The 48,765-nt window shown below is 66.2% G+C and carries 41 protein-coding genes and 7 pseudogenes; 23 read left to right on the top strand and 25 right to left on the bottom strand.

Features of this window, described 5'->3' with window-relative positions:
* Positions 1 to 321: 321 nt before the first annotated feature.
* Genes infB through rimP form a run of 4 tightly spaced genes read right to left on the bottom strand, consistent with a single transcriptional unit; the run spans position 322 to position 5,779 of the window.
* The gene (infB, locus tag Q1A87_RS16565) at positions 322 to 2,781 is read right to left on the bottom strand and encodes a translation initiation factor IF-2 (protein ID WP_299653619.1); all 2,460 of its coding nucleotides are present in this window, start codon (positions 2,779 to 2,781) and stop codon (positions 322 to 324) included.
* On the bottom strand, positions 2,778 to 3,410 hold the full coding sequence (locus Q1A87_RS16560; protein ID WP_299653616.1) for an RNA-binding protein: 633 nt from the start codon (positions 3,408 to 3,410) through the stop codon (positions 2,778 to 2,780). Before Q1A87_RS16560 ends, infB begins: the two co-directional genes overlap by 4 nt.
* A 15-nt stretch (positions 3,411 to 3,425) precedes the next feature.
* Positions 3,426 to 5,192: a transcription termination factor NusA gene (nusA, locus tag Q1A87_RS16555; protein ID WP_299653613.1), complete on the bottom strand. Its 1,767-nt coding sequence runs from the start codon at positions 5,190 to 5,192 to the stop codon at positions 3,426 to 3,428.
* Positions 5,193 to 5,194: 2 nt separating this feature from the next.
* A complete protein-coding gene (rimP, locus tag Q1A87_RS16550; protein ID WP_299653610.1) occupies positions 5,195 to 5,779 on the bottom strand; it encodes a ribosome maturation factor RimP in 585 nt (194 codons plus the stop codon).
* Between the two features lie 156 nt (positions 5,780 to 5,935).
* Between rimP and Q1A87_RS16545 the strand changes: the two genes are divergently transcribed.
* Entirely contained in the window at positions 5,936 to 7,456 is a 1,521-nt protein-coding gene (locus Q1A87_RS16545; protein ID WP_299653607.1) for an FAD-dependent oxidoreductase, read from the top strand.
* On the opposite strand, the gene Q1A87_RS16540 is transcribed toward Q1A87_RS16545, so the two are convergent.
* Positions 7,453 to 7,695, bottom strand: coding sequence for an I78 family peptidase inhibitor (locus Q1A87_RS16540; protein ID WP_299653604.1), 243 nt, complete (start codon positions 7,693 to 7,695; stop codon positions 7,453 to 7,455). The genes Q1A87_RS16545 and Q1A87_RS16540 overlap by 4 nt on opposite strands.
* Before the next feature lie 136 nt (positions 7,696 to 7,831).
* Here Q1A87_RS16540 and Q1A87_RS16535 point away from each other — a divergent pair, with 136 nt between their 5' ends.
* Both Q1A87_RS16535 and Q1A87_RS16530 read left to right on the top strand, forming a co-directional pair.
* Positions 7,832 to 8,533, top strand: a complete 702-nt coding sequence (locus tag Q1A87_RS16535) for an NYN domain-containing protein (RefSeq protein ID WP_299653601.1) — start codon at positions 7,832 to 7,834, stop codon at positions 8,531 to 8,533.
* A gap of 97 nt (positions 8,534 to 8,630) precedes the next feature.
* Positions 8,631 to 9,776 (top strand): MFS transporter, encoded by a 1,146-nt coding sequence (locus Q1A87_RS16530; RefSeq protein WP_299653598.1) that lies wholly within the window; start codon positions 8,631 to 8,633, stop codon positions 9,774 to 9,776.
* A 625-nt stretch (positions 9,777 to 10,401) separates the two neighbouring features.
* On the opposite strand, the gene Q1A87_RS16525 is transcribed toward Q1A87_RS16530, so the two are convergent.
* The 3 genes from Q1A87_RS16525 to Q1A87_RS16515 all read right to left on the bottom strand — a co-directional run bounded on the left by Q1A87_RS16525 (position 10,402) and on the right by Q1A87_RS16515 (position 11,980).
* Complete coding sequence (locus tag Q1A87_RS16525; RefSeq protein ID WP_299653595.1) at positions 10,402 to 10,854, bottom strand: MarR family transcriptional regulator; 453 nt, start codon at positions 10,852 to 10,854, stop codon at positions 10,402 to 10,404.
* A gap of 70 nt (positions 10,855 to 10,924) precedes the next feature.
* A complete protein-coding gene (grxC, locus tag Q1A87_RS16520; protein WP_299653593.1) occupies positions 10,925 to 11,182 on the bottom strand; it encodes a glutaredoxin 3 in 258 nt (85 codons plus the stop codon).
* Between the two features lie 39 nt (positions 11,183 to 11,221).
* Positions 11,222 to 11,980, bottom strand: coding sequence for a ComF family protein (locus Q1A87_RS16515; protein WP_299653591.1), 759 nt, complete (start codon positions 11,978 to 11,980; stop codon positions 11,222 to 11,224).
* A gap of 17 nt (positions 11,981 to 11,997) precedes the next feature.
* Between Q1A87_RS16515 and Q1A87_RS16510 the strand changes: the two genes are divergently transcribed.
* Together Q1A87_RS16510 and hemH are read left to right on the top strand one after the other, a co-directional pair.
* Positions 11,998 to 12,810 carry an SAM-dependent methyltransferase gene (locus tag Q1A87_RS16510; RefSeq protein WP_299653589.1) on the top strand — a complete coding sequence of 271 codons (813 nt, stop codon included), beginning with the start codon at positions 11,998 to 12,000 and terminating at the stop codon, positions 12,808 to 12,810.
* Between the two features lie 5 nt (positions 12,811 to 12,815).
* The gene (hemH, locus tag Q1A87_RS16505; RefSeq protein WP_299653625.1) at positions 12,816 to 13,859 is read left to right on the top strand and encodes a ferrochelatase; all 1,044 of its coding nucleotides are present in this window, start codon (positions 12,816 to 12,818) and stop codon (positions 13,857 to 13,859) included.
* Positions 13,860 to 13,883: 24 nt separating this feature from the next.
* On the opposite strand, the gene Q1A87_RS16500 is transcribed toward hemH, so the two are convergent.
* From Q1A87_RS16500 to Q1A87_RS16485, 4 genes are read right to left on the bottom strand one after another with little or no spacing between them, the layout of a single operon-like run.
* Positions 13,884 to 14,063, bottom strand: coding sequence for a hypothetical protein (locus Q1A87_RS16500; protein ID WP_299653587.1), 180 nt, complete (start codon positions 14,061 to 14,063; stop codon positions 13,884 to 13,886).
* Between the two features lie 60 nt (positions 14,064 to 14,123).
* Entirely contained in the window at positions 14,124 to 14,522 is a 399-nt protein-coding gene (gene mutT, locus Q1A87_RS16495; protein WP_299653585.1) for an 8-oxo-dGTP diphosphatase MutT, read from the bottom strand.
* 19 nt (positions 14,523 to 14,541) lie between these two features.
* On the bottom strand, positions 14,542 to 15,894 hold the full coding sequence (gene argJ / locus Q1A87_RS16490) for a bifunctional glutamate N-acetyltransferase/amino-acid acetyltransferase ArgJ (RefSeq protein WP_299653583.1): 1,353 nt from the start codon (positions 15,892 to 15,894) through the stop codon (positions 14,542 to 14,544).
* A gap of 3 nt (positions 15,895 to 15,897) precedes the next feature.
* A complete protein-coding gene (locus Q1A87_RS16485; protein WP_299653581.1) occupies positions 15,898 to 16,722 on the bottom strand; it encodes a peptidylprolyl isomerase in 825 nt (274 codons plus the stop codon).
* 183 nt (positions 16,723 to 16,905) lie between these two features.
* On the opposite strand from Q1A87_RS16485, the gene secA reads away from it, so the two are divergent.
* From secA to Q1A87_RS16455, 6 genes and pseudogenes are all read left to right on the top strand, one after another.
* Positions 16,906 to 19,608, top strand: coding sequence for a preprotein translocase subunit SecA (secA, locus tag Q1A87_RS16480; RefSeq protein ID WP_299653577.1), 2,703 nt, complete (start codon positions 16,906 to 16,908; stop codon positions 19,606 to 19,608).
* A gap of 298 nt (positions 19,609 to 19,906) precedes the next feature.
* A complete protein-coding gene (locus Q1A87_RS16475) occupies positions 19,907 to 20,992 on the top strand; it encodes an AAA family ATPase (protein ID WP_299653574.1) in 1,086 nt (361 codons plus the stop codon).
* A gap of 9 nt (positions 20,993 to 21,001) precedes the next feature.
* The gene (locus Q1A87_RS16470) at positions 21,002 to 21,424 is read left to right on the top strand and encodes a hypothetical protein (RefSeq protein ID WP_299653571.1); all 423 of its coding nucleotides are present in this window, start codon (positions 21,002 to 21,004) and stop codon (positions 21,422 to 21,424) included.
* Between the two features lie 38 nt (positions 21,425 to 21,462).
* Positions 21,463 to 21,846 (top strand): metallophosphoesterase, encoded by a 384-nt coding sequence (locus Q1A87_RS16465; RefSeq protein WP_299653568.1) that lies wholly within the window; start codon positions 21,463 to 21,465, stop codon positions 21,844 to 21,846.
* 138 nt (positions 21,847 to 21,984) lie between these two features.
* Complete coding sequence (locus Q1A87_RS16460) at positions 21,985 to 22,281, top strand: hypothetical protein (protein ID WP_299653565.1); 297 nt, start codon at positions 21,985 to 21,987, stop codon at positions 22,279 to 22,281.
* 173 nt (positions 22,282 to 22,454) lie between these two features.
* Positions 22,455 to 23,840: pseudogene (locus Q1A87_RS16455) on the top strand (IS1182 family transposase).
* Positions 23,841 to 24,004: 164 nt separating this feature from the next.
* Here the strand turns inward: Q1A87_RS16455 and Q1A87_RS16450 are convergent.
* Positions 24,005 to 25,300: pseudogene (locus Q1A87_RS16450) on the bottom strand (IS5 family transposase).
* A gap of 591 nt (positions 25,301 to 25,891) precedes the next feature.
* Here Q1A87_RS16450 and Q1A87_RS16445 point away from each other — a divergent pair.
* Together Q1A87_RS16445 and Q1A87_RS16440 are read left to right on the top strand one after the other, a co-directional pair.
* Positions 25,892 to 27,352 (top strand): hypothetical protein, encoded by a 1,461-nt coding sequence (locus tag Q1A87_RS16445; RefSeq protein ID WP_299653562.1) that lies wholly within the window; start codon positions 25,892 to 25,894, stop codon positions 27,350 to 27,352.
* 66 nt (positions 27,353 to 27,418) lie between these two features.
* A complete protein-coding gene (locus tag Q1A87_RS16440; protein ID WP_299653559.1) occupies positions 27,419 to 28,402 on the top strand; it encodes a DNA adenine methylase in 984 nt (327 codons plus the stop codon).
* A gap of 613 nt (positions 28,403 to 29,015) precedes the next feature.
* On the opposite strand, the pseudogene Q1A87_RS16435 reads toward Q1A87_RS16440, so the two are convergent.
* A pseudogene (locus tag Q1A87_RS16435) lies at positions 29,016 to 30,214 on the bottom strand (IS91 family transposase).
* Between the two features lie 12 nt (positions 30,215 to 30,226).
* Positions 30,227 to 31,114 (bottom strand): site-specific integrase, encoded by an 888-nt coding sequence (locus Q1A87_RS16430; RefSeq protein WP_299653556.1) that lies wholly within the window; start codon positions 31,112 to 31,114, stop codon positions 30,227 to 30,229.
* 504 nt (positions 31,115 to 31,618) lie between these two features.
* On the opposite strand from Q1A87_RS16430, the gene Q1A87_RS16425 reads away from it, so the two are divergent.
* Positions 31,619 to 32,917: an MFS transporter gene (locus tag Q1A87_RS16425; RefSeq protein WP_299653553.1), complete on the top strand. Its 1,299-nt coding sequence runs from the start codon at positions 31,619 to 31,621 to the stop codon at positions 32,915 to 32,917.
* Positions 32,918 to 33,393: 476 nt separating this feature from the next.
* Positions 33,394 to 33,978 (top strand): hypothetical protein, encoded by a 585-nt coding sequence (locus Q1A87_RS16420; RefSeq protein WP_299653550.1) that lies wholly within the window; start codon positions 33,394 to 33,396, stop codon positions 33,976 to 33,978.
* Positions 33,979 to 34,003: 25 nt separating this feature from the next.
* Here the strand turns inward: Q1A87_RS16420 and Q1A87_RS16415 are convergent, their stop codons facing one another.
* Positions 34,004 to 34,285 (bottom strand): DUF6471 domain-containing protein, encoded by a 282-nt coding sequence (locus tag Q1A87_RS16415; RefSeq protein WP_299653547.1) that lies wholly within the window; start codon positions 34,283 to 34,285, stop codon positions 34,004 to 34,006.
* Between the two features lie 89 nt (positions 34,286 to 34,374).
* A pseudogene (locus tag Q1A87_RS16410) lies at positions 34,375 to 34,757 on the bottom strand (integrase core domain-containing protein); the annotation flags it as partial.
* A 39-nt stretch (positions 34,758 to 34,796) separates the two neighbouring features.
* On the opposite strand from Q1A87_RS16410, the pseudogene Q1A87_RS16405 reads away from it, so the two are divergent.
* Positions 34,797 to 36,947: pseudogene (locus tag Q1A87_RS16405) on the top strand (EAL domain-containing protein).
* A gap of 186 nt (positions 36,948 to 37,133) precedes the next feature.
* Here the strand turns inward: Q1A87_RS16405 and Q1A87_RS16400 are convergent.
* Entirely contained in the window at positions 37,134 to 37,412 is a 279-nt protein-coding gene (locus tag Q1A87_RS16400; protein ID WP_299653622.1) for an alpha/beta hydrolase fold domain-containing protein, read from the bottom strand.
* Between the two features lie 168 nt (positions 37,413 to 37,580).
* Between Q1A87_RS16400 and Q1A87_RS16395 the strand changes: the two genes are divergently transcribed.
* The gene (locus tag Q1A87_RS16395) at positions 37,581 to 38,138 is read left to right on the top strand and encodes a VPLPA-CTERM sorting domain-containing protein (RefSeq protein ID WP_299653544.1); all 558 of its coding nucleotides are present in this window, start codon (positions 37,581 to 37,583) and stop codon (positions 38,136 to 38,138) included.
* A gap of 107 nt (positions 38,139 to 38,245) precedes the next feature.
* On the opposite strand, the gene Q1A87_RS16390 is transcribed toward Q1A87_RS16395, so the two are convergent.
* Positions 38,246 to 38,416, bottom strand: coding sequence for a hypothetical protein (locus tag Q1A87_RS16390; protein ID WP_299653541.1), 171 nt, complete (start codon positions 38,414 to 38,416; stop codon positions 38,246 to 38,248).
* Positions 38,417 to 38,704: 288 nt separating this feature from the next.
* Positions 38,705 to 38,926 (bottom strand): annotated as a pseudogene (locus Q1A87_RS16385) (DUF1232 domain-containing protein); the annotation flags it as partial.
* Between the two features lie 144 nt (positions 38,927 to 39,070).
* Here Q1A87_RS16385 and Q1A87_RS16380 point away from each other — a divergent pair.
* From Q1A87_RS16380 to Q1A87_RS16370, 3 genes are all read left to right on the top strand, one after another.
* Positions 39,071 to 39,499 carry a helix-turn-helix domain-containing protein gene (locus tag Q1A87_RS16380; RefSeq protein ID WP_299653538.1) on the top strand — a complete coding sequence of 143 codons (429 nt, stop codon included), beginning with the start codon at positions 39,071 to 39,073 and terminating at the stop codon, positions 39,497 to 39,499.
* Between the two features lie 185 nt (positions 39,500 to 39,684).
* A complete protein-coding gene (locus Q1A87_RS16375; RefSeq protein ID WP_299653535.1) occupies positions 39,685 to 39,906 on the top strand; it encodes a hypothetical protein in 222 nt (73 codons plus the stop codon).
* A 32-nt stretch (positions 39,907 to 39,938) separates the two neighbouring features.
* Positions 39,939 to 40,901, top strand: a complete 963-nt coding sequence (locus Q1A87_RS16370; RefSeq protein WP_299653532.1) for a cation diffusion facilitator family transporter — start codon at positions 39,939 to 39,941, stop codon at positions 40,899 to 40,901.
* A gap of 239 nt (positions 40,902 to 41,140) precedes the next feature.
* Here Q1A87_RS16370 and Q1A87_RS16365 read toward each other — a convergent pair whose 3' ends face one another.
* From Q1A87_RS16365 to Q1A87_RS16350, 4 genes are all read right to left on the bottom strand, one after another.
* On the bottom strand, positions 41,141 to 41,755 hold the full coding sequence (locus tag Q1A87_RS16365; RefSeq protein ID WP_299653528.1) for a DedA family protein: 615 nt from the start codon (positions 41,753 to 41,755) through the stop codon (positions 41,141 to 41,143).
* 264 nt (positions 41,756 to 42,019) lie between these two features.
* On the bottom strand, positions 42,020 to 42,823 hold the full coding sequence (locus tag Q1A87_RS16360; RefSeq protein ID WP_299653525.1) for a glycosyltransferase family 2 protein: 804 nt from the start codon (positions 42,821 to 42,823) through the stop codon (positions 42,020 to 42,022).
* A complete protein-coding gene (locus tag Q1A87_RS16355) occupies positions 42,820 to 44,397 on the bottom strand; it encodes a glycosyltransferase family 39 protein (protein ID WP_299653522.1) in 1,578 nt (525 codons plus the stop codon). The genes Q1A87_RS16360 and Q1A87_RS16355 overlap by 4 nt, the downstream gene beginning before the upstream one ends.
* The gene (locus tag Q1A87_RS16350; RefSeq protein ID WP_299653519.1) at positions 44,394 to 44,669 is read right to left on the bottom strand and encodes a lipid-A-disaccharide synthase N-terminal domain-containing protein; all 276 of its coding nucleotides are present in this window, start codon (positions 44,667 to 44,669) and stop codon (positions 44,394 to 44,396) included. The genes Q1A87_RS16355 and Q1A87_RS16350 overlap by 4 nt, the downstream gene beginning before the upstream one ends.
* A 112-nt stretch (positions 44,670 to 44,781) precedes the next feature.
* Here Q1A87_RS16350 and Q1A87_RS16345 point away from each other — a divergent pair, with 112 nt between their 5' ends.
* A complete protein-coding gene (locus Q1A87_RS16345; RefSeq protein WP_299653516.1) occupies positions 44,782 to 45,441 on the top strand; it encodes a response regulator transcription factor in 660 nt (219 codons plus the stop codon).
* Positions 45,438 to 46,766 carry an ATP-binding protein gene (locus Q1A87_RS16340; protein ID WP_299653513.1) on the top strand — a complete coding sequence of 443 codons (1,329 nt, stop codon included), beginning with the start codon at positions 45,438 to 45,440 and terminating at the stop codon, positions 46,764 to 46,766. Before Q1A87_RS16345 ends, Q1A87_RS16340 begins: the two co-directional genes overlap by 4 nt.
* Before the next feature lie 2 nt (positions 46,767 to 46,768).
* Here Q1A87_RS16340 and Q1A87_RS16335 read toward each other — a convergent pair whose 3' ends face one another.
* On the bottom strand, positions 46,769 to 47,815 hold the full coding sequence (locus tag Q1A87_RS16335) for a metallophosphoesterase (RefSeq protein ID WP_299653509.1): 1,047 nt from the start codon (positions 47,813 to 47,815) through the stop codon (positions 46,769 to 46,771).
* A 361-nt stretch (positions 47,816 to 48,176) separates the two neighbouring features.
* Here Q1A87_RS16335 and Q1A87_RS16330 point away from each other — a divergent pair.
* Positions 48,177 to 48,689, top strand: a pseudogene (locus tag Q1A87_RS16330) (MFS transporter); the annotation flags it as partial.
* Between the last annotated feature and the right edge of the window lie 76 nt (positions 48,690 to 48,765).

The following is a 48,765-nucleotide window of genomic DNA, read 5'->3' as shown; positions in this document are numbered from 1 at the left end:
CTCGCTCGCGACAATCATGCCGCCGTGGCGCGGAAAATCCACTTATCCCGGCTGTTCAGTTTTCCCGAACCACCTCTTGGTTTCGCGAAGGCTTGCACGACTGAAAAGACGGAGCCGCATCCCCTTGCCTTTTTGCCAACGTCTACGAGACGCTATCAAGAAACTACGTCCCTAATGTCAGGAAGTTCTATCGTGATGCGCCAGAGATCGAGGTGAGACCAAAGACCCTAGGGCAGAGACCGCACAGTAGGTCGAGACCTAATCGTACGACGTTTAAAAAAGGGCCCCGCAGGGCCCCTCGTCGTTACCGTCTGCCATGTCTCAGGCGAGGGTGCGCTCCACTTCTTCCCGCTCGAAGATCTCGATGACGTCGCCTTGGCGGACGTCGTCGTAATTCTCGAAGGCCATGCCGCATTCCTGCCCCGACTGGACCTCGCGGACCTCGTCCTTGAAGCGCTTCAGCGTCTTCAGCGTGCCCTCGTGGACAACCACGTTGTCACGCAGCAGACGCACCCCGGCGGACCGGCGTGCCACGCCCTCGGTGACGAGGCAGCCCGCGACGTTGCCGACACCGGTGACACGGAAGACCTCGCGGATTTCGGCGTAACCGATGAAGTGCTCCTTGATCTCGGCGGAGAGGAGACCGGAAGCGGCCTGCTTCACATCGTCGACCAGGTCGTAGATCACCGAATAGTACCGGATCTCCACGCCCTTCTGGTTCGCCGCAGCCCGCGCGGGGGCATTGGCGCGGACGTTGAAGCCGATGACGGGTGCCTTCGAAGCCTCGGCCAGCGTGATGTCGCTTTCGGTGATGGCGCCGACACCGGAATGCAACACGCGGACGCGCACCTCCTCGTTGCCGACCTTCTCCATCGCCTGCATGATCGCCTCGGCAGAGCCCTGAACGTCTGCCTTGACGAGGATCGGGAGCTCGCTGACGCCCCGATCCTCCTTGGCCTTGGCCATCAGCTGATCGAGGGTGGTCGCGGCACCGGCGGCGGCGCGCTTGTCCTTCGCGGCGTGTTCCCGATACTCGGCGATCTCGCGGGCCTGCGCCTCGGTCTCGACGACGTTCAGGACATCGCCCGCCGCGGGCGTGCCGTTGAGGCCCAAAACTTCCACCGGCACGGAAGGACCGGCTTCGTTGACCCGCTCGCCCTGGTCGTTGACCAGCGCGCGCACCTTGCCCCATTGCTCGCCGACGACGAAGATATCGCCGCGGCGAAGCGTGCCGTTCTGCACGAGAACGGTCGCGACCGGGCCGCGGCCCACGTCGAGCTGCGCCTCGATCACGGCGCCCTGGGCCGCCCGGTTCGGGTTGGCCTTGAGCTCGAGGATCTCGGCCTGCAGCGCGATCGCCTCGAGAAGACTGTCGAGCCCCTTGCCGGTCTGCGCCGAAACCTCGACGTCCTGCACGTCGCCGGACATCTCCTCGACGACGACCTCGTGCTGAAGCAGCTCGGCCCGCACGCGGTTCGCGTCAGCGCCCTGCCGGTCCATCTTGTTGATGGCCACGATCATCGGGACGCCGGCGGCCTTGGCATGGTTGATGGCCTCCACCGTCTGCGGCATGACCGCGTCGTCGGCCGCCACGACGAGCACGACGATGTCCGTCACCTGCGCGCCACGGGCCCGCATCGAGGTGAAGGCGGCGTGGCCCGGCGTGTCGAGGAAGGACAGCTTGGTATCGCCGACCTTCACCTGGTAGGCGCCGATATGCTGGGTGATCCCGCCCGCCTCGCCGGAGACGACCTTGGTCTTGCGGATCGCATCCAGAAGCGAGGTCTTGCCGTGGTCGACATGGCCCATGATGGTGATGACGGGCGCGCGGGGCTGAAGGTTCTCGGGCGTGTCCTCGACCTGGTCGATGACTTGCTCGACATCCGCCTCGGAGACGCGCTGCACCCTGTGGCCGAACTCCTCGATGATGAGTTCCGCCGTGTCGGCGTCGATCACCTGGTTCTGCGTGACCATCATGCCGTTCTGCATGAGGGCCTTCACCACCGCGGCCACCCGTTCGGTCATGCGGTTGGCGAGCTCGGAGACGACGATCGTGTCGGGCAGCTGCACCGTGCGCGCGACCTTCTCCTGCTGGACGTTGCCGCCGCCACCGCGACGTTGCCGTTCCTGCTTGCGGCGCATGGAGGCAAGGCTGCGCTGCCGGCCGCCCTCGCCACCGGCGAGCGCCTGGTTCACGGTCAGCTTGCCGACGCGGCGGTCGTTGCCGCGCGGCTTGCCCGAATCGTCTTCGCGCTTGCGCGGCGCGTCGGTCCGGCCGGGACGCGCGTCGGGCCCGAGGTTGCGCTGACGCGGTTCCGCAGCGGCGGCGGGGGCGGGCGTCGGCTCGGCAGGGCGCGACTTGGCCTCGACGGCCTCGCGCTGACGGCGTTCGTCCTCCTCGGCGCGCTGGCGGGCGAGTTCGGCCCGCTCACGCTCCTCGCGCTCCTTCGCCTCGATCTCGGCGCGGCGCCGGCTGCGCTCCTCCTCGCGGGCACGTTCCTCGGCGGCGCGGCGCTCGGCATCCTCGGCCTCGCGGGCCTTGGCGGCCTGAAGCGCCCGCAGGCGACGGTCCATCTCCGCGTCGGTCGTGCTCGTCTGGCGGCCGCCCTGGGCGTTGACCGCGGCGGCGCTCTGGGCGCCGGGCTTCGGCACCTGCACGCGTTTGCGCTTGGTCTCGACGACGACGTTGTTCGTGCGTCCCCGGGCAAAGCTCTGCTTCACGGTTCCGCTTCGTGAACCGCCGCCTAGGCCAAGTGGTTTCTTGCCGTCCTGATCGCTCATGCGTTCTTCGATTCCCTCTCGGCGGCCGGAATGCCGCCTTCTGTGTGTCTCATGCCCTGAAGCCTTGCGGCTTCCTCTACAATACGCCGCGCCAAGGTTCCAGATGCCACCGCAGCGTGTATCACGCGGTCGCGTCCGAAGGCCTGGCCCAGCTCGTCGGCAGTCAGGAAGCCGATCCATTTGCCGCCCTGCGGCGTCGACAGCTTGCCCTTGCCGCGTTCCGATCCGTCGGCGGCCTGCAGGAGGACCTGCGCCTCCTCCCGGTCGAGCATCGCCTTGACCTTCTCGTAGCCGGCGATCGCGCGTCCCGCCTTGCGGGCGATGGCGATCGCGTCCTGGAGACGCTTCAGAAGGCCGGCCTCGACCTGATCCGCCAGATCCTCGGGAACGTGCACCTGTTTCTTCGCGCCCCGAGAGAACATGCGCTTCCCGACGGCCTTTTCCAAGACCCCCCGGTCGGCGGACACGTAGATACCGCGGCCGGGCAGCTTGCCGGTCACGTCCGGATAGATCATGTCCTCCGGTCCGACGACGAAGCGCACGAGACCGGCTTTCGGGCCGGTCTCCCCCGTCACGATGCAGCGACGTTCAGGTTCGTCGCGCGATTTGTTGCGGCCCCCGCGGCTCAAGCAGTTCCGGGGCGATCACGCCCCGGCCTCCTCGGGCTGGGGCGTGGCGTCGTCCTCGCCGGAGCCGACCACGTCCTCGGGCGAGACCCAGCCCAGCATGACGCGCGCCGTCATGATCAGGTCCTGCGCCTCCTCCAGCGAGACGTCGAACTTCTCCAGCAGACCGTCGTCCTTCACGCGCTCGCCGTTCTGCATCGTCCAGCCGCCGGCCAGCTCCCAGTCGGCGCAGGTCGCGAACTCCTCGAGCGTCTTCACACCGTCGACGGTCAGTGCCTCCAGCATCTGCGGCGACAATCCCTCGAAATTGGCGAGGTCGTCCTGCAGGCCGTTCTCGCGCGCCGTCTCCAGCGCCTTCGCGTTCTGCGCTTCGAGATAGTCCTTGGCGCGCGCCTGAAGCTCCTCGGCGGTGCCCTCGTCGACCCCGTCGATCACCAGCAACTCGTCCATCTCGACATAAGCCACCTCCTCGAGGTTGGTGAAGCCTTCGGAGACCAGAAGCTGGGCGAAGAACTCGTCGAGGTCCAGCGTGTCCATGAAGAGCTTCGTACGCTCCTCGAACTCGGCCTGCCGGCGCTTGGATTCCTCCTCCTCGGTGAGGATGTCGATGTCGAGCCCGGTGAGTTGCGACGCGAGGCGCACGTTCTGGCCGCGCCGCCCGATGGCGAGCGAGAGCTGCTCCTCGGGGACGACGACCTCGATCCGCTCGGCCTCCTCGTCGAGGACGACCTTGGTCACCTCGGCGGGCTGCAGCGCGTTGACGAGGAAGGTCGGCGCGTCGTCGTTCCAAGGGATGATGTCGATCTTCTCGCCCTGCAGTTCGTTCACCACGGCCTGCACGCGCGAGCCGCGCATGCCGACGCAGGCACCGACGGGGTCGATCGAGCTGTCGTAGGAGATCACCGCGATCTTGGCGCGCGACCCCGGATCGCGGGCGCAGGCCTTGATCTCGATGACGCCGTCGTAGATCTCCGGCACCTCCATCTTGAACAGCTCCTCCATGAACTCCGGCGCCGTGCGGCTGAGGAAGATCTGCGGGCCGCGCACCTCGCGGCGCACGTCCTTGATGAAGACGCGGATTCGGTCGCCGGGGCGGTAGCTCTCGCGGCCGATCTTGTCGTTGCGCCGCAGCACGCCCTCGCCGGGGTTCAGGTCGACGATGAGGTTGCCGTATTCCTCGCGCTTGACGGCGACGTTGATGATCGTGCCGACGCGGTCCTTGTATTCCTCGAACTGCTTGTCGCGCTCGGCCTCGCGGACCTTCTGCAGGATGACCTGCTTGGCGGATTGTGCGGCGATCCGGCCCATGTCGACGGGCGGCACGATGTCGACCAGCATGTCGCCCTCCTCGGGCGCGTGGGACTGGTCCGCGGCTTCCATCTTTCCGCGATCCGCATCGGTCGGCTTGCGCAGGTGGAAGGCATGCACGTCGCGCGTGTGGCTCACGCCCTCCTCGTCGATGGTGGTGGACTTCGCATGGGTGACGAAGACGTTGGGCCGGGCGACCGAGACGGCGTTGGCCGCGCCCTTGGCGGTCGACTCGGCCTTCTCGTTCTCGAGCAGGTCCTCGTCGACGACGGTGCGGACGCGGGTGAAGGTGGCGCGGCCGGTCTTGCGGTCGATCGACACGCGGATGTCCATCTCCGAGCCGTAGCGCGACTTCGCGGCCCGGGCGAGGCTCTCCTCCATCGCCTCGATCACGAGGGCGGGGTCGATCATCTTCTCGCGTGCGACGGCTTCTGCGGTCTGCAGCAGCTCGAGCTGGTTTGCGGATGTGATGGCCATTCTCAGTCTTCCTCACCGTCCATGAAAGTCGTCACTTCGTCGAACTGGGTCTCATCGATCTGACCCTTGTCCTTGCGGGCGTTCAGCACCTCGCGGATCAACTCGTCGGTCAGGATGAGCTTGGCATCCGACAGCCACTCGAATTCGAGCCCGATCGTTGGCGTCTCGGTCCCGCGCTCGATCTCGATCAGCACTTCGCTGCCCTCGGTTCCCTGCAGCATGCCCTTGAAGCGCCGCTGGCCGTCGATCAGCTCCGTCGTCTCGACCCGCGCCTCGTAGCCCGACCAGATGTCGAAATCCTTCAGCCGCGTCAACGGCCGGTCGATGCCCGGGCTCGACACTTCCAGCGTGTATTCGCCGTCGATCGGATCCTCGACGTCGAGGTTGGCGGACAGGTCGGTGCTGATCCGCGCCAGATCGTCGACCTCGATCCCGCCCTCGGGCTTGTCGGCCATGATCTGCAAGATCGGCGTCTTGCCGGACATCAGGCGCAGGCGCACGAGCTCGAACCCCATGTCTTCGACGATGGGGTCGACGATCTCGGCCAGACGCTTGTCCAGCGCGGTCTTGGCAATGAGGTCGGACATGAATCTTCCAGACACAAAAAAACGGGCGCGCGGCCCGTCGATGTTTCCCGGTGGAGCCCCGCGAGGCGCCGCTGTTGAGGGGGATATAGGGGAGGGGTCCGGAACATGCAAGCACATGCGGGGATTGATCCGCGACGCACCCGCAGGAGACCTCGCATGCCCCGTTTCGACACAGCCGCGCTCGCCGACATTCCCGAAGACACGCCGGTCAAGGCAAGCGCCGGGGCCACCGATCTCGTCCTCATCCGGCAGGGTGACGAAGTGCGTGCCTTCACGCACCAGTGCCCGCATCTCGGCCTGCCGCTCTCGAAGGGCGTGGTCCGCGGCGATACGCTCATCTGCGCCTTCCACCATGCCTGCTTCGACACGCGGACCGGCCGGCAGGCGCAGCCGCCGGGGCATGGCGACCTGCGAAGCTACGACGTGACGCTCGAGGACGGCCGCGTCTGGGTCGACGTGCCCGAATTGCCCGACGGGGCCGAACCGCACCCGCTTCCCGCATATGCGCGGCGCGGCCTCGACCCGCGGCGGTTCGTGATCGTCGGCAGCGGCGCCGCCGGGGAGGCCTGCGCGCTCGCCCTGCGGGAGCAGGGATTCGAGGGGCAGGTCGAGATGATCTCGCCCGACACCCGCGCGCCCTACGACCGCACGGCGCTCTCCAAGGCGGTGCTGGCGGGCGGCAAGCGCGTGGACGACCTGACGCTCGCGGCCGCCGATGCGCTCGCCGAGCGCGACGTGACGCGGATCGCAGGGACGGTCGCGGCGATCGAGGGCAGCCATGTCGTGCTGGCAGATGGCGGGCGGCATGCCTTCGACGCGGTGTTCCTTGCCCCCGGCGGGGCGCCGAACGTGCCCGATCTGCCCGGAACCGACCTGCCCGGAATCCATGCCCTGCGTTCCGCCGACGACGGGCAGCGCATCGCCGAAGCCGCCGCCCATGCGTCGAAAGCGGTTCTCGTCGGCGGCGGTTTCATCGGGCTGGAGGCGGCGCTGTCGCTCGCCAAGCGCGGCCTCGACGTCACGGTGGCCATCCGCGACGCGGTGCCGCTCGCGAAGGTCCTCGGCGAGCGGATCGGCCGCGCGATCATGGCCGAGCACGAGGCGAAGGGCGTGCGCTTCCTGACCGGCGCCAAGGTCGCGGGGATCGAGGGGACGGATCGCGCCACGGGCGTGGCGCTCGAGGACGGGACCGTGCTCGAGACCGACCTCGTGCTGCTCGCCGTCGGCGTGCATCCGGCCACCGGCGCGATCGAGGGCCTGCCGCGGGAGGGGAACGGCGCGGTCGCCACCGGGGCCGACCTGTCGGTGCCGGGCCTTCCGGGCGTGTATGTCGGCGGCGATTGCGCGCTGGCGCCGACGCCCTTCGGTCCGGCCCGGATCGAGCATTGGCGCGTCGCCCGCCAGCACGGCATCCGCGCCGCCCGCGCGATGCTGGGCGCGCCCTCCGCGCCGGACGACATCCCGTTCTTCTGGACCGCCCTCGGCCGGCAATATCGCTACGTGGGCCACGCGGAGGGATGGGACGACATCCGCTTCGACGGCGATCCGGCCGAGGCCTTCGTCGCGCGCTACGTCAAGGACGGGCGCGTCATGGCGGCCGTCGGCGCGGGGCGGGACGCGGACCTCGCGCGGCTTCATCTCGACATGAAGGCGGCGGAGGGTCCGCTCCCGGCCTAGCCGCAATCGAGCGCGACGATGGTGCCGTCCGCGTCGGTCCGGATGTTCATCCGGTCGGGGCGGTGGTCCATCGTCACCATGTCGTCCGGGCCCACCACCCGGTGCGGCAGGTCGGCGGGCAGGGTGATCGCCGCGACGGGCCGGCCGACCAGGTCGGCATAGTCCTCCGCGCCGCAGCCGGTCTCGCTTTCCCGGCAAGCGGACAGCAGGGCGAGCGGGATCAGGAACACGCGTGTCATGCGGCGACCGTCTCCCTCCCGGGGACGGATTGCAATGGCCGCGCCGCCCCGGCACGATGCGGCGACGCAGAAACGAAAGGACATTGCGATGCGAAGGGACGCCACCGACGGTCCGGCAGGTCGGAGGAGCCGCGCTTTGCCCGCGCGGGACCGCGCCCTTCTTGCCGTGCTGATCGACGCCGATAACATTCCGGCGAAATACGCCGAGGCGATCCTGAAGGAGATCACCGGGCTGGGCGAGCCGGCGTTGCGGCGGGTCTATGGCGACTGGTCGGGCGGGCATCTGCGGAACTGGGCGGACAAGGTGCTGGAGCTCGGCCTCGTCGCGCATCAGGAGACGGCGAACACCAAGGGCAAGAACGCCTCCGATATCGGCCTCGTCATCGACGCGATGGACATCCTGCATGCGGGGCGGTTCGACGGATTCGTGCTCGTTTCCTCGGACAGCGACTTCACGCGGCTGGCCTCGCGCATCCGCGAGGAGGGGCTCGACGTGATCGGCATCGGCGAGGGCAAGGCCCCGGAATCGCTCAGGAATGTCTGTAACCGCTTCATCCTGATCGAGAACCTCGTCGACGAGCCGGCGACGCAGAAGGATGCGCCGACCAAGCGGCAGCCGCTCGACGCGCTGCCTCTGATCCTGCGGGCGATGGAGCGCATGGATCAGGACGACGAGTGGTACGCGATGGGCGCGCTCGGCAGCCAGATCATGGCGGAGATGCCGGACTTCGACACGCGCACCTACGGCAAGCGAAAGCTCTCGGATCTCGTCGGCGAGATCAAGCGGCTCGAGACGCGGATGGACGGCACGCAGGTCATGGTGCGGCGCCGGGACTGACGCCGTCCGGCGCGTGTTACGGCCGTGTGATGGCTGTGTTACGGCTGTGGCACAGCCGTGGGACGGCGCCGCTCCTCCCTTTCTCGACAGGCCCCCGATGTCCCGCAGCACGATCCTCGCCTCGCTGGCCTTTCTGGCCTTCATCAGCCTCGGCCTGCCGGACGGCCTGCTCGGCGTGTCCTGGCCGTCGATGCGGCAGAGCTTCGGCCTGCCGCTCGACGCGCTCGGCCTGCTCGTCGGGTTCGCGACGGCGGGCTACCTGACGTCGAGCTTCGTGAGCGGCGCGGTCCTGCGGCACGTCTCGCTGGGGATGCTGCTGACGCTCTCGACCGGCGCCGCCGCCACGGCCCTCCTCGTCATCGCCGTGGCGCCGGTCTGGCCGGTCCTGCTGTTGGCCGCGTTCCTCGCGGGTCTCGGCGGGGGGGCGATCGACGCGGGGCTGAACGCCTACGGGGCGGTGCATTTCTCGGCGCGCATCCTGAACTGGCTGCACGCCTTCTTCGGGCTCGGCACGACGCTCGGGCCGCTGATCGTGACGGGCGTCCTGAGCTCGGACCTGATCTGGCGCTGGAGCTACGCCATCGTCGGGGTCGCGCAGGTCGGGCTGGCGATCACGTTCTTCGTGACGCGCGACCGCTGGCGCCCGGTCGAGGTGGAGGAGACGGCGCCGCTGGCCTCCGCCGGATCGGTCGAGACGCTGCGGCGGCCGGTCGTGTGGCTCGGGATGGGGCTGTTCTTCCTCTACAGCGGCGTCGAGCTCGGCACGGCGACGTGGAGCTATTCGCTCCTGACGCTGGGGCGCGGCGTCGAGGAGACGACGGCCGGGCTGTTCGTGACCCTCTACTGGGGCAGCCTGATGGCCGGGCGCGTGCTGTTCGGTTTCGTCGCCGACCGCCTGCCGCTGGTGGGCACGTTGCGCGCCTGCATCGTGGCAAGCGCGGGCGGCGCGCTCCTCTTCTGGTTGGGCGCGCCCGTGCCGTCGCTGGCCGGGCTGATGTTGATGGGGTTCTCGCTCGCGCCGATCTTCGCCTCGCTCATCAGCCTGACGCCGGGCCGCGTCGGCCGCGATCACGCCGACAGCGCCATCGGCTACCAGATCGCCGCGGCCGGCCTCGGCGGTGCCGTGGTGACGGCGGTGCTGGGGCTGCTGGCCGACGAGCTGGGGCTGGAGGTGATCGGTGCGGCGATCTTCGTGGCGACGCTGTTGCTGCTCGCGGCCTACGAGGGGTTCATGCGGCGGTAGGGGCGACGCTCGGGCGGGACCGATACCGTCGGGGAGGGCGGCGCCCGCCTCGGGGCCGTCAGCGCAGGGCGTTGCGTCCTTTGCCTCCCTTGCATCGTCCGGGGAGGCGCCGTCGCGGACGCCCGCGTTCGACCCGGCTCCCGCATCACGGAGAGGGCGGGCCCCGGCCGCGGGTGGGGGTGAAGCCCCCGCCCATGGGGGCGGCCGGGGGCTGCCCGGCCCTAAGGCCGGGCGAGACGGATCGCTGAAGCGTCATCCGGGCTCCGTAAGGTCAACGGAACAGGCTGCCTTGGTCTTCGACGCGACAAGGGCGTTTCCAGCTCGTCGTCGGCAGAACAGTTGGCGAAGCGGCGGGTGCCGGGTTCCTGCCGCGTCCGCATCACGATGAGGGCGGGCCCGGCCGCGGGTGGGGGTGAAGCCCCCGCCCATGGGGGCGGTCGGGGGCTGCCCGGCCCCGGGGCCGGGCGGACGCATCGTTTGGAGGGTCTCGATCGTGTCGTCGGTTGCCCGGAGGGGCGGCCGGAGGCTGTCTGGTGCGTCGCGGGGCGGATGGTGGAAGCGGGGCGTTCCGCGTCCCGATGGGGGCCGCCGATGTCGCAAACGGGCATCGTGCGAACGGGACGTCCTAGTCCTCCCCCTCCCGCGTCCCGAACTGGACGCGCATCTCGCGCAGGACGGGGATCGCGGCGCGGGTGCGGGCGAGGCCGATCTCGCGGACGGCCTCGGTCATGATCGGGCGGATCGCGGCCAGCGCCGCCTCCCGTGCGGTCTGGCCGGCGGGGGAGATGGCGACGCGCTTGCGGCGGGCGTCGTCCCAGTCCGGGCGGACATGGACGTGCCCGGCCCATTCGAGCCGGTTCAGCGTGTTCGTCAGCGCCCCGCGGGTCAGGTGGAACACGCGGGCGAGCTCCGCCGGGCTGCGTTCCTCCCGGTGCTGGGCGAGGTAGTTCAGCACGATGAAATGCGACAGCTCCATTCCCTTGGGCAGGGCGCTGCGAAGCCGGGCGCGGACGAGCTGATCGGCCGTGAGCATCTCGGAGAAGAGGGCGACGGCGAGCTTTTCGGCGTCGTCGCTCACGGAGCGGCGACGCTTCGTCCAACCGGCCCCGGCACGGCCGGACGCGCGCGGGGCGACGGGCCGGCGGGCATCAGCCGTCGAGCAGCGCGTCGAGCTTGCCCGCGCGCTCCAGCGCGTAGAGGTCGTCGCAGCCGCCGACATGGTGATCGCCGACGAAGATCTGCGGCGTCGTATGGGCGCCGTTGGCGCGCTGCTTCATCTCGGGCCGGCGGTCCGGATTCCGACCGAGGTCGATCTCCGTGACCGGGGCGCCCTTGGTCGCGAGCAGGCGCATCGCGGCGGTGCAGAATCCGCAGAGAGGTTGCGTGTAGACGTCGACAGGCTTCATGGCGGAACTCCGGGGAGGGTTGCTAAAGGTTATAGGCGTTCAGCGCCCCTTCGCAACGCGCGCCAGGGCGAGAACGGTGATCCGGCGCGCGCCGCCCCGACGCAGCGCCTCGGCGCAGGCGGTCAGCGTGGCCCCGGTCGTGTAGACGTCGTCGACCAGCGCGACGTGCCGGTCCTCGATCTCCGCCATGGGCCCGAGCGCGATGGCGCCGGCGACGTTGGCCGCGCGGTCGGTGACGGAGCGGTGATCCTGCATCGGCGTGTGGCGCGTGCGGACGAGCGTCATCGGCGCGAAGGTCGCGTCGGCCTGCCGCGCCACCTCCATCGCGAGCAGGGCCGCCTGGTTGTAGCGCCGCCGCAGGAGCCGCCAGCGATGGACCGGGACCGGCGCGATCATCGTCTCGGGCGTCAGCAGGTCGCGGGCGCGGCGGGCCATCCAGCGGCCCGCGCCCCGGGCGAGTTCCGTCCGGTCCCCATGCTTGAGCGCGAGGACGAGCTTGCGCCCGGTCCCCCCGTAGAGGATCGCCGCGCGCGCCTCGTCCCAGGGGCGCGGGACGCGGAGGCATTCGTCGCAGCGCGTGGCCTCGTCCTGACCGGGCAGGGGCACGGCGCAGAGGTCGCAGCAGGCGCCCGACAGGAACGGCGTGTCGGTCCAGCAGGCGGGGCACATCGCGCCGGGCACGTCCACCCGCGCGTCGCACATCATGCAGGTCGCGGGGTAGAGCGCCTGCCGCAGCGTGCCTGCGACCTTCGCGCCCGCCCGAAGGACCGGGGCCGCCCTTTGCATCACCGAGGCCATGGCCTATCTCCCGGGGCATGTCGCAGCCGCCCCTGACCGATCGCACCGCCCTTGCCCTGCATCGTGCCCGCGCGGACGGGTCCGCCTGGTTCCTGCACGAGGCCGCGATGGACGAGGTGCAGGAGAGACTGAAAGACGTTAACAGAGCCTTTACGAAGGCCGCGATCGTCACGGCGCATCCCGATCTGTGGCGGGACGTCGTGCCCGGTGCGACGGTCGTGCCGGAGGCGGACGTGCTGGACCTCGCGGTCGGGGCGCACGACCTCGTGGTCCACGCGATGTGCCTGCACTGGGCCGACGATCCGGTGGGCCAGCTCATCCAGTGCCGCCGGGCGCTGGAGGAGGACGGGCTGCTCCTCGTGGCGATGCTGGGCGGCGAGACGCTGTCGGAGCTGCGCGCGGCGCTGGGGCAGGCCGAGGCGGAGGTGACGGGCGGGATGAGCCTGCGCGTCGCGCCGATGGGCGAGATCCGCGAGCTGGGCGCGCTTCTGGGGCGGGCGGGGCTGGCCCTGCCGGTGGCGGACGTGTCGACGCTCCGGGTGCGCTACCGGGACCTGCGGCATCTGGCGGGCGATCTGCGCGCGATGGGGGAGACCAACGCGCTGGCCGCGCGGCACCGGGCGCCGGCGCCGCGGGCGCTGTTCGCGCGGGCGGACGCGCTCTACCGCGAGGCCTTCCCGGACGGGGAGGGGATTGCGGCCACGTTCCAGATGCTGTTCCTCACCGGCTGGGCGCCGTCCGACACGCAGCAAAAGCCGCTCCGGCCCGGATCGGCGCAGGCGCGGCTGGCGGATGCCCTGGGCGTACCCGAACTGGAGACGAAGCGTTGAACAAGATGGAGACGCGGCCCCTGCCGCATGCCCCGGCGGACCACCCGCCGATCCGGTCCGGCAAGGTGGGGGTCCTGCTCGCCAATCTCGGCACGCCCGAGGGGACGAGCTACTGGCCCATGCGGCGCTACCTGAACGAGTTCCTGAGCGACCGGCGGGTGATCGACTACTCGCCCTTCGTGTGGCAGCCGCTCCTGCAGGGGGTCATCCTCTCCACGCGGCCCTCCAAGTCCGGCAAGGCCTATGCCTCGATCTGGAACAAGGAGGCGAACGAGAGCCCGCTCGCCACGATCACCAAGGCCCAGACCGCGGCGATGGCCACGCGGATGCAGGCGCGCTACGGCGACCGGGTGATGGTCGATTACGCGATGCGCTACGGCAAGCCCTCGACCCTCGACCGCGTGCGCGAGATGCAGGCGGCGGGCTGCGAGCGCATCCTGTTCTTCCCGCTCTACCCGCAATATGCCGGCGCGACGACGGCGACGGCGAACGACCAGTTCTTCCGCGGGCTGATGAAGCTGAAATGGCAGCCGGCCTCGCGCACCGTGGCGCCCTATTTCGAGGTTCCGCGCTACGTCGATGCGCTGGCCGCCTCGGTCGAGCGGGCCTATGCGGCGGCGGAGGTCGAGCCGGACATCCTCGTCTGTTCCTACCACGGCCTGCCGAAGCGCTATCTGATGGAGGGCGACCCCTATCACTGCCAGTGCCGGAAGACGACGCGGCTGCTGCGCGAGCGGCTCGGCTGGAGCGAGGACCGGATCACGACCACGTTCCAGTCCCGCTTCGGGCCGGAGGAATGGCTGAAGCCCTACACGGTCGAGGAGGTCGCGCGTCTGGCGGAGGCGGGGAAGCGGAACATCGCGGTGATCGCGCCCGCGTTCTCGGCCGATTGCATCGAGACTCTGGAGGAGATCAACGAGGAGATCCGGGAGAGTTTCGAGGAGGCCGGGGGCGAGCGCTTCGCCTACATCCCCTGCCTCAACGACGACGCCGCGCATCTCGATGCGCTGGCGGAGATCGTGGCGGAGAACTTGTCGGGCTGGATCTGAGCCCGACAGAGGTCCTCCGGGGGATCAGGCGCTGACGAGGCGCCCCGTGAAGGTGCGCGTGCCGACGCGGACCTGGCAGAGCCCGTCCTGCAGCATCTTCACGAGCGTTCCCTGAATCGAAAGGTGATTTCCGATGACGATGGTCTTCAACATGATGCGTACCTCGCGGGAGAGCATGTTCGGGAAATCGAACGTATGCGCCATTCTCCGGAACGGAAGTTAAATCGACGTTAAAGCGGCATAATTCTCCGTGAACTGCCTGTTTCATAGCCAATCCCGCAACACTGCCACGAGCGGGACGTCTGCCGGCGGCATCGGATAATCCTTCAGGTTTAAAGGCCTGACCCAATTCAACGCCTGGCCTTCCCGGGCGACCGGCTGACCGTGCCATTTCCGGCACACGAAAAGCGGCATGAGCAGATGAAACGTCTCGTAGGCATGCGAGGCGAAGGTCAGCGGGGCCAGGCAGGACGTCCATGTGTCGATCCCGAGTTCTTCCTGCAACTCCCGGATCAGGGCGGCTTCCGGCGTCTCGCCGGGTTCGACCTTGCCGCCGGGAAACTCCCACAGCCCCGCCATCGACTTGCCTTCGGGCCGCTGCGCGAGCAGCACGCGGCCGTCCGGGTCGATCAGCGCGACGGCGGAGACGAGGACGATGTTCACGGGGGATCGGGATCCGCGCTCAGGAGCGGTAATCGGCGTTGATCTCGATATAGCGGTAGGTCAGGTCGCAGGTCCACATCGTGTCCGCCGCATCGCCCAGCCCGAGATCGACCGACAGCGTGATCCTGTCGCGCTTCATGTAGGACGCGCCCGCCTCCTCGGTGTAGGTCCGGGCGATCTGTCCGCCCTCGGCCACCGTGATGTCGCCGAAGCGGATCGTCAGCCGGTCCCGCTCCGCCTTCGCGCCGGACTTGCCGACGGCCATCACGACGCGGCCCCAGTTCGGGTCCTCGCCCGCGATGGCGGTCTTGACGAGCGGCGAGTTGGCGATGGCGGAGGCGACGCGGCGGGCATCGGCCGCGTTGGTCGCGCCGGTGACGCGGACCTCGACCAGCTTGGTCGCCCCTTCGCCGTCCATGACGAGCTGCAGGGCCAGATCGTGCAGGACCTCGTGCAGGGCGGCCTTGAAGACACGCCCCGACGCCGTGCGGGCCGAGGTGATCTCCGCATGGTCGGCCTTGCCGGTGGCGGCCAGGATCAACGTGTCGGAGGTGGAGGTGTCGCTATCCACGGTGACGGCGTTGAAGGTCCTGGCGGTGAGATCCTTCAGCATGGATTGCAACGCCCGCTCGCCCACCTTCGCGTCGGTGAAGACGTAGGCGAGCATCGTGGCCATGTCGGGTGCGATCATGCCCGAACCCTTGGCGATGCCGGCGATCTTCACCTCCGTTCCGTCGATCTCCACCGTCCGGACGGCGCCCTTCGGGAAGGTGTCGGTCGTCATGATCGCCTCGGCCGCCCCGGCCATGCCCGCCGGGTCGAGCCGCGCGGCCATGTCGCCCAGAACGCCGACGATGCGGTCATGCGGCAGGGGCTGGCCGATCACGCCGGTCGAGGCGGTCAGGACACGGCTGGCGGGCAGGCCGAGCGCCTGGCTCACGCCCTTGCAGACCGCGTCCACGGAATCCGTCCCCGCCGCGCCGGTGAAGGCGTTGGCGTTGCCGGAATTGACGAGGATCGCCCAGCCGCCCGTCGCGTCGCGCGACTTGAGCTTGGCCTGGCAATCGAGCACCGCGCCGGACCGAGTCGCCGAGCGCGTGAACACGCCGGCGACCGATGCCCCGGCCGCGATCTCGGCCAGCATGACGTCGGTGCGGTCCTTGTACTTCACGCCCGCCTTGGCGGTGGCGAAGCGCACGCCGTCGATGGCGGGCAGGTCGGGGAAGTCCGGCGCCAGCGGCGAGACGAGCGGGCCTTTGGGCCCCTCGATCCGCGCCTCGAGCGATTCGACCTTGGCCTTGAGCTTCTTCTTGGTGCTCTTGGCCTTCGACTCCTTCCCGGAGTCCTTGTCCTTCTTGCCGGACTTCCCCATCGCTCAGTTCCCCAGCAGCGAGTCGTCCCGGATCACGGACGGATCGATCTCTTCCTCGGAGCGGGTGACGTCGGCCTCGGAGACGAGGCGTGTCACCTCCTCCTGCAATCGCTGACCCTGCACCTGCGCCTCGAGTTCGGCGCGCACCTCGTCGAGGCTCGGCGCCTCCTGCTGGCGCGTCTCGTTGAGGCGGATGACGTGCCAGCCGAACTGCGTCTGGATCGGATCGCTGACCGAGCCCGGTTCCATGCCGGCGACGGCTTCCTCGAACTCGGGCACCATCATGCCGGCGCCGAACCAGCCGAGCTCGCCGCCGTTCGGACCCGAGGGGCCGGTGGAGCGCTCGCGGGCGACTTCGGCGAAGTCCGCCCCGCCGCGGACCTCCTCGGCGATGGCCTGCGCCTCCTCCTCGGTCTCCACGAGGATGTGGCTGGCATTGTATTCCGTGCCGCCCTCGGCACTGCCGAACTGCGCGTCGTAGGCGGCCTGTACCGCGGCGTCGTCGACGGGCTCCGCGGCGATGCGCTCCATCGCGCGGTTGGCGAGCAGGCCGCGCGTCTCGTTGTCGACGGCCAACTGGTCGGCCTCGGTCGTCTCGGCGGAATCGACCAGGGCCTGCTGCTGGATGATCTGTTCCAGCATGCCCTGGTACAACGCCTCGTCGGGCATCTGCTGGTATTGCTCGGGCAGGCGCTCGCGCAGCGCGACCAGATGGCCGAGCGTGATTTCGGTGCCGTTCACGGTCGCGAGAACGGACGAGGCATCCTGCGCCTTCAGCGGCGTGGCGAGGGCGAGCGCGATCGCGGCGCCGGTCAGGAGATGTTTCATCGGATGGTCCTTTCAGGCTCGCTGGAGCCAGGCAGTCGTGGCGTCCCAATGGGCGTTCGTTGACACCCGTCGGGGCGGGTCTTAAGTGCGGCCAAGACGAATTTTGACCGCGCCCTCCCCGTGATTTACCCCTCTGATATGGGGCCTTCCCGCGGTCGGCAAGGGCGCGAGGACAGGACGGACATGCTGGGACTTGGTGCAATCGCGAAGAAGGTCTTCGGCACGCCGAACGACCGGAAGGTCAAGGCGACGCTGAAGCTCGTCGAGCGCGTCAATGCGCTGGAGCCCGAGTTCGAGGCGCTTTCGGACGAGCAGATTGTCGCGCGGACGGAGGCCCTGAAGACCCGGGCACAAGGGGGCGAGAGCCTCGACGAACTGTTGCCCGAAGCCTTCGCGAACTGCCGGGAGGCGGCGCGCCGTGCGCTGGGCCTGCGGGCCTTCGACGTGCAGCTTCTGGGTGGCATCTTCCTGCATCAGGGCAACATTTCCGAGATGAAGACAGGCGAGGGCAAGACGCTCGTCGCGACCTTCCCGGCCTATCTGAACGCGCTGTCCGGCAAGGGCGTGCACGTGGTCACGGTGAACGATTACCTCGCCCGCCGCGATGCCGACTGGATGAGCAAGGTCTACACCGCGCTCGGCATGACCACGGGCGTCGTCGTGCCGCAGCAGCCCGAGGCCGAGAAGCGCGAGGCCTACCGCGCCGACATCACCTACGCGACGAACAACGAGCTCGGCTTCGACTATCTCCGCGACAACATGCGGGCGTCGAAGGAGGAGATGGCGCAGCGCGGGCACAATTTCGCGATCGTGGACGAGGTGGACTCGATCCTGATCGACGAGGCGCGCACGCCGCTCATCATCTCGGGGCCGTCCGAGGACCGCAGCGATCTCTATACCCGCGTCGACCGCCTGATCCCCGAGATCGGGGAGGAGCACTTCACCCTCGACGAGAAGCAGCGCAGCGTGACCTTCACCGACGAGGGCAACGAATGGCTGGAGGAGCGGCTGCTGGTCGCCGACATCCTGCCCGAGGGCCAGTCGCTCTACGATCCCGAGAGCACGACTATCGTGCACCACGTCAATCAGGGGCTTCGCGCGCACAAGCTGTTCCACAAGGACCAGAACTACATCGTCCGCAACAACGAGGTGGTCCTGATCGACGAGTTCACCGGCCGGATGATGGTCGGGCGGCGTCTCTCCGACGGTCTGCACCAGGCGATCGAGGCGAAGGAAGGCGTGGCGATCCAGCCGGAGAACGTGACCCTCGCTTCCGTAACGTTCCAGAACTACTTTCGCCTCTATTCCAAGCTGTCCGGCATGACCGGCACCGCGGTCACCGAGGCCGAGGAGTTCATGTCGATCTACGGGCTCGGCGTGGTCGAGGTGCCGACGAACCGGCCGATCGCGCGCGCCGACGAACACGACGCGGTCTACCGCACCTCGGCCGAGAAATACGCCGCCATCGTCGACGAGATCCGCACGGCACACGACAAGGGCCAGCCCGTCCTCGTCGGCACGACCTCGATCGAGAAGTCGGAGATGCTGTCGGCGCTCCTGAAGAAGGAGGGGCTGCCGCACAACGTCCTGAACGCGCGCCAGCACGAGCAGGAGGCGCAGATCGTCGCCGATGCCGGCAAGCTCGGCGCCATCACCATCGCGACGAACATGGCCGGTCGCGGCACCGACATCCAGCTCGGCGGGAACGTCGAGATGCGGGTGCTGCAGGCGCTCGCCGAAACGCCCGAGGCCGACCCCGAGGAGGTCCGGTCCCGGATCGAGGCCGAGGTCGCCGACGAGAAGCGTCGCGTGCTGGAGGCGGGTGGCCTCTTCGTGCTCGCGACCGAGCGACACGAGAGCCGTCGCATCGACAACCAGCTCCGCGGCCGGTCGGGCCGTCAGGGCGACCCGGGGCGCTCCGCGTTCTTCCTGTCGCTCGACGACGACCTGATGCGCATCTTCGGCTCCGAGCGGCTGGAGAAGGTGCTGAACACCCTCGGCATGAAGGAGGGCGAGGCCATCGTCCACCCGTGGGTGAACAAGTCGCTGGAACGTGCGCAGGCCAAGGTCGAGGCCCGCAACTTCGACATCCGAAAGCAGCTGCTGAAGTTCGACGACGTGATGAACGATCAGCGCAAGGCCGTGTTCGAGCAGCGCCTCGAGATCATGGAAGCCAAGGATATCGGCGAGATCGCGCAGGACATGCGCCATCAGGTCGTCGACGATCTGGTGGACCAGTACCTGCCGCCCAAGACCTATTCGGACCAGTGGAACGCGCAGGGCCTCTATGCGTCCGTGATCGAGGTGCTGGGCATCGACGTGCCCGTCATCGCCTGGGCGGACGAGGACGGCGTGGATCAGGAGGTCGTGCGCGAGCGGCTCTACAAGTCGACCGACACGCTGATGGAGGAAAAGGCCGAGGCGTTCGGCGTCGACCAGATGCGCCAGATCGAGAAGCAGTTCCTGTTGCAGACGATCGACGGCAAGTGGCGCGAGCACCTGCTGACGCTCGAACACCTGCGCTCCGTCGTCGGCTTCCGCGGCTACGCGCAGCGTGACCCGCTGAACGAGTACAAGACCGAGGGCTTCCAGCTCTTCGAGTCGATGCTCGACAGCCTCCGCCTCGAAGTCACGAAGAAGCTCGCCAAGGTCCGCCCGCTCTCCGAAGAGGAGCGGACGGCGATGATCGAGCAACTCGTCTCGCAGCAGAAGGCCCGGGCGCAGGCCGGCACGCCGCAGCCGGTGGACGAGCCCGCCGCGGCCGCGGACGGCGCAGCGCCCGGCTTTGTCGAGGATGATCCGTCGACCTGGGGCAATCCGGGCCGGAACGAGCCGTGTCCCTGCGGCTCGGGCAAGAAGTTCAAGCATTGCCACGGGGCGTATTGAACGGCGCTTCGTGCTGTGCATCCGGCAAAAGTTCTGCCTAGCTCGTAGTAAAGTTCCGCCCAAAATTTGACGTCTGTTTGAGTATAAGTCTCTAAAATCGTTTATTTTCAATTGATTAGATTTACGATAAGACAGAAAAGCTGGTTTGCTCAGCAATTCGTTTGACATCCTGCTTGGCCCCCGTTCACCCTCCGTTCTGTAGGGCCCGGACCCTTTCCACAGCCACCCCCGCGCCGCCCCCACGGACGGCCGGGACGCGGCCCGCCTCGATCGGCGGCTGCCTGTCGAAAGGACGATCATGCCACGCATCCCCATCATGGCCGCGCGCTACCGTGACGACTTGCCCTCGGTCACCGACATCGAGCGCCGCCTCTTCGCGCACTTGGCGCGGCTCCGAGGTCGGCGGGGCGGTGGCGGTCCCGAGGCACCGTCGGACGGTGACGACGACATCGCCGTGTGGCAGCTCTGCCTGCCCCGGTCCGACAAGATCCGTATCCACCGCCGCGCCCGCGCCCTCCACGACCGCGCCGAGGCCGCCACCGGTCTCGCGCACCTGTCCGCCGCGACCCGTGCCCGGCTTGCCGTGTTGCGTGATGGTGCCGATCTCGTAACGATCCCGACCGAGCACCGCGCCGACGAGATCGCCGCCGCCCTGCACGCCGACATGCCGTGGATGGCGCCGGCAACCGAGACCGTCTGGCATGCGATGCGACGCTCGGTCCGCGAGGGTAACCCCGGCCTGCGTCTGCCGCCGCTGCTGCTCGTCGGGCCGCCGGGGATCGGAAAGAGCCACTGGGCCCGGGCGCTCGGATCGGCGGTCGGGATGCCAACGACCGTCGTCGACGCCACGACCGAGCCGGCGGGGTTCGCGATCGCAGGCTCTCAGCTCGGATGGGCCTCCGCCGGACCGGGGCGCGTGATCGAGACGATCCTGGCGCATCGCGTCGGCAATCCGCTGATCGTCGTCGACGAGATCGAGAAGGCAGGGAGCGTTCAGTCGAAGTCCGGCACCGTGCACGATCTTGCGCAGGCCTTGCTGCCACTTTTGGAGCGGTCGACGGCGGCGAGGTGGTCCTGCCCGTACTTCCGGGTCAGCTTCGATATGAGCTGGCTCGGCTGGGTGCTGACCGCCAACACCACCGCGGGGTTGTCCGCACCGCTGCTCAGCCGCTGTCCGCCTCTACGTCTGGCGGGACCGACGCGACCGCAGCTGCGCGACTTCGCCATCCGGCAGGCTGCTCTACACAACCTACCTGACGAGGCCACGACGGCGATTCTTGAGACGATCGAGCGCCTGCCGGCACACACCCAGCCAAGCTTGCGGACCGTCCAGCGCTGCATCTCGCGGGCCCGGGCGGTACTCGCCCTGCCCGTGCTGCACTAGGGGGTGACGATGACACCTTCGGACACCGACAAGCCGTCGGGCATTCTCGATTCCGACGACCGCGCCACCGACCCTGACGCCATCCGCGTGGTCGCAACGGCGATGCGCCGGATCGCCGAGGCTTGGTTGCTGGCACCCGACGAGGCCGCGGGGCTTCTCGACGTCGCGCCGGACGACTGGAACCGCATCGCCGCCGGGACCTACGACGCGCCGTTCGAGGCCGCGCAGATGAAGCGGGCCGGCTTGCTGGTCGCCCTGTACACCGCGCAGCGCGCAGCGTTCCCCGGGATCCTCGGCACGACATGGATCATGCGGCCGAACACCGGACCGAACTATGGCGGCCGCCGTCCCGTCGACCGAATGCTCGATGACGGGAGCGCGGGCATGATGTTCGTGTACCGACACCTGCGATCCATCCAGCAACCTTGGTAGCCGATGCCGACTTCCATGCACATCGAGGGCCAGGACCGATGAGGCCCGACCTGCGTCACGTCTCGCTGCCGCCGCGCGTCCTGCCGGGCGACATACTCGCCAATCTCGAGGTCTTCGCGATCGGCGACGTCCACGGGCAGGCCGATCTGCTTGCAGGCTGTCTCGAGGTGATTGCAAGAACACCACGGGCCCTGGGGACCGAACGTCTCGTCGTCTTCCTAGGCGACCTCATCGACCGCGGTCCGGACAGCCTGCGGGCCATCGGGCTGATGATGAACGCATCCCGGCTCGCCCGCGCCGATCGCGTCGTCCTCCTGCCCGGCAACCATGAGCAGGTACTGCTCGACGCGCTCGACGGGAATGCGGAGCCGTGGCTCGCGATCGGCGGCAAGGCCGTGATGCGCGAGGTCGATCCGGCGTAGAATCGCAGACCTTGGCCGCAAGCGCGAGAGCGTCTCCGCGCGGCCATCCCCGAGGCCTATATCGCTGCCATCCGGGCTGCGCCGTCGCATCTGCGCATCGGCGATCCGCTCTTCGTCCATGCCGGGCTCGATCCGTCCGTGCCCGACGACATCCATCTCGCCCGGGACCGGCCGATGGCCGATCTGCACTGGGCGGCGATCCGCCACGAGCGCCTGACGTGGCAGGGCGGGTGGGACGTCGATCCTTCCACAGGGCAACGATGGCGGGGGCCGACGATCGTCGTGCATGGGCACACGCCGGCGATCCGGACGTCGCTCATCGAGACGGCCGAGGAGCTAGAACAGATGGACGGCGTCGAGGGCTACCGGGCGATCTGTATCGATGCCGGGGCGGCGAACCGGCCGCAGCTCGGATGGGCGCGGTTTGCAAGGTAGGGCGAGAAGAGCGTCGGACGGATCGGGGTGGTCTTCGCCGGCCCGCCGGGTGATCCAGGGTGAGAACAGCTGTTCTTAAGATGTCTTGATAGCGCGTATTTCGTTGAAAAACTCGAGCTTGATCGAGGTGCGTCTGGCTGATCCAATTCCTTTAATGGGCGGGAGGGTCGGCGATGATGGGACCGAGGCAGGAGGCGCAACCGGCGCTGTTCTACGAGTTCTCGCTGGAGGATCACGTCCCTCAGGATCACCTCCTGCGCTCCATCGACCGCTTCGTGGATCTGAGCAGTATCCGCGGCTACCTCGCTGATTTCTACAGCCACACAGGACGCCCGTCAGTCGACCCTGAGCTGCTGATCCGCATGCTCTTGGTCGGCTATTGCTTCGGTATCCGGTCCGAGCGTCGCCTTTGCGAAGAGGTGCATCTGAACCTGGCATATCGCTGGTTCTGCCGCCTTGATCTAAGCGACCGGGTCCCGGACCACTCCACCTTCTCCAAGAACCGTCATGGCCGGTTCCGGGATAGCGAGCTGTTGCGGCATCTGTTCGAGACGACGGTCGCACGGTGCATCGCGGAGGGCCTGGTCAGCGGGCAGCGCATGGCGGTCGATGCCAGTCTGATCGAAGCGGATGCGAACAAGCAGAACTCGACGCCGAAGGAGGAATGGGACGCGGCATGGATAGATCCGGCCGAGGCACCCCGCGCGGTTCGTGAGTATCTGGACACACTGGACGAAGCTGCTTTCGGGGCCGCCAGCGAAGTGCAGCCCAAGTTCACGTCGCATTCCGATCCGGCCAGCCAGTGGACGGCAGCGCGCAAGGGTCCGGCGTTCTTCAGCTATTCCGACAACTACCTGATCGACACGGACCACGGGGTCATCGTGGACGTGGAAGCGACGCGGTCCATTCGCTAGGCCGAGGTCGGCTCGACCAAGACCATGTTGAAGCGCGTAAAGGAGAAGTTCGACCTGCATCCCGAACGCTTGATTGCAGATACTGCCTACGGGTCGGGTCCGATGCTGGGCTGGCTGGTCGAGCGCAAGATCGCCCCGCACATTCCGGTCATAGACAAAGCCGGCCGCACCGACGACACCTGGACGCGCGCCGACTTCGAGTGGGATGCCGAGAACGATCGGTACATCTGCCCCGAGGACCACGAACTGAAGCAGTTCCGCCGGAACTATTCCGACCCGAACCGGGGGCCAACCGGCACAGGCGTCGCCAAATACCGCGGCCTGAAGCTCACCTGCCAGGCCTGCCCCTCGAAGCCGCGCTGCTGCCCGAACATGGACTTCCGCTCCATCACCCGCGAGGAGCACGATGACGCCCGCCAAGTCGCTCGCGACATTGCCAAGACCGAGCAATACGGCGTCTCGATGAAGCTGAGGAAGAAGGTCGAGATGCTCTTCGCGCATCTCAAGCGCATCCTCGGCCTGGGAAGGCTCCGACTAAGAGGACCATGCGGCGCGAAGGACGAATTCCTGCTCGCCGCTACCGCCCAAAACCTCCGGAAACTGGCGAAGATTCTTCCCGCACCGCAGCAAGCGCAAAACGCCTGAGAAGAAAGGCGCCTGCGCCAATCACGAGCGCCAAGATTCTGCGCTCGCGAACGGGTGTTTTTCCACAGAATCGGCGGAGAGCGGACGTTCGCTGTGCTTGCGAGCAGAGGGGGACCGTAGGCGAAAGCAACCATTCAACGTAGCTACATAGTCCGTCCTGAACATCACGCTGGGTGCGCGATCTGACGGTTTGGCAGGGTGAGAATCGGGGTTGCGTCGCCCATGAGGCGGAGCAGCGTGACGAGGATTTCGGCGAGAAGAGCCTGGAGGCGGGCGAGGATCAGGCGGATGTTATGGCCTGCCCCGCAAAGCACGGCGTGGAGCGCATCGCCGATGGTACCCTTGAGGGGCGAGCGCGACAGGCGGCCGTCGGTTTTCATATGACCAATAGTGGGTTCGGTGCCGGTGGCGGGCTCGATGCCGTGACCGCGGTAGCCGCGGTCGACGAAGACGCGCCGGGGGCGGGCGTCGGCGAGGATCTCGACCTGTTCGACGGCCTCGTGCAGCGTGTGGCCGTCGCAAGGATTGCCGGGGATCGGACGCGTGCCGACGACGAAGCCCTCGCGATGGGTCGTGGCGACCGAGACCTTGCAGCCGAACTCGTAGCGCTTGTGCGCCTTGCCCTTCGAGATGCAGTCCACGTCCGGCTCGTGCAGCGCGTAGAGCTTGCGCTTGTCGCGGGGCTTCTGGCGCAGCAAGCGGGCGACGAGGGCGAGCTGTCCTTCGATCCGGGCACGCAGGGCGTCGTCGGTAACGGTGTGCAGCCTGCGGGCGACGTCGCGCATCACGCAGCCGGTGTAGCCCTTGAGGGTGCGCAGCCCCTTCCTCATCCGCTCGAATTGCCGGGCATGGGCGTAGCGGCCAACCTGCCGGGCCAGGCGGGGGCCAAGGCGGGCATAGCTCTGGCGCAGCTCGATCCCCGCCTCGCGCGCCAAGCCCACGAGGCGCAAGCGGGCGCGCTCGGAGAGCCGCGTGTCGGTCGGGTGCGCGATCGCCTTCTCCATCACGGTCGTGTCCACGATCACGTCGCGCGTGCTGCGCGTGTCGATCACGCCGGCACGCCGACCGGCCTCGATGGTCTGCGTGAGCAGCCACTCGACGCCCTCCTCGCCGATGCGCTCCCGCCAGCGGGTCAGCGATGACGGATCGATCGGTGGGCGATGCTGAAAGAACACCTCGCCACAGAAGTGCTGCCAGTAGGGGTTCTCCGACCATCGCGCGACGATTGCCTCGTCGGAGAGCGCGTAGGCGTGCTAAAGGTAGAGCAGCCCCGCCACCAGCCGCGGCGAGGTCGCGGGCCGGCCCGTATGCGACGGAAAGAACCCCGCCCATTCGGCCTCGAAGAAATCCCAGTCGATCAGCGCCTCGAGCCGCACCAGCCCGTGGCGCATGTCGATCAGATCGGTGAGCCGGGGGCGAAGCAGGTCGTCTTGGTCGGGCGCGCGAGGCTTGGGCTTCATCGGGCCTCCGAAATCGCAGGGTTCCGGGCTCAAGAATACCAAACCCTGCGAAACCAGCACAGCGCGAACGTCGGTTCGTGGCGTGAAATCAGAACGCTAGACGTTGCTCAGAGCGGACTACATAAAGGCCTATTATCGGCCCCAGACCTCAAGCAAACAGCGTTACGGCGTGATGCCCCCGGTTGATCATGTTGAACTTTCATGTCGGATTGAAGGAGCTTACACCGCGAGCGGCAATCGACTGGGTTGGCGCTTCTTGTACAGCCCAGTTCATGTTCTCGACGAAGCCGAGATCGCTTTTTTGGGACTCAATCCTGGAGGAGATCTCCGACCGTCCGACCACGCGGAATTCCCGATGCCCTCGGGCAGTGCCTATGTCGAGGAGAGCTGGGCCGGACACGCACCTGGACAAAGTCCTCGCACCGACGCCCGCATCTTGAATTGCAATATTGGTTCCTGCAAACGGAGCAGCGGACCGATCGGTCTAGCCACGGGGTGCCATGGCAGTCCTTGTCGGGTAATCTGCATTGCGCGTCGCGACGATCGACGGACGTCACGATACGAATTTTGCCGAGGTTGGGGTCGTAGGCGATGAAAACGAAGGATGCTGAGATCGAACTCGACCGGTTACTGATCAAGTTGGACAACCCTCGGCACGAGCGGAAAGCCAACGCTGCAGCGGCGATGAAGGAACTGATCGAGAACGAACGGGTCGTCGAACTCGCTCTCGACATTGCCAAGATGGGCGGGGTGAACCCGTTAGATTTAATCGGCGTGGTCCGAGATCGGGGAAGCCCGAAGGACGACCCGACCTATATCGCGGCGGAGGGCAATCGTCGCGTCGCCGCGTTGTTGCTTCTCGACGACCCGGAACGCATGCCGGCAAACGTCACGCAGCGGGCGTCTCGTATCCGCCGTCTGCGCAGTGCGGCCAAGGCGCTTGGTCCGATCGGATCGGTGAAAGTCGTGATCTTCCCGAGCTTTGAGTCGGCGGACCCGTGGATTGACAGGATGCATGTCGCCAGCGGAGCCGATGGTGCCCGAAGACGGTGGAACCCTACTCAGCAGGCGCGACGCAACGGCGAGACCAGTAACGTCGAGGCAGTCGAATTGATCGCGACGGCGCGCAAGACCGGGGTCATCACGCCCGCGGAAGCGGATATTATCGCGCCGACGAACGTAACGCGGATCGTTTCCAGCGCCGCGCGGCGTACGCAGATCGGCCTCACAGGTTCGGGCAGCGAACTGCGCCGGACCTTGCCATGGGACGTTTTTTGCATTGGCTTAGAGAAGCTGATGCGCGATCAGCTCGACGAACCTGCCAAGCACAACAGTCGGGCGTTGCACAACGCCGACAGGCTCAACGCCTATGTCGCGACGATCGTGCGGGCGCTCGGGGCACCGGCACCCTTGCCGAACGGCGAGAGCAGGACGCTGATGCCGACGAAAGCAGAGCGCGACGAGGCCGCGCAGTCTGGAGATGAAGAGGACGGCACCGAGGCCGAGGAAGACGTGCCGAAGGCAACCGGCGGCGATGAGGCCGGAGGGGAGGACGCCGCCGGCGGGTCGGGAGCGGGGAGTGAAAACCTGGACAACGGTCGCGGGAAGGGTGATAACAACGCGCCAAGAGGTGGGACTGTCGCGAAGGACGAGGCCCTAGAACGCGCGATCGCGGCTCTCGACAATCCCAGCATGAGCGAACTCTACGGATCGATTACGACAGTCAGCGCGAACCAGCATTCCGCTCTTGTCTGCATCGGGTGTAGCACCCTGCTTGAACACCTACTGAAGGCGACGGGTTGGGACGGCAAAGGAAAGATCGTCGACCGTGTCATGGGGCTGCCCGAGGTGAAGGCGAGGTACGAACCGGCCTCGCTTGGGTCGATCAGCAGCATTCTCGGTGGGCTACGCGCTCGCGCCAACCTGGGCAAACATGACAGCAAGACTGGCGGTGTCCACGGCGGCGCGCTCATCAAAGACATGGCGACGCTCTCCGGCGTGTTCGCCGCCGTGGCTGAAGTTGCGGTCTTACACAAGGCCCAGGGCAAGTAGGGCTGGCCGAGTTGTAACCAGCCTGTTAGGCTAGCCATAGCTAACAGGCAAACGCGAAGGAATCCAATGCCGCGATCAACCTCACCCCTTCGATACCCGGGCGGCAAGACGTCGATGGTGAGGCTGGTCAGCACCATCATGCAGGCCAATGGCGTCGACCGCGGCGTCTATATCGAACCCTATGCGGGCGGGGGCGGACTGGCCTTGGCGCTACTCTTCGACGGGCACGTTTCCGCGATCCGCCTCAACGACGTCGACCCGGCAATCGCAGCCCTGTGGCGCTGCATGCTCGATCGGACCGAGGACTTTATCGCCACGGTCGAGGCCGTCCCTGTGACGGTCGAGGAATGGGACCGGCAGCGAGCGATCTACCAGTCCGGCCCGGAGTGCGGCGACGAGATGTCCTTCGCCTTGGCGACACTATTCCTCAACCGCACGAACCGGTCCGGAATCATCAAAACTGGCGGAATGATTGGCGGGCGTAAACAGGACGGACGATACCGGATCGACTGCCGGTTCAACAAGGAGACGATCGCCGACCGTATCCGCCGCGTCGCCAAGTATCGCCGCCAGATAACCTTCACGCAGGCCGACGCGCTCGACTTCCTCCAAGAGCATCGGGAGACCCCGGACTATCGCTCGTTCATGTTCATCGATCCGCCCTATTATGCTGCCGGTGCCGAACTATACACGAGCTTTTATACCCCCGAAGACCATGAGCAGCTCGCGGGCGTGATCAGCGCCATTGAACGCCCCTGGATCGTCACCTATGACGCCGCGCCCGAGATAAGCCGGCTCTATCGCTGGAGCCGACAGTTCGCCTTCGACCAGTTATACTCCGCTCAGACCAAGCGAACCGGCACCGAACTCCTAATTGCATCCAAGGGTCTGAGACTTCCGGCGGATCTCCGCGCCCGCCAACACTTCCGCCCCCAGTACCGCACGCCGCGTCCGTCCCTTACGCCGGATTCCACAGGTGCCGATCGCCCAGGTGCAACTCCATTGAGCGTCGGCCAAGCGAAGAGGTCGGCGCGGTGCTTGAACTCGTAGAGAAAGCTGTCGACGCCGTGCAGCCCGGTCCCCGGTCTGTGATAAACGAGGGCGTCGGGCATGTAGCTCCGTCGACGCCCATTGCGGTCACGGTAGGTGATGCGGCAGGGCTGCTCCTAGACGGACATCAACGTCCGGTCAAAATCAACGGTCCCCAAGAAGCATCGTCCCGCACAGCCGACTTCGAGACGATGCGTGTTGCTGCGCGATGCCCCGGAAGACCGCTTCGGGTAAGCTGTGCCGCAGCGATCAGCAGCGGGACCAAGATCTGCTTTGGTGAAGGTTTTCTGATGCGGGTCGCGGCGAAACGTTGCGCATTGTCGGAACCACGACCCGTGTTGGAAAACCTCCCAAGGAGGAAGCCGCGGGGGTCTTGGGGCAATCTATGGGGAAAATGCGCAGTGGGGTGGGGCAACGGCTGGATCAGGGGGTCGGTTGAAGGTGCGCATGGTGCCTGAGACGGGCGCAAACTCGTTCGATGATCCCGACAAAGCTGCTGATGGTCGCGTGATTGCCGCCGTGTGTCGCGCCGAAGACGGAAAGACCCAAGCTATTTGGGCCGTGTCTGCGGATCGCAGCCGGTGGTGTTCCGTTACGGATGACGGGCGAGGTGTCATGTGGCCTGCTCCCTCGGTGGGGCACGCGACATCGGTTTCTGGCCACGGCGGAAGATCTCGATGATGCGCATGGGGCCACCGCAGCAGGGCATGGCTCGCGCAGGGTGAGCGGGATGATCTCGGCTTCGGGTCCCTGCGTGGCGGGTTGTTCCGGGCGTTGCACGCACAGCAAGGCGCGGATCTTGGTGATGTTGGCCTTGCGGGCCGAGCTGGCCAGCAGACCGTAATGCCGGATGCGGTGGAAGTTGTCCGGCAGGACATGGATCAGGAACCTGCGTATGAACTCGGGCGTGGCCAGTCGCATGACCTTTTGTCGGTCGCCGGATTTGACGCGGTAATCCTTCCAGCGGAAGGCGACGGTCTGGGCATCGGCGCTGATCAGGCGGGCGTTCGAGATCGCCACCCGGTGGGTATAGCGGCTCAGGTAGGCCAGCACTGCCTCTGGCCCGCCGAAGGGCGGCTTGGCATAGACGACCCATTCGGACTTGCGGAACGGGGCGAGCCAGGCTGCGAAGGCATCTGCCTGCGCCAGCCGTTCGAGATCGCCGTAGAAGGCGAGCTGCTCGGCGGCATGCAGGGCCATCAGCCCGTCCAGAAACAGGCGCCGGAACAGCCGCGACAGAACCCGCACATGCAGGAAGAACCCGGGACGGCAGGCAACCCACCTGGTGCCGTCGGGCGACAGGCCGCCACCGGGCGCGATCATGTGGATATGCGGATGGTGGGTCAGCGCCGAGCCCCAGGTGTGCAGCACGCTGGTCATGCCCACTCGCGCGCCCATGCGCTTGGGATCGGCCGCAAGGGTCATCACCGTCTCCGCCGATGCCTTGAACAACAGCCCGTAGACCGCCTTCTTGTTCCAATAGGCGATCTGCGCAATCTCGGCTGGCAGGGTAAAGACCACGTGGAAATATTCCACGGGCAGAAGGTCCTCGGCCCGCGCCTCCATCCAGTCGCGCGCCGCGGGTCCCTAGCACTTCGGGCAATGCCGGTTCTTGCAGGAATTGTAGGCGATGTGATGGTGGCCGCATTTGGTGCAACCGGCCACATGCCCGCCGAGCGCTTCGGTCCGGCAGGCCTCGATCGCGGACATCACCTTGAGCTGTGAGAGGCTGACATGCCCCACATTGGCCTGCCGCCACGCAGGGCCATGGGCGCGGAAGATGTCAGCAATCTCCAGCTTCGGCCGGGACACCCCGGCGCCCGGTCACTCCAGGCTTCGCTTCACCGTTTGATCCTGCAACCTGGCCAGCATCTCGTTGGGGCTGACGGTGTCGCGGATCGTCTTGGTGGCCACGTGGGTGTATCGCGCGGTGGTCGTCAGCTTGGCGTGGCCGAACAGCACCTGGATCACCCGCACGTCGGTATTGGCCTCCAACAGATGCGTCGCGAAGCTGTGGCGCAACGTGTGCAAGGTGGCGGGCTTCTTGACCCCGGCCATGTGTTTGGCGGAGGTGAAGGCGCGGTTCAGTTGGCGCGGTGAGATCGGGTTGATCTTCGGCTTGCCGGGGAACAGCCAACCCTCCGGCCGGGCCTCGCGCCACCAGGCGCGCAACAGCTCCAGTAATCCGGGCGACAGCATCACCTTGCGGTCCTTCTGGCCCTTGCCCTGCTCGACGTGGATCAGCATCCGGTCGCTGTCGATGTCGCCGATCTTGAGATTGCAGACCTCGGCCGCCCGGAGCCCCGCACCGTAGGAAATGCTGAGCGCGGCGCGATACTTCAGCCCGGGCCCCGGCGCCGCCATCAGGATGTCGGACACCTCCTCGACGCTGAACACCACGGGCAGCTTCCGCGGCTCGGTGCGGAACTGCATGTAACGCTTCATCTCTTCGCGCCCGCAGGTCATGCCGAAAAAGAACCGCAGCGCCACGATGCGTGTGTTGAATGTCGATGGCGTGACCCCGGTGTCCGTCATGTGGAGCTGGTAGGCTCGCAGATCCTCCGGCGTGGCCGTGTCAGGCGGTCTACCAAGAAAGGCCGCAAAATCCTTGATCGCCCGGATATGGGACTTCTGCGCTTTATCCCCCATTCCGCGAATGCGCATGTCTTCGATCATCCGCTGGCGCAGCGGTGTCACTCTCTCCTCCGTCATGGGAACCTCCTGTCTGATGATTGAGAAGGTCCCAATCGTCAGCCAGGTCGGCCGCATCACAAAACGCCCACCGTTACAGGCGGCTCACGCCATAAGCCAAAAAGCACCAATGCCGCGGAGCGGCTTCGTCCATGGGCCGATTGTGTTGAAAAACTCGGGTAGGCTCAGAACGGCCTGAAGTATTAGAACGCCCGTTTTGGTTGACGACGAAAATACCCCGAAAATGGGGTAAATTCGACCTTCGGTAGAACAGAGTTCTGGTCCAGGACCTGCAGACGCGGGTCGAGGGGGTTTTTCAACCCAATCGGCCGGTATCGACTGCATGCCCTATCCTCAGCTCGGAGGCCTAATCATGCGACGATCACGGCATGACCGGTAATTCAGAACGATCTGCACGGTTCGCCAGCCGTTCGTGGTTAACCGGATCTCCACCACTGATGCGCAAGATGGCGGCGCGCCATGGTCCTGCATCGAGCGGTCTCGATGCGGCGCCGAGAGATCAGAATGGTCAAAAGCCTCCAGTCCGTAAGCGCCCTCCTTCTGGGGTCCGCCATTCTCCTTTTCGCTGGTGGCCTGAATGGTATGATCCTGCCGGTCCGGGGCGGCTTGGAAGGGTTCGGCGCGATCGCCCTTGGCCTGCTCGGGACGGGATGGGCGATCGGGTACGTCGCGGGCTGTCTCGCGACGCCGCGCCTTGTCGCCGGCATCGGGCATATCCGCGCCTTCACTCTCATGTCCGCCCTGGCGGGCATGGCGGTGCTCCTGTCGCTTCTCCTGATCCATCCCGCTGCTTGGGTCGTGCTGCGCGCGCTGTCGGGCTTCTGCTTCGCGGGGGCGGCCATGATCGTCGAAAGCTGGCTGAATGAGCGGACCGAGGCGCGGCTGCGCGGCAAGGTGTTCGGTATCTACACCATGGTGGGCCTCGCCGCGACGACGACCGGACAAATGGCCCTGACATTCGCGCCGATCGAGGGGCACGTACTCTTCGTTCTTGCCGGGGCGTTCTACTGCCTCTCGCTCGTGCCGGTCGCGTTGACGACATCCGGTGCGCCGCAGCCCCTTGTCGTGGTCCGGCTCGATCTGGCTGGTCTGTGGCGGAACTCTCCCGTGGCCGTCTTCGCCGCCTTCATGCTCGGCATCTCCAATTCTTCCTTCTTCACCCTGCATGTCGTCTACGCAGAGCAGGTCGGATTGGGCCTGACGGTCGTCGCCCTCTTCGCCGCCGTGCCCGTAATGGCGGGCGCGCTGTCACAGATCCCGGTCGGCATCCTGTCTGACCGGATGGACCGCCGAATCGTGCTTTTGGGCCTGTGCCTTATGGCGGTGGCCGCCGACGCGGCGTTCATCTTCCTCGCGCCGCACGGGCAATGGACGAACCTGATCGTCGTCGCCCTCTTCGGTGCGACGTCGCTCGCGATCTATCCCGTCGCTATGGCCCATGCCAACGATCACGCCGCGCCCGGCGCCTTCATCCAGACCTCGGGCGGCATCCTCATGGTCCTCGGCGTGGGCTCGATCTTCGGTCCCCTGCTGGCGGGCGTGCTGATGAACGCTCTGGGTCCTCAGGCGCTCTTCTACACGACGATCGTCTCCCATTGCGCCACGGCCGCATTCACGATCGTCCGGATGATGACGGCCCGCGCGGTGCCGCAGGCGCAGAAGGGTGCGTTCCACGTCACCCAGCCGGGTCGCATCAGCACGCCGGAGATGGCCGTGCTGATCGAGGACGCCTCTACCAGATCGCCGGCCGACGAGTCGAAGGCATACGTCCAAGAAGGGCGCCCGATATTGCAGGCTGCGTAGGGCTGAATGACGAATGCCACGCCTCAAGTAGCAGGCGCAGAACCGATACACGATGTGTTTCCGGCAGTACGGCGAAAAGTCACCATTTATGGTTATTATCACCTTCCTGTTGACGCTAGACTGGGAACTTAACACTGGATTAATCGTTTGCTGGTAGCGCTAGGTGGGCGTACCATCTAAGGAGACTGGGGAGGCTTGACCAAGGACGGCAAGCGGCATACTTCCTTTCGTTCGAAATTTATATAGCGCGTAAGTAAGGTATGATCATGAAAAACGTCTTGGACTGGTTGACCGTGCGAGACTACAAAAAGGCCAAACGTGCGGCCACGATGAAGATCATCAGCAAGCAGTGTCGTGGAAGCGTTGCAGCGCAGAGCGGTGACGTCATGTCGGGACGAGACCTTAGTAAGACGTCTCGTGCTGCGGATAAGTCGATGGGTCGTTTGAAAAGAGCCGTCGAGAAAGCCTAAGCATACATGCAGGATGATTTTGACCTCGCCTACCTTAGTGTAGGCGAGGAATGGGATAAGGCCGAGTCCGCTATCAAGCTGGCGGAACAAGTTAATCGAGAAGTTGTTAGCCCTGCAATCTATGAACTTCGCTATGCAGGGCGAAAATTAGTTGAAGCAAAGCAACTTCGGTTGCCAGACCCTGCTAAGTCGCTTGACCTTCTTCGAGATGCTAAAATGGATTGCCTTCGAGCCAGGCACGATGCCATAGATGCTGCAACTTCGAAAATCGTGATGGATTTAGAAATTGCTGTAAGTAATCTGGGAGCTACTAGAGTTCTCAGTTGCTTTCCGAACTGGTCGGATGTGTATGGGCAGCTGGTTCAAGTGAGGTCTAAAATTGCTGTATCTCGAGAAGATCGTAACAACAGAGATGCGATTTATTCTACGATACAAGGAACAGACTTGCCTGCAATTGTTAAACTTTACAATGCATTTAAGGCACAAGAGCCTCACCTTATTCGCGACGCGAAAAAAGAACGATGGACTGCCGTCGGTGGTTATGTTGTTGGCGCGATTGGCATTGTGATAGGAGTCATAGGTATTCTATAGATGTACTTTCTAAGAAGCTCGCTAATTATTTGTTCTGTTCGCTAAAAGTATAGCCCAGCACATCCATACATTGTAGTAGGAATGCTGCAGAAAAGCCTCCTCGGCTTATCTTGTTGGCCATGCCCCCGTCGCTAATATTAACTCCGATTTGACGAAGACGTTCGGCAAGTTCCGCAACCCTCACGCTCTTATCTCGCATACCCTTTCGTATAATTTCTTTCGCATGAGCTTCATACTCGCGTGTGAGAGGATTGCCTCTCCGCGGCTCTGCTTGCGGCGGCGAAGATCGCGTTTGACGGTCTCGCATTCATCTGCTTTCAAAATAACCAAATATGGTGAAGGTAATCGTAGATGTTGCCGAAGTCAAATGGCCTGTCACTATTGGGTGGTCCAGTTTCAGTCTTGGTGCATGACGGGTCTCTCGGCTCCAAGGTGGATACCCGGAGCGGGGGTGATCCCCGCCTGTGAGACGACCAGAGAACTGCTGGCGTTGGTGGCCGATAGCCCGGCGTCGAGTGAGGCCGCGCCGTGCTGTGATGGATCCATCATGCCTCGATCACGACGCGCGTCTCGGCAAGGGGATAGAATATCTCCCCGCTCAGAAGTTCGTTGCGGAGCTTCGAATTAAAGATTTCGCAGTATCCGTTCTCCCGAGGGGTTGGGAGGATCACAGATCGATCCGATGGATCGATCGCCCGACCGACAGATTCGATGAATGCCGCCTTCGCTCCGACCGCGGCGATCCAGTCCCGAACGGCTTTGGCGATGAATTACGGCCCATAACACATTCGGAACGACGATCAGATGGAGGCCACATCGTGGCGCTTCTAGCCTACCGGCCGGGCCTGCCCGCGGCCTTCGACGTGCTCACGACGATCCAGTCGCTCGTCGCGGTCATCGCGGTCATCGCCCTCAGCATGGACCTCGTCGTCGGGCGGCGCGACCGGCGGCGACGGGTCTTCGCGGGGGTGCTGCTCGGCCTCTCCGTCGCACTCCTGCACTACGTCGGGCAGACGGGCTACCGGATTTCCGGAACGTTCCGGTGGGACCTGTCCCTCGCGTTCGGCAGCGCCGGCCTCGGCATCACCTTGTTCGCTCTGGCGCTCGTCGCGGCGGGCGAGCGTCGGTCCGTGCGCCGCCGACTCGCCGCGCCGTTCCTTTTCGCGGCGATCGCCGTCCTCCGTGCTGGCGGAATGGCCGCCATGACGCCAGTCTACGATCCGCGGATCGGCCTCCCGGCAACGTCGGTATCACCGGAGGCAGGCGCGCCGGTCGTGACCGCCATTTGCCTCGGCCTCATCGGCCTGGCGCTCCTCGGCATGCGCTTCAGCCTGCAGGCACAGGCGCAGGTGCGGCGCGATTGGGCTCGGATACTCGACGTCTCGAACCTGGCAGTCGAAGGATTGGCAGTCTGCGATGACACGACGATCCTCGTCGCCAACCAGAGCTTCGCGCGGCTCGTCGGTGCGTCGGAGGGCGACGTGGTCGGCCGACCGATCGCCGACTTCGTACCAGGTGCGGCCCTCCACGATTCGCCCGAGGGAGAAGAGCACGAGGCCGACCTTGTCGCCCTGGGCGGCAAGCCCATTCCCGTGCACGTGCTGCGCAGCGAAGTCTCGGTGGGTCGCCGACGCCGGGCTGTCTTCGCCATCCGCGACCAGCGTGCGCAGCTGCGGAACGAGACGACCATCCGGCGGCTCGCCTACACCGATGCCCTGACCGGCCTCGTCAACCGGGCGCGGTTTGCCGACATCCCGCAGGCTCGTGCCGCGCGGAGCGTGACCGGGGCCGCAAGCCTCGCGCTGCTCGCGATCGATCTCGACCGCTTCAAACGGGTCAACGACACGTTCGGGGAAGCCACCGGCGACGAGGTGTTGCGCGCCGTCGTGGACCGGCTGCGCGGCTGCGGGGGCAGGACGGACATCGTCGCCCGCATCGGCGGAAACGAGTTCGTGATCCTGGCAATCGCGTCACGCGAGGAGGCGACGGACCTCGCCGGCCGCATCCTCGAGGCGTTGCATGCGCCGTTCGAGATGCCCGGCCAGACGCTCGAGATATCCGCGAGCGTTGGCATCGCCTGTCTCGAAGACGCTGCCTCCGATGCGGGAGCCCTGCCGCGGAACGCCGCGCTCGCCTGCGACAGCGCCAAGCGGGCCGGCGGCGGACGGGCTTGCGTCTTCGAGCCGCATCTTCTCAAGGACGCCCAACGTCGGAGTGATCTGGAGCGCGACCTGCGTCAGGCAATCGAACGGGGCGAGTTGGAAGTCTTCTACCAGCCGATGATCGATGCCACAAGCGGCGCGGTCGTCGGCGCCGAGGCGCTCGCGCGCTGGACCAATGCCGAGCAGGGCATGATCTCCCCCGGCCTCTTCATCCCGCTCGCCGAGGAGGTCGGCCTCGTGGGCGCCATCGGCGCACAGGTGCTGGAAATGGCCTGCGCAGAGGCGGCCCGCTGGCCAGAGCAGACTTCGATCACCGTCAACCTCTCGCCGGTGCAACTCGGCGACCCGAACCTCGTGCGCAAGGTGACGCGGGTCCTCGCCGTCACCGGGCTGCCCGCCGGACGGCTCGAACTCGAGGTAACGGAGACCACCCTTCTGGGCGACGACGCGCGCACCTACGAGAACCTGCACCAGCTGCGACGGCTCGGCATCCGCATCGCGCTCGACGATTTCGGCGCGGGCTACTCGTCGCTGAGCCACCTGCGGCGCTTCCCGTTCGACAAGATCAAGATCGACTAGTCCTTCGTCAGGCAGCTTCCCCACGATGCAGGCAGCGTGGCAATCGTTCGGGCAATCACCGCATTTGCCGCCGACTTGCGCATGCGCGTGACGATCGAGAGCGTCGAGACCGAGGCGCAGCGGGCTTTCGCCCAGCGGGAAGGATGCCACCAAGTCCAGGGCTACCTGATCAGCCAGCTGGTCCCCGCGCGGAGGTGCGGACGTTCATGGCCTCGCCCGACCGGCTGACGTTGTTGGCCTGAGTGACCACGGTCAGGGCAGGGCACGGCCGGAAACGCCGCCATAGAGGAGCTTGCGTAGTTCAACCGGACTCGTGTCGAACCCCGTGCTTTTAACGAGACGCGGTATCCAGTCTTGATCCGACCGACGGGACAGGATCCGGGCGACGGGTCATGCCCGCCGCCTGGACCGAAGTCACTCGGAGAGATCGGCCTCGATCCGTTCCACGGCGTAGTCCTGCGCCGCGGCGGCGTCCTCGACCACCGCGGCCATGCCGAAGAATTCGTGCGTGACGCCGTCGAAGGTGCGCTGCTCGACGGGCGAACCGGCGGCCTCAATGGCGTCGGCCAGCATCGTGCCGTCACTCCGGAGCGGGTCGATCTCGGCCTTGATGATCGTCACCGGCGGCAGGCCCGCGAGGTCGGCGTCCACGAGGCTGATCCGCGGGTCGGAGAGCTGGCTCTCGTCGGTGATGGGAAGCCGGACATTCGTGTTGTCTTTCCCGGGGAGGTTAAAAGTTTATGCAAATTCGTCTACAGCCCGAGGTCTTTCGACCTATGCTCCAAAGAGCGTCGGAAATTCTGACGCCATTTTATAAGACAATTTTCTGAATTGAATTTTTTACTCGAAGGATAGGAAACAATGAGTATTAGAGTTCTGCTTACCGCTGCCGCCCTTGCCGCAGCAACCTCCACCGCGGCCTCGGCTGCCGTGATCGACGTCTTCGCCAACGGCGCCTTCGGCGCCCGCGGCACGATGAACCTAGCCGGTCTCATCGACGACGACAACGACGCGGTCGAGGACAGGGTCCGCTTCGACTTCGATGTCCTGGACAACGTCGTCGTCGACAACTTCTCGGTGACCGGCAACGGCTACGCCGCCGGTAACGATCTCGGCAACATCCGGTTCGGGTTCGACGCCGGGTCCGGCATGACGTTCGAGACCATCAACGTGCGCGGCAACGTCACCAACGCGACCGGGTTCCTCGACAACCGCTCGTTCTCGGCGGGGACGATGTTCTCGTTCTTCTTCAACGAAACCGTTCCGGGGCAGAACACCAAGCGGGCCTTCGTCAACCTGACCTTCACGACCGACGCCGCCCCCATGCCGTCGCCAGTCCCGGTCCCGGCCGCGGGTCTGCTGCTGCTGTCGGCCATCGGCGCCGGCGGTCTCGCCGCGCGCGCGAAGAAGACAGCCTGACCTCTCTGATCGACGTAATAACAGGGTCGACCCAGCCGGGTCGGTCCTCCCGGGGATGAGCTATCACACTGGGGTTCGAGATCGCGTCTCTCCAGTCGCGCTCGCGTTCAAGCTTGCCGCGCATCCCGGCCCGCTGCGAGCATCTCATCGCCCTTCCGCGCAGTGTCTTCCATGAAGGCAAGAAGGTCCCGGGCCGGGGCGTGGGCAAGGTCCGTCGACTGGCCTCGACCACGCTGGAACGCCTCGAAGGATGCGATCTCCTCGTCCGTGAACGCCATGTCCCGGGCCGGGAACCGGCGCCGCGGCAGCGCGCTGTCTCAGCCGGTTCAGTACGAGATCGACAATATCTGCCAGCCGGTCAAAACTGCGGTGAGATCCTGTCCAGCCATAAGGGCGCACCCCGCCACAGTTGAGAGTTACGGCCAAGACAAAGTGCTGATCCATCTCAAGATCGCAGCACCGGCCACAATCCATACCAAGATCACCGTGATCTCAGCTGCACGAGTCTGGGGAAGCGTCCTCCGCCTGTCTGCCGTTCTTCTCAACTCATTTAAGAAGTTAAACGACACAAGCCGGACGGCCAACAGGACCCCGAGCGGCACGAGGATCGCATCATCGAGATAGCCCAGCACCGGGATAAAATCTGGAATGAGGTCAATCGGGCTGAAAGCGTAGGCGACCACGCAGGCTGCAACAGCCTTCGCTGTCCAAGGCACCCGCGGATCACGGGCAGCGAGGTATAGCGCCACGACATCGCGCTTCACCTCGCGAGCCCAGCATTGCAGTCGATCCAGGATTGCCGGCTGCTCCACGTGCGCGTCGCCGGGCGTCCGGATGTCTGCCGTGCCATAAGCTCTTCGTAGCTCGCCTTCGGCATCTTGCCGAACTCCGGCTCCAAACCTACCAGAACTGTATGTTTCACGGAGGCGCGGATGATCACCATCGGTAACTTAGGACAGAAGACCGGGACCAAGGTCCAGACCATCCGCTATTACGAGCAGATCGGTCTGCTGCCCGAGCCGGGGCGGATGGCCGGAGGTCAGCGTCGGTACGGAGAGGCCGATCTCGACCGACTGTCCTTCATCCGCCACTCCCGGCAGCTCGGTTTCTCACTCGAAGCGATCCGCGAGCTTCTCGATCTCGCCGACAATCCGGACCGATCCTGCGTCGATGCGGACTCCATTGCGCAGCGGCAACTCAGGCATGTGCAGGAGCGCATTCTCCGGCTCAGAGCGCTGGAGAAGGAACTGAAGCGGATGATCGCGGGCTGCACGGGCGACACGATTGCCGACTGCCGCGTCCTGGAGGTACTGCGGGACCATTCCGAGTGTCTGACGGCCCACCAGAAGATCGGCGCCTGATTACTTCTTGAAGCTACAGTGGCTAGAGGGACTACCTCTTAATCCTCGGCGTTTCCTCGTGATTCTCACGGTGGAAAGCCGACGGAAGCGAAAGGCATCTCCACTTGTCCCAAGCCTGGCTCTGCACGCTCGCGCTGGTCCTGCTGGCTGTGATTGCAGCAGTTATCTGGGTCACGGGAGCGATCATGCTAGGCTTGCGAGTCGGCGCGTCCGTTCCCACACCGAAAGCGACGATTCCGGACCAGATCGTCACCGAGGTCCTGTCCTTCGGCCTGGTCACACGTCTCGATCGCGTGACCGAGGAGCTGCTGGTTGAGGCCTACGAGACGCCGGACCGCCCTTGGATCGCGGCAATGTTCTTCGCTGGCTTCCTATTGCTGCTGTCGCCCGAGGACCTCCTCGCCTGAGACCCTGATCCTTACTGAAAGACCGAATTGACATGCCCCACGATCACGGCCACGCCCATCTCGACCCCGCCTCCGGCGACAGGCGCGTCGCCGTCGCGATCTGGGCCAACGGCCTGCTCACCGCCGCGCAGATCGCGGGCGGTATCTTTGCAGGCAGCCTTGCGCTGATCGCCGACGCGCTGCACAACTTCTCGGACATGGCGTCGCTCATCATCGCCTTCGCCGCGCGCAAGATCGCCCGGCGGCCGGCCGACGAACGCATGACCTTCGGCTATGGCCGGATCGAAATCGTAGCCGCGCTGATCAACTACACGACGCTCATCATCGTCGGCGTCTATCTGATATACGAGGGCGGCATGCGGATGATCGACCCGCCCGAGGTCCGCGGCTGGTGGGTGGTGATCCTCGGCGGCGTGGCGCTGGCCGTCGATACGCTGACGGCGATGCTGACCTACTCGATGCAGAAGGGCAGCGTGAACATCCGCGCACTGTTCCTCCACAACCTCAGCGACGCGCTCGCCTCCGCGGCCGTCATCGTCGGCGGCGCGCTGATCATCCTCTACGACATCCGCTGGGTCGATCCCGCGATCACCATCCTGATCGCATTCTACATCCTCTATTTGGCCGTCACCGAGATCGGCAGCCCCGTCCGCACGCTGATGCTTGGCAGCCCGCCTGACCTCGACTGTGGCGCAGTAGTCGAAGCAATGCGCGGCGCGGGCGGCGTTCGAGACGTTTACCACGTTCATCTGTGGCAAATGGAAGAGCATGCCGCGGCGCTCGACTGCCACGTTGTGCTGACGAAGGCGGGATGGAACGACATCGAGGGCGTCAAAGTGAAGACGAAGGCGATGCTTCGGGACCGGTTCGGCATTATCCATTCCAGCCTCGAATTCGAACACGAGGACCACGCTCACGAGGACGCCGACCTCTACGGACATGGCGAAGTTGGAAAGAACGGTGAACACGACCACGAGCACGGTATCGGTACATAACGATGCCGGCGAAGCTCTGAGATGGGCCCGGCGGCCATCGTGTCCATGGTCGTGGCGTTGACAGTCGCCTGGCTGACATTGGCCGCGATTCTGTGGTCGGTCGCCCGGCCGAAGCGCCGCCTCTGGCTGCCTCAGTCTTGCAAGGGCGATAGCCCAGTGTGCTCCGATCTTTGAGCTTTCTCGCGAAGAGGACATTTCGGCGGACCACCTGAACCAGCCGGCCTATCGGTTCGTCCCGTCTATCTCGAACCTGTTCGCCGCCGAAGCAGCATCCGAATAAGCCGGAACAGGTAAAGCCCGACGATGCCGATCACGATGGCGGTGGTCACCGGATCGAGCCAAGCTCCGATGCGCTCGTACTGCGATCGCAAGAGATATCCCGCGGCCGTCAGCAGGCTGACCCAGACTGCGCTGCCAAGAGCCGTCAGGATCAAAAATCGAATGAGCGCCATGTCCGCCAAGCCGGCCGGCACCGAAATTAGCGTTCGCACACCGGGAACCATCCGTCCGAGGAACACGGCCTTGCCACCGTGCCGGTCGAACCAGGCGATGGTGGCATCAACATCCCCGGCCTCCATCGTCAGCCAGACGCCATGACGCTCGGCCAGCCGGCGCAACTGTGCGCGGCCGACCAGACGGCCTGCGTAGAACCAAGGCAGGGCACCCGCAACCGAACCGGCAATACCTGCAAGGAGCACGGCCAACAGGGACAGCGTTCCCTCGGCAGCCTGGAACCCCGCCAGAGGCATGACGAGTTCAGAGGGAATTGGCGGAAAGATGTTCTCGAGCACCATGAGGGCGAAGACGCCCCATGGCCCGCCCGTGGCGATCCAGCCGGAGATCAGATCGAACATGGGCTTTCCTTTGGATGCCGGGAGACAACCGCGGCCCGTGGGGCGGCTAGGTCGCAGGTCTTCCTTACGATTGCCCGACGAGACCGTGATGCGCCGTAACTCGCGTCGATCAGCGAATGCCGTATGGAAAACCCGTCGATGTCTCCGAAGACGCGGCTGACCTCGAGATCGATGTCCGGCTCCGACATGGCAACGACATCGCCGCCGTCACGAACGCAACGATTCCGAATGCTTCCGGAGAAAGTAGACAAAAGCGGACCTCGATCACGGTTGCAGTTCCAGGACCACATCCGGATCGGTCTCCGTCGGCTGCGCCTGATCGAGTACCATTCCGCTCGCGCCGCCACGCCTGCGGATCAGCCATGCCGCGCCCAGAAGGTCCGGAATGCCGACGAGCGCCCGGGCGAGATTGGAGTATTTCGACGCTCCGCCCATGCGCTCGCGATGCGCGACCGGTACCGTCGCAATGTTCCACCCCTCCCTTAGCATCATTGCCGGCATGAAGCGGTGGATATGGTTGAACCACGGCAGCTCGAGATAGGCCTCGCGCCGGAACGCCTTCATGCCGCAGCCGGAATCTCGAACCCAGTCGTGCAGGAGCCGTCGGCGCAGCGCGTTCGCCGCGCGAGCGGCGAGGCGGCGCGCCGTTGTGTCCTTCCGTGCCTGCCGTTCACCTTGCACGAGACCCAGGGTCGCCGCGCCCGGGGCCTCGAACGCGGCGAGGAGGCGCGGGATCTGGTCGGGCGGGTTCTGGCCGTCGCCGTCGAGCGTCACCACGATCGCCGCACGGGCGCGCCGCACGCCCTGGCGGATCGCGAAGGACTGTCCGCGGGACGTCTCGTTGCGGATCGCGACAAGGCAGTCGTGGCGGGTCTCGAGCGTGGCGAGCACGTGCCGCGTTCCGTCCGTCGAGCCGTCGTCGATCACGATCAGCTCGAAGCGACGGTCCGCCAGGACCCCTGCGATGCCGTCGACCAGGGGACCGATCGCCACGACCTCGTCGCGGGCCGGAACGATCACGCTGATCTCCGGCGCGACGCAGAAGCTTTCCATCGTCATGCGCGTCATGCCCCAGGCTCCGCTAGAGGCGCGTCGGCCACGGTCCAGATGCCGTAGGGGGCGTTCCGGAAAAGCACGATTTCGCGCGGCGGCCAGCCGGGCGCCGACCGGTCGGGACGCGCGACGATCCGGCCGCCGGGATGCGCCGCCGCCCAGTCCCGCAGCGCGGCTGCCGACATCGGATTGGCTACCGGCTGGCGCAGGCGGCCGGCGAAGTTGAACTCCGCGTGGTAGGTCTGTCCGTAGAAGGCCAGCCCCGCCGCTGCATGCGGCGCGACGATCGCGGCGATGCCGTGCGTGTCGTAGATGCCGCGCGTATCGGTCAGCCCGACGGCCAGATCGACGGACAGCAGCAGGCCCAAAGACAACACGGCCCCGCCCCGCAGTCCGCCAAGACGGATCGCGAGCCAGGCGATCCCCAGCAACAGCATCACCCAGGCCACAAGGATCGAGCGCGGATGGATGAGATTGCCGGCGTCGCCCAGCGAAACGAAGCCGGCCGCTGCTGCAAAGCCTGCCGCGGCGAGGCCCAAGACCGGGATTGCGGCGACCCAGAGGCCGTCCCTCGCGTTCCGCGACAGCCGGGCCACGACGAGGGCTGCGGCCCCCAGGCCGGGCAGGAGGTAATGGACCTGCTTGCCGCTGATCAGGCTGAAGAGCAGCAACGCGGCGCCGAACCAGACGAGACAGAGCCGTAGGCCCGGCTCGCGCCAGATTCCCTGCCGGCCCGCCGCGCGCCAGAGGCCCGGCACCCAGAGCCACGGGAACAGCAGGACCGGCAGGGCGACCGCATAGAACCACAACGGCTTCGCATGGGCGAAGCTTGCGGACATTCGGCCCGCGCTCTGGGTCCAGAGCACCGCGTCGCGGTAGTCTGGCCCGCCCGCGACGACGGCCGGGACGAGCCAGAGCCCGACCACTGCCAGCGCCACGGCAAGGGCACAGGCCGCGCCCCCGGCCACGACGCGACGGCCGGGGGCGCGGGCTGTGCCCCCACCGGCCCAGACCGGCACCAGCACCAGCGCCGGTACGACGTGGAGCAGGATGACCGGCCCCTTCGCCAGAACGCCTGCCGCGACCGCGAAGCCGAGAAGAGCCCAGTCGCGCCACCGCCCGGTCGCGACTGCGCGGACCAGGGCCAGCGTCGCCCCCGCCGTCGCCGCCGTAAGCGCGGCGTCGAACATCGTCAGCCCCCCGAAGACCGCGAAAAGGAGCAGCCCGCACAAGGCGATCACGGCGCGCGGTCCGGCCTCGGCATCGTCGGGCCAGAGCGTGCGCGCGAGCCGCCCGGTCAGCACGATGGCCAGCACGGCGAAGGCCGGGCCGACCAGTCGCGCCGCAACCTCCGACACGCCCGTGAACCACCAGACCGCGTTGATCGCCCAGAACAGCAGCGGGGGCTTGTGGCTGTAGATCTCGAAGTTTCTCGTCGGAACCAGCCAGTCCTTCGATAGCCACATCTCCCAGGCGACCGCGAGATAGCGCGTCTCGTCGATCGGCATGGCCGGGCGCAGCAGCACGCCCGCCACAACGACCACCGCGAAGGCGAGACAGGCCAGCCGGGCCGCATCGCGATCGCTCATCCGGCCACCGCGCGGCGGGACCGTCCGATCAGCGACAGGTTGCGGGCGTAGACGACGAGGCCCGTCGCCTGGCCCAGGATGAAGACCGGGTCCCGCCGCCAGATCGCGTAGCTCAGAAGCGTGATCCCGCCCAGCAGGCTGAACCACCAGAACGCGACCGGGATCACGCTTTCGCGCCGCCGCTCGCTGACGATCCACTGCACCAGGAATCGGGAGGTGAAGAAAAGCTGTCCCAGAAACCCGACACCGATCCAGACCGTTTCAGTGATCATGATTCCCCCATATGCGTCGCGCGGCTCGATCCGCACCGTGGACGCACATGGCGATCGAACCTTACGGTTCGCTGACCGTTGACGAATGTCGAAGGATCGCCGTAGAGGTTCGATGCGATTGCTTATGGTGGAAGACGAGGCGGACCTCGCCGGCGCGGTGGCCGACCATCTCCGCGCGGCGTCTCACGCCGTGGATCTTGCCGCCACGCTGGAAGACGCGATGGCGGCGGCGCGCACGACGGCCTACGCCCTGATCCTGCTCGACCTCCGGCTGCCGGACGGCGACGGCCTCGCCCTGTTGCGAAGCCTGCGCGATCGCGGCGACGCCACGCCGGTCCTCATCGTCACCGCGCGCGATCGGATCACCGAGCGGATCGCGGGGCTCGACGCCGGCGCGGACGACTATCTTGTGAAGCCCTATCATCTCGACGAGATGCTGGCGCGGGTCATCGCGATCCTGCGCCGCGTCGATGGCAACCGGACCCCGGAACGCCGGTTCGGGGCCTTGCGCCTTCTGCCCGCCGCGGCCCGGGTCGAGCTTGGCGGCGCCCACGTGGCGCTGACCCGAAAGGAATGGGCGGTCCTGGACCGGCTAAGCCGCCGGCCCGACCTTACGGTCAGCCGTGCCGAGCTGGAGGACACCGTCTACGCCTTCGGTGAAGAGGTCGAGAGCAACGCCATCGAGGTGCATGTAAGCCGGTTGCGCGCCAAGCTCGGGCGCGGCGCGATCGAGACGGTGCGCGGCTTCGGCTACCGGATGGGTCGGGCATGACCCGACGCCGCAGCCTCACGCGCCGCATTGCGCGCCTCACGAGCCTCGGGGTCGGCGCGATCTGGCTCCTCGCGATCCTGGCGATGGCGCTGGTGCTCCGGTCCGAACAGGAGGAGCTGCTCGACCTCACCCTGCGGGAGACGGCCGAGCTGTTCCAACCGATCCTGATCGGGCGCTGGCGCGATGGAGAGAGTGGCACGCTGATGCCGACGCGCGGCCAACCGGGCGCCGACGAGGCGCTCGTATTCCTTCTGTTCGATCCGGCAGGTCAGGTCCTGCTCCGCTCCGCCGGGGCGGCGAACGCGGACCTTCCCGCCAGCGCGCCGCGTCGCGGCTATCGCGAGACGCGAACGCACGTGTTCTACCAGACAGAGCCCGACGCGGCGGGATACGCCGTGGCCTTCGGCGATCCGCTCGAGGAACGGCGGGAGGCCTACGGCGAGAGTTTCCTCGCGTTCCTCCTGCCGATGCTGGCGCTCCTGCCGATCGCCTACCTGCTCGTTGGCTGGATCGCGCGGACCGCGCTCCGTCCGCTCGAGGCATTGCAGGGCGACATTGCGCTTCGCAGCGAGGGTCGGCTGGACCCGATCGACGCGAGCCACTTGCCCGACGAGCTTCGCGCGATCACCGCAACGCTGAACGGATTGATGGTCCGTCTCGGCCGCGCCATCGACAGCGAACGAAGCTTCGCCACCAATGCCGCGCACGAGTTGCGCACCCCCGTCGCCGTCGCGCTGGCCCAGGTGCAGCGCTTGAGGGCGGAGACGGTGGGGGCGGACGACTTGGTCCGGATCACGCGGATCGAGACCGCCCTCATGCGGATGTCGCGGCTGGTCGCGCGCCTGCTGCAGCTCGCCCGCGCCGATGCGGGGATCGGCGCCGCCACGGACCGCCAGGATCTGCGCGCCGTGCTCGACCACGTGCTCGAGGACAGCCGCCGTGATCCGGACCGCCGCGCACGGATGGTCGAGGTCTTGCCCGCTGCGCCGGTGCTGGCGCGGATCGACGCCGACGCCTTCGCCATCCTCGCCGGCAACCTGATCGACAACGCCTTTCAGTACGCGCCGGAGGGGACCGACATCCGCGTCGAACTCACCAGCGACGCGACGCTGCGTGTCGAGAATGACGGCGCGGTGCTGAGCGGAACCGAGCTGTCCGGATTGACGCGTCGCTTCCACCGTGGACATGCCCGAGGCGACGGCTTCGGCCTGGGCCTGCACATCGCCGACACGATCGCGCGGCAATCCGGCGGCCGCCTCACCCTCGCCTCCCCGCCCGAGGGACGCGAGAGTGGCTTCGCCGCGACGTTCCGCGCCGCGATTTGAATTCAATCGAGACTATCCAGTCGCATGGGATTACAGGGTCGCGATCCTGCGTCGAGAACATTTCCCGTCAAAGCATCGACATAAGCCCACCTATAAGAGGACTTCCGAAGGTCCAGCCGTAGCAAGCCCGTGCGGCCGAATATGGCCGCTTCCGTTGCGGGAAGTTTCGGGATCGGGTCGTCGATAACGCCCCCCGTTCCGACCGTGAATGCGACCGTGCCGAGACCCGTTGCGATCTCGCCATAGCTATCGAGCGGCGCCGTCCGCTCGTAAAAGTGGTTGTGTCCGTTCAAGACCACGCTCGCTCCTGCCTGCTGAAGTTGTCGAAACAGGTTGACGGCGTTTTCCCGGCCGTCACGTGCCCTCAGAGAATGAGCGGGCTTGTGGTAGAACCCGAGAATGCAGACCTCACCATCCTCGTTGAGCCGATCGCGCAACCAGTCCGATTGCGGCGACCCGGGCGACGCGTCCGCCTCGCTGTTCAGCGATAGAATAAGCCAGCCGGGGGCGGTCGCGACGTACCAGCCACGCCGCTCCGGCCCCGCCTGCGCGCCGAAATAGTCGTAGTAGCCGAACGCACCGGGGGTCTTGTACTCGTGGTTTCCCGGTGTCGGCAGGATCCGTGGCTTGAGGAAACCCCAGACAGGATCGAAGCAATCTGCGTATTCGACCGGACGGCCCTTGCTGTATACCGTGTCGCCCAGAGCGAGGATTGCGGCATCCGGCCATTCGCTGGCCAGGGCAGCCGTCTCGTTCGCCATGGCACTCGTCGGATCCAGCGCACTTTCGAATCCGAGGAGGTACATCGTGTTCGGCAGCTTGTCGGCGAGACCTGAGCGCTCATCGCAGCTTGCGATATCCCCGGCGGCAAGAACGACGGTTGTATCGTTTTCAGTAATACCGGCCTGAAGAATGTCCTGCGGAGTAGGCCCATGGGGCGCAATGATGAGTGCGCGAACTTCTGACAGTACATACGTCACCCAACCGGACTCGATCGTGACCAAGGCGACCGAGAGCAGAATAGCACTTGCCAGAAGCTTCCAGAGCACCGCTGCCGAACCTTTCTCCAGGTAAACTCGAGGAGGCGGTAAGCGGCAAAGCTGACAGAGAGCTTACATCGACCCGGACAGTATGGATCGTCAATGCCAGTTTTTCGCGCATGACCGAACGCGCGCTGCACATATGGCGTCTGTCGAATGACATCTTACGGACACGATAGCGTGTCCCTGCAGCCGCGGCGCCCTTTGATCTTGACGGTCCTTGTCCAATCCCGGATCGGCGACTCTATTCTTTTGACTTTGCGGGTGTGGCGAAAATGGCGGTAACAGCTATTTTCGGTGTGTTTTCCTCCAGCGACAGTTCGGCATTATGGAGCGCGTAGTGGATCGCCCCATTCCACTGAGGACACCCATGCTGGCCATTCTCGCACACCGCACCTATCGACACCTGTTTCTCGCCCAGGTCGTGGCGCTTCTTGGCACCGGCCTCGCGACGGTCGCCTTGGGACTCCTGGCCTACGACCTCGCAGGCGATCGGGCCGGGCTGGTGCTGGGGGCGGTCTTCACCATCAAGATGGTGGCCTATGTGGGCATCGCTCCGATCGCCGGGGCCTTCGCCGATCGGGTGCCGCGCCGGGCGATGCTGGTGGCGCTCGATCTCGTGCGTGCGGGCTCTGCGCTGGCGTTGCCCTTCGTGACAGAGGTCTGGCAGGTCTACGTCCTGATCTTTCTGCTGCAATCGGCCTCGGCCGCCTTCACGCCGACCTTCCAGGCGACGATCTCCGACGTGCTGCCAGAGGAGGATCGCTATACCCGGGCCCTGTCGCTCTCGCGTCTTGCCTACGACCTGGAGACCATCGTCAGTCCGACGCTCGCCGGCGTGCTGCTCGCGGTGATGTCCTACAACGCGCTGTTCCTTGGGACCCCCCTCTGTCAGGAGAGTTGTCGCCCGCTCTTGCACTGAAAGTGTACACTGAGGCGGGCGGGACAGGATGACGATT

The sequence above is a fragment of the uncultured Jannaschia sp. genome, from assembly GCF_947494055.1.
Taxonomy (GTDB): domain Bacteria; phylum Pseudomonadota; class Alphaproteobacteria; order Rhodobacterales; family Rhodobacteraceae; genus Jannaschia.
This window is presented reverse-complemented; position numbering and strand designations above follow the sequence as displayed.

Bases quoted from the DNA above. Each gene is read 5' to 3' on its own strand.
- Q1A87_RS16355 (WP_299653522.1), bottom strand. From the start codon at position 44,397: ATGAGCGATCGCGATGCGGCCCGGCTGGCCTGTCTCGCCTTCGCGGTG.
- Q1A87_RS16425 (WP_299653553.1), top strand. From the start codon at position 31,619: ATGGTCAAAAGCCTCCAGTCCGTAAGCGCCCTCCTTCTGGGGTCCGCC.
- hemH (WP_299653625.1), top strand. From the start codon at position 12,816: ATGGAGACGCGGCCCCTGCCGCATGCCCCGGCGGACCACCCGCCGATC.
- Q1A87_RS16545 (WP_299653607.1), top strand. From the start codon at position 5,936: ATGCCCCGTTTCGACACAGCCGCGCTCGCCGACATTCCCGAAGACACG.
- Q1A87_RS16370 (WP_299653532.1), top strand. From the start codon at position 39,939: ATGCCCCACGATCACGGCCACGCCCATCTCGACCCCGCCTCCGGCGAC.
- Q1A87_RS16485 (WP_299653581.1), bottom strand. From the start codon at position 16,722: ATGAAACATCTCCTGACCGGCGCCGCGATCGCGCTCGCCCTCGCCACG.
- Q1A87_RS16440 (WP_299653559.1), top strand. From the start codon at position 27,419: ATGCCGCGATCAACCTCACCCCTTCGATACCCGGGCGGCAAGACGTCG.
- Q1A87_RS16465 (WP_299653568.1), top strand. From the start codon at position 21,463: ATGAGGCCCGACCTGCGTCACGTCTCGCTGCCGCCGCGCGTCCTGCCG.
- Q1A87_RS16360 (WP_299653525.1), bottom strand. From the start codon at position 42,823: ATGACGCGCATGACGATGGAAAGCTTCTGCGTCGCGCCGGAGATCAGC.
- rimP (WP_299653610.1), bottom strand. From the start codon at position 5,779: ATGTCCGACCTCATTGCCAAGACCGCGCTGGACAAGCGTCTGGCCGAG.
- Q1A87_RS16510 (WP_299653589.1), top strand. From the start codon at position 11,998: ATGTCGCAGCCGCCCCTGACCGATCGCACCGCCCTTGCCCTGCATCGT.
- Q1A87_RS16430 (WP_299653556.1), bottom strand. From the start codon at position 31,114: ATGACGGAGGAGAGAGTGACACCGCTGCGCCAGCGGATGATCGAAGAC.
- Q1A87_RS16415 (WP_299653547.1), bottom strand. From the start codon at position 34,285: ATGCGAGACCGTCAAACGCGATCTTCGCCGCCGCAAGCAGAGCCGCGG.
- Q1A87_RS16470 (WP_299653571.1), top strand. From the start codon at position 21,002: ATGACACCTTCGGACACCGACAAGCCGTCGGGCATTCTCGATTCCGAC.
- nusA (WP_299653613.1), bottom strand. From the start codon at position 5,192: ATGGCCATCACATCCGCAAACCAGCTCGAGCTGCTGCAGACCGCAGAA.
- Q1A87_RS16365 (WP_299653528.1), bottom strand. From the start codon at position 41,755: ATGTTCGATCTGATCTCCGGCTGGATCGCCACGGGCGGGCCATGGGGC.
- Q1A87_RS16350 (WP_299653519.1), bottom strand. From the start codon at position 44,669: ATGATCACTGAAACGGTCTGGATCGGTGTCGGGTTTCTGGGACAGCTT.
- Q1A87_RS16530 (WP_299653598.1), top strand. From the start codon at position 8,631: ATGTCCCGCAGCACGATCCTCGCCTCGCTGGCCTTTCTGGCCTTCATC.
- Q1A87_RS16340 (WP_299653513.1), top strand. From the start codon at position 45,438: ATGACCCGACGCCGCAGCCTCACGCGCCGCATTGCGCGCCTCACGAGC.
- Q1A87_RS16380 (WP_299653538.1), top strand. From the start codon at position 39,071: ATGATCACCATCGGTAACTTAGGACAGAAGACCGGGACCAAGGTCCAG.
- Q1A87_RS16395 (WP_299653544.1), top strand. From the start codon at position 37,581: ATGAGTATTAGAGTTCTGCTTACCGCTGCCGCCCTTGCCGCAGCAACC.
- Q1A87_RS16540 (WP_299653604.1), bottom strand. From the start codon at position 7,695: ATGACACGCGTGTTCCTGATCCCGCTCGCCCTGCTGTCCGCTTGCCGG.
- secA (WP_299653577.1), top strand. From the start codon at position 16,906: ATGCTGGGACTTGGTGCAATCGCGAAGAAGGTCTTCGGCACGCCGAAC.
- argJ (WP_299653583.1), bottom strand. From the start codon at position 15,894: ATGGGGAAGTCCGGCAAGAAGGACAAGGACTCCGGGAAGGAGTCGAAG.
- Q1A87_RS16475 (WP_299653574.1), top strand. From the start codon at position 19,907: ATGCCACGCATCCCCATCATGGCCGCGCGCTACCGTGACGACTTGCCC.
- Q1A87_RS16515 (WP_299653591.1), bottom strand. From the start codon at position 11,980: ATGGCCTCGGTGATGCAAAGGGCGGCCCCGGTCCTTCGGGCGGGCGCG.
- Q1A87_RS16375 (WP_299653535.1), top strand. From the start codon at position 39,685: ATGCTAGGCTTGCGAGTCGGCGCGTCCGTTCCCACACCGAAAGCGACG.
- Q1A87_RS16500 (WP_299653587.1), bottom strand. From the start codon at position 14,063: ATGGCGCATACGTTCGATTTCCCGAACATGCTCTCCCGCGAGGTACGC.
- infB (WP_299653619.1), bottom strand. From the start codon at position 2,781: ATGAGCGATCAGGACGGCAAGAAACCACTTGGCCTAGGCGGCGGTTCA.
- Q1A87_RS16345 (WP_299653516.1), top strand. From the start codon at position 44,782: ATGCGATTGCTTATGGTGGAAGACGAGGCGGACCTCGCCGGCGCGGTG.
- grxC (WP_299653593.1), bottom strand. From the start codon at position 11,182: ATGAAGCCTGTCGACGTCTACACGCAACCTCTCTGCGGATTCTGCACC.
- Q1A87_RS16390 (WP_299653541.1), bottom strand. From the start codon at position 38,416: ATGGCGTTCACGGACGAGGAGATCGCATCCTTCGAGGCGTTCCAGCGT.
- Q1A87_RS16445 (WP_299653562.1), top strand. From the start codon at position 25,892: ATGAAAACGAAGGATGCTGAGATCGAACTCGACCGGTTACTGATCAAG.
- Q1A87_RS16420 (WP_299653550.1), top strand. From the start codon at position 33,394: ATGCAGGATGATTTTGACCTCGCCTACCTTAGTGTAGGCGAGGAATGG.